The organism is Brevibacillus sp. FSL K6-2834 (genome assembly GCF_038592925.1).
In the GTDB taxonomy this organism is placed as follows: domain Bacteria; phylum Bacillota; class Bacilli; order Brevibacillales; family Brevibacillaceae; genus Brevibacillus; species Brevibacillus borstelensis.
The window spans coordinates 4,704,731-4,762,401 of sequence record NZ_CP151945.1; the positions used below are offsets into that span (position 1 = coordinate 4,704,731).

A 57,671-nucleotide genomic window follows, 5' to 3' on the forward strand; every position below is an offset into this window, starting at 1 on the left:
CGCTCAGCACCTGAATGACCACGAGCACAAATGACAAGATGCCCGCACCGTACAAGTCACGCCGCGTCTCTTTGAAGTGGCGCAAAACATAAACCAGCACGGCGGCCAGTAGAATCGCCAACACAATCGCGGCTACACGGTGCATAAAATGAATCCCTGTTTGTCCCGACAGCTCCGGTATGAGCTTGCCCTGGCAAAGCGGCCAATCGCTGCAGCCCAGATTGGAGCCGGTGTGACGCACATACGCGCCCAAATAAACGACACCATATGCGTAAATGGTCACAATCCATATGGCCCATCGAAACCCCTTGGAAACCGTTCCCCGGACCAGCTTTTCCACCTTGTTCCGCTGCAGAACGAAGATGCTCAACAGCAAAACCCCGCTAAAGGCCAGAAGTGAAAACCCAAAGTGCAAGGCCATTACGGCAGAGGACTGCGGCCAAATAACCGCGGATGCTCCCAGGAAAGACTCCAGGATCAAGAAAAACATGCTGAACATCACAAGTCCGCGAACTTCCCGATTCCGCGGGTATCTCCGCCATGCCAGGATGGAAAAAATCCCGACGATGATACCGGTCATTCCGGTGACGAAGCGGTGCATATACTCGATCATTGATTCCAACGTGTATTCGGGTACCCATCTTCCGTTACAGAGTGGCCAGTCATTGCCACAGCCCAAACCCGAATCAGTCTTGGTCACCAGTGATCCACCGATCATGACCATGAAGGTAATAATGGTGGATGCAATGGCAAACCATTTCAGCCATTTGTCCATAATTGTTACACCTGACTTCGAGAGAGAACTGTTCAAAAAGAGGGGTATTTCAGCTTTTTGAACAACCTCCATATTTTATCGTACCAAAATGCTCATGTTGCGTATCCCCACTATCACGATAATAAAACATCCCCTGCCGTGCAAGGGATGTTCCGTTCCATTTTGTGATCGTTACGTGTCAAAAGTTGTCCAGCATCGTGCTCACAACAATTGCAGCGCAGAAAACAGTGAGGTACAGGATGGAATAGCCAAACAGCTTTCTCGCCCAGGGCAGTTCATCTTCCTCTTTAAGCTGGAAGCCCTTGAACAACAGCACCAAATAAATGATGCCCATGACAGCCATGACACCCAGATACAGATACCCGACACTGCTGTAGAAAAAGAGCAGCAGCGAAGCGGGAATGAGTACGGCACCCCAGATAAACATCTGACGTTTCGTCTCGGCAAACCCCTTTACGACGGGCAGCATCGGAATGCCCCCTGCCCGATATTCCTCCGTTTTGAGCATCGCCAAAGCGAGGAAATGCGGCGGCTGCCACAAGAACAAGATCAAAAACAGAAGCCATGCAGCCGGGTCCATATTGTTGGTGACAGCTACCCAGCCGATCACTGGCGGAACAGCGCCGGAAATGCCGCCGATAACTGTATTCAGCGTGGTTACCCGCTTGAGCGGCGTATAAATCAGCACATAAAAGATATGGCCGATTAATCCCCATACGGCTGCCAATGGATTGACGAAATAGGCCAGAACAACAAGTCCAACAAGCAGCAAACCAATTCCGATCAACAATGCCTTCAGCGGGGAGATGCGGCCGGAAGCGATCGCCCGGTCTTGGGTGCGCTTCATTTTTTTATCCAGATCGCGGTCGTAATAGTTGTTCAGTGTTGCACCAGACATGATCACCAGGGCGGTTCCGATCATCGTCCAAATAGCCAGAACCCAGTTCGGGTATCCATACGATGCCAGCCACAGACCCGCAAATGCGGTCATCAGGTTGGACATCGTAATGCCCGGCTTTGTCAGCTGCACATAATCTTGCAATGTGGCCCTTCTTGCCGGTTGGGACTGCGCCGCAGGATCGGTGTTGATCGACTCCTGCATCGTCACTTGCTGGTCCACGTTTTGTACCTCCTGTCTGCTAAAAATCCCTTACACGCCAGACCACCACTTCACAAGGAAGTGGCAGTTTATCACGCAATCTATTCCCTCATAATCATTGCAAGACTTTTCGTACCGTAAAATCATTGTATGATCAGCTCTTCGATTACCAGCCGAAAATGACATCCAGGACTCCCGTCGTCTCGCCGCCTGGGTAGATCAGGTAGAGAAGAGTGTAAACAGTCACGCCTGTGATGGCAGAGGCAAACCAGATGACAGACGTCCACGGACCGATTTTCTTATGCTTGTCGTACTTTCTTTTAAATCCGTAATAAAGCGTGACCAGTCCCATCACTCCCCCTATCGTTGCCAGGATGATATGGAAGATGAGGAAAATCTGATAGAAAATACGAATGTTGTCCGGACCGCCGAACAAAGTATTCCCCAGCAGAGCGGTACGGGATACATACGTAATAAAGAAGATCGTCGCACAGATGGCCGCCCACTTCATCGTCTTGATGTGTTTTTCTGTCTGGCGGCTGCGAATGAAATACCAGCCAAAAGCTACGAGAATCCCGCTAATGGCAATGAAGGACGTACTTATCGTAGGCAGTAAAATGTGCATATCTACACCTCGTATCGCAACTTTCTCTTTCTATTAATACCTTATGCTCTGCCCTGATCGGTCGCAGGCTTCAGCACACCGATATTTTGGGCTGCAGGCTGCTGATCCATCGGCAAGTCGTCCTGCTTTTCGTCCTTGCGCCATTTATAAAAAATGTAGGCCAAAACAGAGCCGTAGACCATTTCCTGAACCAGCTTCATGATGATGCCTCCGGTCCGTTGGTCAACAAAGGCGGTATACCCTTCGAACAACTGTGGCGCATTCATGTAATGCTGATAAATCGGCTCTCCGGCAAAGATAATCAACGCACATGCCGGTGTGATCAAAATCCCGTTGGCAAACAAATACGCCATTTTTTTCAGGCCCGCGAGCTGCTCCGGTTGGCCTGGCAGCGGATTTACGATCGGCCACCACATACAGAAAGCCGTACAGAACAGGAAAGCGTGGAAAGCATTCATCGCATCGTGATTCAGAGAAGCGGTATCAAGAATGAACGGAACGTGGTAGAAAGACAGCAAAGCGTTGAAAACGACAGCCGCCACGATCGGTTTTGTGAAGATTCGCAGCAAGGCGTACATTCTCTTGTTGCTGAAAATCGCCGTCCACAGCCATCCCGGAATTCCTACCATCAAAAGCGGAGGCAATACAAAGAACAGGAGGGACATTTGAAGCATGTGCATGCTGAACAGGTAATGGTGTCCCACGTAGTTGATCGGACTGCCTGCACCCGCATAAAAAAACAGCATGGCCAAAACAAACAGCACCTTCTGTTTTGCCGTTGCCGGTTTTGAATCCGCAAAACGGTGACGCAGCGGCCCTGTTAGCGCAAAGTAAAGGATCGTCAGCAAAATGGTAATCAAAATAACAGTCGGGCTCCACATATCAGAAAACGAACCAATCCCGCCATCAACGGGCGTTCCATGTTGGTGATGATCATGCATCGGATTTTTCAATCCTCCTTTCATATTAGAAAGGGTGCCCTCTATACAATCTTCATTATACCGTTAATTCAGCCCGACTTCCTCTCCTAAAAATGAACAATATGTTGACAAACGGATATGGAAAAATCCCCTCCATGCCAACAGGAAGGAAGATGCAATTTCCTGTCTGCATAAAGGGGATCTGCAATCAAATTTTGGCTGACTCATCGCTTTCTGTCGAACATTTGCCCGTGCCTGTCGTGACTATGCCTGGCCGCCTCTCTTACTTTCCGGTCTGGATCGGGACCTCCCATTTTGCATCGTGATGCTCCGTATACTTTTTGTCGTAGGAGATGATCAGTTCCTTCGGCAGTTTTTTGACGCCCTTTAGGAGAAGTCCACCGTTAATATGAAGCTGTCCGTTTTCATACTTTCTTTCATCGTTGAGGAATGCGCTATCGTATTTCTTGCCGCTTTCATCCGTAATGACTCCGAATGTGGACAAGGGGTTCATCGGTGCCGTTCCGTTCCCAATCGTAGCCTCGACTCTGACGATGTAATGATCAGGTTCGTCGGCTTGGTTCTTTTCATGCTGAAATGTGTAGCGATTGCCTTGTTCCTCTACCGTAACCGGGGCTTTCTCAAGCTTCGCAAGGTCGAGCTTTGCCTGGAACGCTGCCGGCTCCTGTTTATAGACAGGGCCAAGCCTGAGAATCATGTTCTTCGTTTCGTCGATCGGTTGGAAGTAGTGGAAATCCCTTACGCTTTCCCCGATTTCCTCAGAAGGACGCCACTTGCTCCGTCTCGGATCGCTCATCAGATTTTTCCTTTCCCCGTTTTTTCCGTAAATAAAGCCAGGGGCCCAAGCTCCCAGAACAGAACCGTGTTCATCCACAAGCTCAAAGCTGTATTCCATCTCTTTTGTGTTCCGGTCAACGACCAGCTCGACACCGGTTGGCGCAAACGTAATCTGCTTGACGTCCAGCTTCAACCCTTGCGGAGTGGTATAGCTCTTGTTTACAGCATACGTTTTGGTCGCCGCTTTCGCTTTTTTGAGGTCCACCGGAACCTCCAGCTGCCAGTTTCCGTTTGTCTCGCCGATTTTTTTGATGTCGAATGCTACAATCAGCTCATCCGGAAGCCCTTTGCCGCCGTTCAGGCTGCTGAGATCGTGTACCAGCTCCATGTAAGGGCCATCTTCGTTCACGCCTTTACCCGTGCCTTTTCCCGTAAGCCCCCATTTCAAAGCTCCTTTTTCTGTCGAAGAATGCAAAACATTCCCTTGTTTATCCTTGATCGTGATTTGTCCTTCCTGATAAGCATCCCAGTGCGATTCCTTTTTATTGCTTTTATCCTTAATGGAAGTCAGAATGCATATGCGAAAGGGATCTGCTACTACCTCATGGACTGTCAGGGTAAACCCTTGGTCGGCAACACTTGCATTCGGTGTTTGGAGAAATCCTTTCTTGGCGGCTTCCTCAATGCCATCGTCACCCAGCCTGGTAAGCAGGCCGTTGCCCGCAACGCCCACAGGCTCCGCTTTGTTCGTCGGACTGCTGGCAAATACGCCGTTCACATAAGTAGAAAACGTCGGTGAATACATCATGCCGCCGGAAATGACTACTGCCAATGTCGCTGCGGCTATCGTTGTCTTTTTCATAATATCCAGACTCCTCTTTTTCCAAATAGGCAACTGCCTCGTATCGGCAGCCCGGTGCAGCATTTTCACTGGATGCGCGGGAAGGGCGCTGATGATCCTGCGGTCCAAATCCTCGGAAAGGGGTTCTTCCACGAGGGCCTTGCCCGCTTCCTCCAGCTCGTCGACCCATTGCTCCAACTGTCGTTGGCAGTGCTTGCAATGCTCGAAATGCTGCTCCAGCTTTCTTCTGTGTTCCGGAGATAGTTTGTCTTCCATGTAGTCGACCATGAGTTCTTGCGTCAGGCATTTCAAGTGGATTCCCTCCTTATTTTTCGCTTTTGCTCAGGCGGTCTCGAAGCTTTCTTCTCGCGTGGGAAAGGCGCATCCTCACCGTATCGACAGACAGCGACAATCTGCTGCTGATCTCCCTGTAGCTCAAAAATTGGAGATAGTGCATATCCAGCAGCGTCCCGTAGTCTTTATTCAGCGCCATGATTTGCTGCCGCAAAGCGACCCGTTGCTCTTTTTCCAAAAAAACTTCCTCCGGGATCGGAGATTCGTCCTTCAGTTCACTGCTCACCTCGGCTACACCAGGCATTCGTTTTCGCTTTCGCAATTCGTCAATGCCCCGGTTCATGGCGATTCGATAGAGCCAGGCCGAAAAGGAGTGTCCCGGTCGATAGTCGGGCAGACTGTAGTACGCCTTGATAAACACTTCCTGCACGATGTCCTCGACTTCATGGGAATGCCCCATCGCTTTTCGCAGAATCGAAGCGACTTTTCCCTTATACCTGTTGACGATCAGAGCATAAGCTTCTTTGTTTCCTTGAAGTACCTCCGCAATGATCTCCCGATCGTCCTGCATGTTTTTACCTCCTCGCAAAAAGGTTGCTGCGCAGCCGTACCTTTTTGGTTGTACACTACTATAGACGAAAAAGGGAGCTGCCCCCTCTCATAAAAAATTTTAAAGTAGGGAAATTTGTTCATGGTACAAAAAAATTCATGTCACCTTTTGACATGAACAAGCTATTGACGGAGTATAACAGAGCCGTTTTCAAGAAGACTCTTTTTCTCCACAGAATCAAAAAAAAGAAGCAGACGAAATTTCGTCTGCCTCTTCTCTTTTTACCACCAAACCCAGAATACGAACACGATAATCGCGATCAGGATAAAGGTCAATCCGGCGAAAATCGAAATTCGTGCAAACTCGTGTCCCTTTTGGTCCATGTGCATCCAGAAGAACAACTGGAACAGCGCCTGGACAAATGCGAGACCGACGATAAACGGAACCGTAAATCCGACCGGAATCGCTTCAAAAGCTACAGCGGCAAATGCCAGTGCGGTCAAGACGAGAGATGCAATAAACGCAATGACATGCTTTTTCGCACCATCGTGCTTTACCTTGGGCTTACGCGGTTCATCATGTACATGTGCTCCCATCGTCTTATCCCACCTTTCCACCGATCATACCCATGAGATATACCACGGTAAAGATGAATACCCACACGACGTCAATGAAGTGCCAGTACAGGCTGGCTACGTAAAACTTCGGAGCCGTTACCACTGTCAGACCTTTTTTCACGGTCTGCAGTTGAACGGTCAAGATCCAGAGAATCCCGAATGCCACGTGAGCTCCGTGGAATCCGACCAGCGTATAGAAGGCCGATCCAAATGCACCGGAAGTCATTTTATGTCCCATGTGGACGTAGTGCATAAACTCGTAAATCTCCAAAGCCAGGAAGCCGAGGCCAAGGATAACCGTGACAGTCATCCAGGCTTGCATTTTTTTCAGGTCTTTCTTGTGCAAGGCCAGAACCGCAAACACGCTGGTAAGCGAACTGGTCAAAAGGAGCAAGGTAGCCAACGCCACAAGCGGCATATCGAACAGCTGCTGGGAGGTTGGCCCGCCATTTGTCTGGTCGCGCAGCGCGATAAACGTCGCAAACAGCGAACCGAACAGGACGGTCTCTCCACCAAGGAAGAGCCAGAAGCCGAGAATCTTGTTCTTGCCTTCAAGGGTGGCTTTTTCCGGTTCATCAGGCAGAACCGCATTTACGTGATGGGTCGCCATTACGCCTTAACCCCCTTTTCTTCGATTTCATCTGGTTCGATATGGTAGCCAGGGTCGTCTTTCAAAGAACGCATCAGCATGCATCCGAACGTAATTACCATACCAATTCCGACTACAACGTAATTGTGGTACATGAAACCGTAACCTGCGATGAACAGGCCCAGAGACATGATGAACGGCAGGAAGGAGCCATTCGGCATATGAATCGAACCAAGCGGTTCTGCGTAAGTCATGCCTTTGTTGCCAGCCATTTTTTCTACCCACAGGGCATCCAGACCGCGAACAAGCGGAGTTTGCGCAAAGTTGTACTCCGGCGGCGGAGAAGGAATCGACCATTCCAGCGTACGGCCATCCCACGGATCCGCAGGCGCGCGCTTGGAGCTCTTCGCGGAAACGTATGCATTGACAAGGAAGAGAATCGTACCGATCGTCATTCCGAAGACACCGATGGTACTGATAAAGTTGCCCAGTTCCAGACCTTGGCCAGCCAGGTACGTAAATACGCGACGCGGCATACCCATCAGGCCGAGGAAGTGCTGCGGGAAGAAGGTCAGGTGGAACCCGATAAAGAAGGTCCAGAAGTTCCATTTCCCGAGCGTTTCATTCAGCATTTTGCCGAACATTTTTGGCCACCAGTAGTAAAGACCGGCGAACAGACCGAATACGAGACCACCAACGATTACGTAGTGGAAGTGAGCAACTACGAAGTAGCTGTCATGGTATTGGTAGTCAGCAGGCGGAACCGCGAGCATAACCCCTGTCATACCACCAATTGTAAAGGTCGGGATAAAACCAACAGCAAACAGGTTTGCGGTAGGGAAGCGAATTTGCCCGCCCCACATCGTCAAGAGCCAGTTGAAGATCTTGATACCGGTCGGAACGGCAATCAGCATCGTTGCCAGACCGAACAAGGTGTTGGCGATCGGACCCATACCAGTCGTAAACATGTGGTGCGCCCACACCATGAAGCCAAGGAAACCAATCAGTGCTGTCGCAAATACCATGGAGCTGTAACCAAACAGGCGCTTTCTGGAGAAGGTACTTACTACCTCGGAAATGATACCGAAGGCAGGAAGAATCAGAATGTACACTTCGGGGTGACCGAAGATCCAGAACAGATGCTGCCAGATAACAACGTTACCACCTGCATCAGGGTTGAAGAACGCTGCCCCGAACAGACGGTCGAACATCAGAAGTACAAGGCCGACGGTAATCGCCGGGAAAGCAAACAGGATCAATCCGGATGTCACGAAGGACGCCCAGGTGAACAGCGGCATGCGCATGAAGGTCATGCCCGGTGCACGCATGTTGATGATGGTTACCAGGAAGTTGATACCACCGATCAGGGTACCCAGACCTGCGATCTGCAGACCGAGTACGTAGAAGTCGATCCCGAATCCACTATATTGATTCAAAGCAAGAGTTGCGTAGGACGTCCAACCGGCATCCGGCGCGCCGCCGAGGAACCAGCTTGTATTGATAAGGACGCCCCCGAAGAAGAAGAGCCAGAAACCGAGTGCGTTCACAAACGGGAACGCAACGTCCCTCGCACCGATCTGAAGAGGTACGATCGCGTTCATCAGTGCAAAGATCACCGGCATCGCTGCCAGGAAGATCATCGTAGTTCCGTGCATGGTGATCAGTTCGTTAAACGTCTTCGCACCGACCACTTGGAGCTCTGGATACATTAATTGCAAGCGAATAAGCAGGGCTTCAAGACCGCCGGCCAAGAAGAAGATCCCACCGGCGATCAGGTACAGAATGCCGATTTTCTTATGGTCCACGGTAGTGAGCCAATCAGCGATTCCCGACCGCTTGGGTGCATGAGAAGCATGTGCAGACACGGTTTTACCTCCTTTTTAGCGTCACTGCCTCATGACGATTCCATTCATTAACTTTATCTTTTTATTTCCTGTACTTTGAGCGTAGACATGTACTCAACCAGCGAATTGATTTGATCTTCGCTCAGGTTCAGATTTGGCATGTTGTTGCCCGGCTTTTCTTTTTGCGGATCTCTCAGCCATTTGGCCAAGTGTTCAGCATCGTTAGGCATGATACCGGCTACGCGTTGGCGATCGGCGAAGTTTGTCAGGTTCGGCCCCAGTTTTCCGCCTTTGCCTGCGACAGCGTGACAGCCCAAGCAGCTCTTTTCGAAGATTTGTTGTCCTTGGACAGCGTTTGCAGAAGCTGGCGCTGCAGGTTCTGCAGATTGAACGCCCTTCATTTTTTCTGCCCAGGCAGCAAATTCGTCTTGTTCCAGGACGTCAACCTTGAAGTCCATCAATGCGTGAGACGCTCCACAGAGCTCTGCGCATTTTCCGTAGAAGACACCGGTTCTGTCAGCTTGCAGCCACATTTTGTTTTCCAGTCCCGGGTTGGTGTCGATCTTTCCGCCGAGTGCAGGGATCCAGAATGCGTGCATAACGTCAGCAGATGTCAAAGTGAACTGGACTTTTTGATTGACAGGCAATACCAGGTCTTGCGCTGTAGATACGCCAAGGTCCGGATACTCGAATTCCCACCAGAACTGGTGAGCGGTTACACGAACTTGAAGCGCTTCATCTTTGTTGTATTCTTTACCAAGAGTAAATCCTGTAGTAACAGTTGGTACTGCCATTACGATGAGCAGCAGGAACGGAATGACCGTCCAAATGATCTCCAGAGTATGGCTGCCTTCCACTTGTTTGGGAATGCCTTCCTGTCCTGGACGCTTGCGGTAACGAATAAGTACGTAGGTGAGGATCAGCATAACGACGATAAAGACCCCGATCATGATGGAAGCCGACAGCTTCATCAAGTCGAATTGCATGGCTGCAACCGGCCCCTGCGGCTGAAGTGCAGAGAGCTCTCTCATGCCGCAACCGGAGAGCGTCAGCGCCAGCAACCCAAACAGGAAAAGCTGACGCCATGATTGTTGCCAACTCTTCATACCAATGAACCCCTCTTTCTTTCATGTTGATTACGCCCTGTCGTATGTACGGCGGGAGCGTATATTTCGTACTCCTCCGCTGCCAATAAATAGTCGGAGTTGCTACTTTCCTCCACTATGATAACCAATAGCGAAAAGGAATAGCAACATCGGTTTAAAGACATTTAAAGAAGGAGTAAGGGCCGCAGTAAAATACTACCTTTGCGATTAACTCTTTCAGTATACATAAATTTATCTGAATATCGGAGTCCATTTGTTATAATTCTGTTAACAAATTTATGAACATTTTCGTAAAGTTTACTACCAGCAGACGGATATTCAGGTAGTAGAAGGGAGAAATGTGATAGTTTTGGCTACCAACACATCCAAACGAATCGCTTTCCTTACAGGAAGTTCCAGCGGTTTTGGGCTGCACACCTCTGTCGCTCTCGCCAAAGCGGGCTTCTTCGTCATCGCCACGATGCGGGACATCTCAAAGCGTGAAGAGCTTGACAAGCTGGCTGTCCAAAATGGCGTAACCGACTGTCTGGAAGTCGTGCAAATGGACGTGACCCGGCCTGACGAAGTCATAGCTGCAGTCTCCGGCGTGCTCGCGCGTCATCAAAACATTGATTTGCTCGTGAACAACGCGGGCTTTGCCTGCGGCGGCTTTGTCGAAGAAATCGGGCTTGCCGCATGGCGGGAGCAATTTGAAGTCAACGTGTTCGGATTGATTTGCGTGACACAGGCCGTTTTGCCCCATATGCGCGAACGCCAATACGGCACGATCATCAACATAAGCAGCATCAGCGGGCGAATCGGCTTTCCCGGTTTGGCCGCCTATGCCGCTTCCAAGCATGCGGTGGAAGGCTTCAGCGAGTCGCTCCGTCTGGAGATGCTCCCGCATGGCATCAATGTCGTCCTGGTCGAGCCGGGCTCGTACAAGACAAGCATCTGGGAAAAGGGACTCGGAAATGCCCCCTCTCGCCCCGCTTCTCCCTACAGCAGGCAAATGGAGTCCCTGACAACTATGGTAACCAAAATAGCCGAGCGGGCCCCTGCCCCGGATGAAGTGGTAGAAGTAATCGTTCGCGCGGCTCTGGCTCCACGGCCTTCCTTCCGCTACCCTGTCGGGAGCGGGGTCAGGCTTTCCATCCTCGCCAAGCAGTGGCTTCCCTGGCGCTGGTTTGAGACGCTGGTGAATAAGCAGATGCGGCCGCCTCGTTCATGAGGCGGCTGATGGCGATTTCACCGGAGCGGAAGGCTGCTTTGGCAGATGAGAGACATAGCTGTGCAGGACCATGCCGATCATGACGACGAGCATGCCCGTACCGGACCACAGCGAGGGCAGCGGGGCCGCGAGAATCGCGATTTCCAAAAGGACGGCAAAGACGACCTCCGCAGACTGGGTAGCTTCTACCGCGGCCAACTGAACCGGATTGCCCTTGACCAGATCTGTAGCCTGAAAGAACAGCACGGTCGCGATAATTCCCGATGTGATCGCGACGAGCAGCGACTGCGCCAATTGACCCATGCTGGGCATTCCCGCCGTCGTCACGCCAAAGCCTGCGAGGACCAGCCAAAACGGCAAGCTGGCAAGCGTCATTCCGAGAACGCGCTGATACGCGTCAATTCGCCCGCTGGTCAAGGCCATCATTTTCCGGTTCCCGAGCGGATAGGCAAACGCTCCGATCACGACCGGCACGATCCCGTACAGCACCTCCGCCGCTCCCAGCATCTTCGCCTCGTGCAGTTGCATGATCGCCACTCCCGCCAAAATCAGGACAGACATGGCCAGCCCCTTGTACGGGATCCTCTGCCCGAAAAAGGGTACGAGCAGCGACCCGGCGATGATCGTGATTTGCCAGGTACCGGCGATCAGCCAGCCAGGACCGTATGCAGCGGCAAAGCTGAGCGGAGCATAAAACAAGCCAAACCCGACAAAACTCCAGAGCAGCCACTGCCACGGATGCTTCCGCATTTCCTGCCACAGCGGCCCAAGGTTGCCCCGGATGGCCACGATCAGCAGCAGAAACGGCACCATAAATAGATAACGCAGGGATGCGCTCCAGATCCAGCTTCCTCCGTCCAGCTCCATCGCTCTGTTTAATACAAATGTAAAAGCGAAGAAAAATGCAGCGACAATTCCAAGTACAATCGCCTTCAAATGTTGACTCCCTCTTTCCAGTTCCACTCTCTGAAGATTCTCAATTGTAAGCATATAACTCTGCGGTCTCGCTGTCAAAATCCCGAAAAAAATAGAGCACACCTTTTGAAAGATATGCCCTATGTCTTTTCTGCACGTCCGCTCTTGATCAGCGAGACGTGGTGAATGTATTCAACTGCACCAAACAGAATCGCAGTAAAACCGGCACCGATCAGCGTGATTCTCGCTCCCACCAAGAGGCCGCTGCTCAGCCAGACGACCAGAAAAGCCAAAATCATATCGGCTGCCGTACTCATCCACAGCGTCCCGCGCCGAAGCAGCAATAGCTCCAGCATATGTCCGGCAACGGCAAGCACCAGGCCGACGCCGATGGACTGGTAAAGGGTTGCATAGTCTACCTCGGGGAACAGCGCATCGGCCAGGACGACTACGAGCGGAGCAGTAATCAGCTTGACAAGCAATCCGTACACAGGCATGCTTCCTCCTTTTTCAGGTTTTCACAGTATGCCCGTATACAGAATCGCTTAGTCGAAGCAAAAACAGCCGTTTGTTGTGCCGTGGGATGTCATCGAGCCCCTCCCACGCGCCCTATGATTGGCTGGACCGCTTCAACTAGGCGGCTTCCTGCTCTCTTTCTCGCGGGTAAGCCAAGGTTACGATCAGGCTGACTGCCGCCAATGCGAGCAAAATGACGAAAATCTGGTGCAGCCCGCCGGCTACCAGCTCCCTCACTGTTTGCAACAGCTCCTGCGGCAGCAGGCTTGCTTCATGCGGATTCAGGATCTTGTTGACGTCGATGTTTTCCGCTCCGGGTGCGCTCTGTACATAAGAGTTCAGCAAGGTTCCAAACAGCGCAATCCCGAGGGTTTGTCCCAACGTGCGGATAAAGGAGTTCGTAGAAACGGCAACACCGCGCAAATTCCAGGAAACACTCAGTACCGCTCCGGTAAAGGAAGTAAAAGCGAAGCCAAAGCCTAGACCAAACAGGAACGTAATCCCGTACAGCATGACATGAGGTGTCGTCGGTTCAATCATGGACAGCCAGACGGTAGCGACAATCAAGACGCATACGCCAAAGAGCGATGTCGGCCGAATCCCGATCTTGGCCAGCAGACGCCCGCTCAGCGCAGCACCAATCGGCCAGCCAACGGACATCGGAATCAAAGTCAGCCCGGAACCGGTCGCACCCAATCCGTACACGCCCTGAATCCACAGCGGAAGATAAAACGAGACAGCCACCAGCACGGAAGCGAGAAGAAATCCGGCGAAGTTCACGATGCTCATTTTCCGAATCGTAAACAGCTGCAAGGGAAGCATCGGCTCCGGCGATCTTTTTTCCAAGTAGATAAACAGCAGGAGGCCCAAAGCCGAAAAGATCAGCAGACCGACGATCAGCGGCGAACTCCAGGGATGTTCAGTCCCGCCGCTCAACAACGCATACAGCAGCGCGGAAACGCTGATCGTAAAAACTGCTGCTCCGGCATAGTCGATGTGCTTGCGGACTTTCTCGATATTTTCATGCAGGTACAACCAAATCAAAACGATGGAGACAATGCCAAACGGGATATTCATGTAGAAAATCCAGTGCCAGGAAACATAGTCGACCAGAAGGCCTCCGGTCAACGGTCCCAGGATACCGGATATGCCCCAGATGCCGCTCATCCACCCTTGTACCTTTCCTCTTTCCTCAAACGGGTAAATATCGCCGACAATCGTATACGTAATCGTAATGATGGCACCCGCTCCCAGTCCCTGAAAGGCCCGGAACCAGATCAACTGCTCCATCGTCTGAGACAGGCCGGACAGCGCTGATCCGAGCAAAAACAGGATCGCCCCAATGTTGAACACAGGCTTGCGCCCAAACAAGTCGGCAAGCTTGCCGTATATGGGCGTCGTCACCGCCGAGGTGAGCAAATAGATCGAAACGACCCAACTGATCAAGTGAAAGCCGCCCAGGTCGCTGACGATCGTCGGCATCGCCGTACTGACGATCGTTCCTTCAATAGCGGCCAAAAAGGTCGCAATCATAACCGCAATCGTCACATTACGCTTATTTGTTGCAGGTTTCATCCGTATTTCCTTCCCTCCACATAAGCCAGACAACATTCCGATCAAGGGTGTTGTGTATGCCGTTGTTGTTGCTTGAATTGCTTTATGGTACGGGCACTAGAAAAAAAAGTCAATAAAAAAACCTGCGCCGATTGCACTCGGCACAGGTTTACCTTTCCCAAACGGATCAATTACTTTTCGGTGCTTCCGTTTTTGGGGTTTCTGTTTTCTGCGTTTCCGTTTTCGGAGCCTCAGTTTTCGGAGCTTCCGTCTTCGGTTCTTCTTTTTTGGAAGCTTCCGTTTTCTGTTCCTCCGCTTTCGGCTCTTCCTTCTTCAAGGAGAGCGACGGATCGAGATATTGCACCCCAAACTTTTTCTCCAGGCCGTCCAGCCATTCGTCCATGTACTTTTTGCGTTTGGACGCATTCAACTCTTCAACGATCGTAGGACGCAACTGTTCCAAAGCAGGCGCGGGATCTCCGAAGTTGCTCTTGTATTTATTGTAGTAGTCTTGGATTTCTTCGTCCGTTACCGGATATGCTTTTGCGAATACCTTGTCCCTCAAAAGAAGTGTCCGCAGCGTACCGCGGAAGCTTGCTTCGGTGTAGCCCTGTCTTTTCAGCGTTTTTTGATAAACTTCCTCGGAGCCGATCTGCTCTTTCAGCTTGTTGATTTCCTGATCGACTTCGCTTTCCTGGACGGACACGCCGAGCTCCTTGGCTTCTTCCACCACCAGATTGCGGCTGACCAAAATGCCAAGCGTCTGTTTTCCGTAGCTTTCTTTCATATGCTCGTAGAGCTGCCCCTGCGTAATTTGAGATTTGCCCGTAGTTGCAATGACAGGATCATCAGCCGGCTTCAATGCAACGCCGACAATCACAAGAGCCAAAACCAGTATGGCTATGGTTAGCATGGATAAATCGAACTTCTTCATCATTGGTCCTCTCTTTCTTCTCTCATCCCTTGTGCCATTATAATAGACACAGAGTACGGAAGAAAGATGGAATCCTTTTCCACAACCTTTCCACAATGCGAACCAGCACGGATTACATGAAGTATTTGGTGAAAAAAGAAGAGAGAACGGAGGCGATTACCGGTCCCAGGACGGCCCATACTCGTAAAAATCTCTCTTGTTTTCTTTTCTTGTCTCCTTCTATGAGCTGTGTGAGTTTTTCCATATCGCTTTTGTCATTGTCCAACATCTGCAAAATAATTTCCTTCTCTTTCGATCCCCGTTTTAGCTCAAGCTCTGTCTGCAATTTGGTTATCGCTTGCAAAAGTTCTGAGCGCGATTCTTCCATTTTTACCAATCGATGCTCAATCCGTTCCAGCCACTTGGTCGCTACCGTCATCTGAACTTCCAGCTTGTCGATCCGTTCTTCGAATTTGTCCAATCGTTGTGAAATCCGCAGTACATTCTCCTGTTGCGTCTTCTGATGCTCTGGCGTCAAGGTCCCACCCCCTCCGGACTCATACTACTTGTATATGCCGTCTCGCTTTCATTGCTTGTACCGCTGACCAGATTTTTCATTATTTCTATAAAAAATGTGCAACGGAGCGGAATGGAAAGAACACGTTATCCAGTACAAACGGACCTGGTCCAAACGGGCCTGGCACACTTCAAAATGGCAATAAAAAAAGCCCGCTATAGGCGGACTTTCTCCAGCCACTGATAGAGAGGGCGAAGCGACCTCTTCGCATCCTCGTAACCGAGCGTGTACAGCTCCATCAAGCGATTTCGGTTCCTCTCCACACGCCGGATGTTCATCGGTCTGCTCGGCGCTATGACAAAGGCCCGTTGTTCCTCACGGAGTTGCCGGATGCGGGCAAGCGTATCGTTGTAGCGCCGATGGTGATCGAAAACGACCCGCATCAGATGCTTGTAGCGGGGAAATAGCCGGTCTGTGGCCCACGCGAGATTGGCTGGCTGCCGGATGAATTCCTCCGTACCTGTCCGCACGATGATGTTCCGCTCGTTTCCATCCTCTATCGCCTTGCCGATCGGTATCGGATCTGCCAAGCCGCCATCGAGCATTTTCGCCCCTTGAACACAGACCGTTCCCGATAGCAGCGGGATGCTGCACGAAGCGCGAACCGCAAGGAGAAACAGCTCTTGATCGTGCTCGTCCTTGGAAAAGTAGATGCTCTCGCCTGTCTTAAAATCAGTCGCGGCGACAACCAATTTCTCCGGTGCTTGCGCAAGTCCCTGAAAGGAAGAGGTGAGAATCCGCCGGGGAAGCTCTTCAAAAATGAAGTCCATGCCGACCATGCAGCCATGCCGATACAGATTGCGCAGAGAGAAATGCCGCATGTCGCACAGATGCTCGATAAACATGTATTTCCCCACTCCCTTTTCCCTTGCCACGTAAGCAAGGGCATTGCAAGCCCCTGCGGAAACAGCGATGATGTACGGAGCAATCAGCTCGTGCTCCAGAAAGCAGTCGAGAACCCCCGACGTATAGATTCCGCGCATGCCTCCTCCCTGGAGAACCAATCCGAAGCTGTCCATCTTTTCTCCCTCCTGTGAAACAAGCCTCGCATGAACATGTACGGATATAGTATCTGTGGGAACAGGAAGGTAATTCACCGATTTACACCTGAATTTGCCCGGCCCTGCCCCATTCGCTCGTTATTTTGCTTGTGGGCTTTTTCCTTTTTGGAGGCCCTCACTCTGTCGGTCAGTTGCGTGCAATCTGCCATATCACGAGAATCGGTGAAAAACCCGGTTGGCTTGATTTACCAGGAACTTGTCAACGTTTTGGAATAATCTCTTCGTCCCCTGCGTTGGCGTTTCTAGTATGATAGGGCTAGTGAACGCAAAGGGGGCTTTCTTTTTTGAAACAGCGAATTGCCTGGATTACAGACAGCACGGCCGTTGTACCCGATGAATTGCGGGAGAAATACGACATCCACGTCGTTCCCTTGGACGTTATCTTTGAAGACGGCGCCTACGCGGACGGGATTCAATTATCTTCCAGCGAGCTGTATGAAAAAATCGACCACTCCAAAACCGTACCGAAAACCTCGCAACCGGCAATCGGCAAATTTGTCGAGCTGTATGAGCAACTGGCGGAGGACTATGATTGCGCGATCGCCATTCACCTTTCCAGCCAATTGAGCGGCACGTACAATACAAGCAAATCAGCCGCTGCCATGAGCGAGTTTCCCGTCGAGTTCGTCGATTCCCAAATCGTCTCTTATCCGATCACCACCTTGCTGTTGAAAGGGATTTCGCTGGCGGAGCAAGGCATGGACTATCGGGAGATTGCCGCCACCCTGAGGGAAGAGGCGAGCAAAAACGAAAACTACATCGTGATCGGAAAGCTGTCACAGCTGCATAAAGGCGGGCGGTTGTCAAACGCTCAGTTGATCGTTGGCACGCTGCTTCAAATCAAGCCGATCTTTTGCATCAGGAACGGTGTTGTCGAATTGTTCGAAAAAGTTCGAACCGAAGGAAAAGCCTTCCGGCGAATCATGGATCAGCTTGACCTGGCCCGGGGAATCCACAAAATTACCCAAGTGGAAATTTTGCACGGCAATGTCATGGACAAAGCGCTGGAATTAAAGGAAACGATCAAAAGCAAGTATCAGGATATCGAGGTGCTCGTGTATCCGCTCAGTCCGGTACTGGGCGTTCACGGCGGGCAAGGGACCATTGCTCTGACATGGACCAACGAGCCCAAGTCATCTTGAGCGAATGTCATCGATAAACGACGGCAGGCACGCATGAAAGCCGGAATGGGACTGGCAGCAGCAGGCTTGATTGAAAATCAAAGGGTAAACAGAAACAGGCACCGCTCTGATTTGAGCAGGTGCCTGCAATGTTTTGCCTATGCTTTGCTTCTCGCGTGATTACTGGCGGACTGCAGCGACCAGAAAACGATGGCTCGGGATGTCGATATATCCGTCTTTTTCCATCCGACAGTGCATCTCCCACAAGCCGTCCGCGTAGTTCTCCAGCGAAAAGTCTGGTATCTGCCACGGAACCGCACGGAGATAGTAGACTACCGCTCCTACATCGTAAAACCGGGTCGGCACCATCTCCTCGCGGCAATCCTCGATGGCAAAGCCCGCCTCTTTTAGCTGCTTGACTGCGTAGTCTGCATTCCAATGCAAGTATTCCTCTGGAATGGGCGCCCCGAGGAGCCGGTTGAGCAGCAGATCGTTTTCACCCCCGACCTGCTGCGTCAGAAAGGAAGCCCCTGTTTTGGCGATACGGAATACCTCGGCCGCATCGAAAGACTCGTGCCGATTGATAATCAGATCAAAAAATTCTTCTGCAAACGGCAGGGCGTCCTCCCCATCCGCTTCGACTACCGTAATGCCCAAAGGCTCCAGCCTGCCTTTGGCAACCGCCACATTGGGCTTGTAGCCTTCCGTAGCGTATGTTTGAGCGGGAAGCGGCTTTAGCATGGAGAGAAATTCGCCTCCCCCCGTACCCATATCGAGCAGGCTGCCGATCTCCGGCAGCTTGCGCATGACGAGGCCGGTGTAATTCCAGGAAAGTGGCGCTTCCTTCAACCGTCCTGTTTTCCCGACGTAGGAAAAATCCCAGCCTTCAAACGGTACTTTGGCTTCTTCGAGCAACCAGTCAAACCATTTTTGTCGGTCCATTTTTTCCTCCTCTTTCCCCAAAAGAACTTCTATATCCAGGAGTTCAGCGCCAACGCACACTTTCATAATTAATGAATGTGATTACTTTTGCTTTCTCTTTTTGGCGGCAAGCAGCCTGTTGAAGGTCTCTCCAGTCTGCTCCGTCCCCTTGCTCTCTGCTTGAGGCTGGTCCGACTGGGGAGCACTGGACGGTCGTGAGGAATCTGCAGACGGCCCCAGCCCGCTCGCTGGTGTGCCAGTCCCTTTTTTCCCGCGCTCGGTCTTTGCCCTGTCCAGTCTGTCAAAAAGCGAACCGGCGGATGTGCCTTGATCCCGGGCATTCAAGCCTGCGGAGACATTGGCAGCGTTGGAGCCAGTGGCTCCGTTGGAACTAGTGGCTGCATGGGAGTCATTGTCCAATTGTCCTCCGGCCTGATTGCCCAAGTTCGTTTGGCTGGTTGAAGTGCTATGACTGCTCTGGCTGGTTTGGCTGGTTTGGCTGGTTTGGCTGCCTTGCCCGTCTTGACCGCTCTCGCTGCTTCTAAAGCGCTGTCCCCGTTTCTCCCCGAGTCGAGCAAACACGGCGGCGCTTTCCGTCTCTTCCACAGCTTCTGCAGTCCTTCGCTTCCGAAGCCATACAGTCACCCTTGCCCACCAACGCTCAGGGAGCTGCAAGCGCCTGGCCGCAACGTCGAGAGGCCACAGGAGAGCCGCAAGCATCAGCAGCCAGTCGCTGATCGGCTGTGTTTCCCATTTGGACGGAAGCTTGCCGGAAAATACTTCTGACGGTTCGGAAATTCTCGTGCCTCCCCCTGCCAACAGCCACTCCTGCATCCGCCCTTCGCCGTCCTGCTGCAATCCGAACTCGGGAGAATAAGAGACGCTAAGCCCGGCTGTCTGCCCGGCCGCCACCTTTCCGTTTGCTTTCTCTGTCACTTGAATCAGGTAGCTGCCCGGCTCAGCGGCGTCAAAGCTTCCTTCCAGTGTCCCTGGAGCGACAGGTTTCAACCGGACCACTTCCCGCTTCATCTCCCGGTTGACGACGACAGCCTCCAGCTCCTGCGGCAGCTTTTCGCCTTTTGGCAAGGATACCGTCACTTTTCCTCTGGACCCGTCAAGCTGCGTCTCGACCTGCCAACGTCCGGTCTCGACCTGGGGCAGCGTCCAGCCGACGATCTCCGTCCAGAGACGGCTGTTGCCCGGCCATGCGACCCAATCCGGTCCCCATTTGCCTTCCAGATCGCTCGTCCAGGCGACGGCTCGGCCCAAACCGTACTGCCAACGGCTGAGGATCGGGTCGGCGTCCTGGCTCATCAAGACGGGCTCTGCCGTCTTCTTGAGTGTCGTCGCCACATAGGCGCGAAGCAGCGGAAGCGGCTGCCGGAGAGTCCCCCAGTCGCCTGCTCCCGTGCGCTCGGGATATTGCGGCTTCTCGACGATAAACGTCCGGCTGGCGAGGGCCGTTTCCTTGCTGAAAATCTTCGGAATCGAGGTCGCGTCGCTCGCAAAGTAGTAGCGTCCTTTTCCCCAATCGGCGATGTCCTGCAAGAGCCCTGTGTCGGAATCATCCCCGACCGCAACGGTCGAAACCGTGATGTTTTCCCCGATCATCTGCTCCAGCATGCCTTGGTAATTGTCTTCGCGGCCGGATTGTCCGTCTGTGAGCAGGATGACGTGCTTGCGCTTCGTCTTCATTGTCTTGATCCGGTCGTAGGCCATCTGCAGCGCCGGGAATATATCGGTGCCTCCGTCTGCGTATATGCTCCCGATCTGCCCCTGGATCGCAGGCAGATCGGTGACGTTTTGAGGGGCCACCACTTCCCACGGGCTGCCGTCAAACGCGATCACGCCGATCTCGTCCTGGCGGTTGAGCATGGTCGTGGCCCGGATCGCGGCTTCCTTCGCCAGCTCCATTTTGTCGACGCCATACGCATCGGATGCCATACTGCCCGATTTGTCGATGACCAGCATCAGTCCCAGCGTAGGCTGCTCTTCCTTGCTGCGCAAATCCATATGCACGGGAAGCGCCTCTTCGATCGGAGTCTGGAACCAGCCGCCCATACCGAAACCGTCGGAGCCTCCTGTCATGATCAACCCGACGCCAAGATCGCGGACAGCCGTTCTGATCCGCTCCATATCGGCATCGCTGACCTGTGTTGCGGCCAGGTCGGCCAGGATGATGGAAGCGTACTGCTTGTAGCCTTCCAGCTCTTTTGGCAGCAGCGCCACGTCCTTCGTCTCAACCTTGATATTGCCAGCCTGGAGAGCCTGGACGAGGTTGCTGGCGGCACCGGGATGTCCTTCCAGAACCAAAACAGACGGCGTCCCCGTCACTTGCGTATAGGCAAATGCCTGATTGTTGGCCTGCACCGTATCACGCTCCGGATCGATTTCCACCCGGTAGCGGTGAAAGCCCTCATTCATAGCCTTTTGGGAAAAGAGAAAGCGGTTCCTCCCCTTTTCGACCTGAACGACTTGTGTCCCGGCTTCGCGGTTTCCTTCGTAGAGGCGAAGCACCGCTTTGGTCGCAACGGTGCTTTCCAGCTCAACCTTGATCGCGTATTCCTCTCCCGCGTACAGCCGATCCGGCACCTGAACGGCAGACAGCACGACCTCATCGCCCTGCGGCTGCTCGAAAAGGACGCTTTCTACCGCAATCCCCCGCTCTTTGGCCAGCTTGACTTCACGCGCCGTATCTCCGTGCGTGTCCATCCCGTCGGTGATGATCACGATCTTGCCGCGGGCGCCGGTAGGAATCATCGCTTGCGCAAGCCGGATTCCCTCCGCCAGATTGGTGGCGTGGCGGTTTACTTCCACAAAGACAGGCTGGACCTGGCTGCTCGTCGTCAGCGGCTGATCTACCGCCGCGTTGGCCCCTGTCGCGACGATGCCGTACTGATCCTCTGCCCGCTTGCCTTCCACCGCTTCCCTGAGAAAACGGCTGGGCTGCTGATCGTCCTTGATCGAAGCCGAGCTGTCCCAGACGAAAACAACGGTCTCGGCCCGTACTGGGTAGAGAAGCTGGATGCCGGCCAAAGCCAGAATCAGCAGACAAAAGACCGCTGTCCGGATCGCGGCGATAACGCTTTTGCGGCTGACTGGCATCTGCTGTTGCCCGCGCCACCAGTGAAGCACCGCGTATACCGCCGGGAGAAGGAGCAGCAGAAACCACGGTTGCTGTACGTCAATACCCACGGCGATACACCCTCCATTCCACAAACACAATCAAAAGCGCCAGCGCAGCGATCCAATACGTAAGCTCCCTTGCCCCCGTCGCCTGTGCGTTGTCGTCCAGGCTCTGTCCAGCGGCATCGCCCTCTATGCTGTCCTCATCGTTGTCCGTCCCTGCGGCTTTGCCAGAAGAGACACGCAGCATACGCGGAGCGATATCGGACTCCGCCTCGCTCATGTGGACGGCAAAATAGCGTTCGACAGGGGCCGACCCGCCGTCTGTTTCCTCTGTCAGCCGGTACAGCCCGGTCTGCTCGGGAACCTGGAACAGCCAGGTCGTTCCCTGTACATCCAGCGTTTGCGATGTGCCGTCAGGCAGCGTCAGCACCCGCTTGGCCGCGCCTGGCGTCAAGGAGACCGCAAGCGCTTCGCCCGGCAACGCGGGACCAATCGGGACGCTTTGCACCGAAGAGAGCCAGGTGACGGCATTTTGCATGAAGATCGGGAAGGCGGGCCGCAGCGGCAAATCGGAGTCGTGCAGGTCAAAGCCGATGATGACAACTTTTTTGCCCTCCAGCGTACCTGCTGCAATCAACTCGTTCTCTCCCGCCCGCACGAGTGTGCGTAAGCCGGGAATCGAACCCCAGACAGCGCTTTTGGATACATGCACTTCCCGCCAGTCCACGTACTTCATCAGCGGGTCATCCGCCTGCACGGATTCGAGATCACCAGTCACCTCCGCCACTCCCTGGTACGGAAGCCAGTCCGTTTTTTTATCGGGCGCGATCAGCAAGATGTTTCCCTCCGGCAGCTTGTCCGGAACCACACCGTCAAAAATCCACAGATCGGCTGCGCCGCTTTTCCCGCCCGGCAGTGCCGTCTCAGTCTCAAGCTCTACGGTTCCTACCGTTTGCAGGGCTTGATGGAGGAAACGGTTTCCCCCTGGACTCACCAGTTCGGCCCGGCCTTTGCCCGAACCATACGGAACGCTCCAAGCCTCGTTGTCTTCGGCCAGACCGTCCGCCTCCGCTGCAATTACGGCCCGGTACGCAGGCATGGCGGGCAATCGTTCAAAGGCAACCGTCTGGGAAGCTCCCGCCTCGACGGAGAACGTGCCTACGTCGAGCAAATTTTGGTCAAGCCCGAAGATCGAGATATTGCCTTTTTTCGGTTGCGACCCGTGATTGTCGATGCGCAGCAAGCCTTCCGTGCCTTCGCTTCCGGTCTGTGTGACGAAAGCGCCGACAGCCACGTTTTCCGTGGAGCGGCCGGCAGCATGGAAACGGAACGGCCCCGGAATGGAAACCGCTGCAGCGGTGCTCTGCCCCGGCTCGTGCAGATCTTCTCCCCCGCCGTCGCCAAACCACATCACGCCGCTTCCCTCTTCCGTTGAGGCGATGGCTCCCGCCAAGGAAAGGGCTGCGCGCTGATCAGTCTCTCCGGGCCTTGGAGCGAGCGAGTAGAGCGCCTGCAAAACCTTCTCTTTCTCCGTGCTTTTGGACAGCCACACCTTTGGCTCGCGGCCTGCCTCGATCAACGTCACGGCCTGCCCGCTGCCCAGATTTTCCACCGCCTTTTCCGCTTCTGCCACGGCCCTTTGAAAGCGGGTTTGCCCGCCTTCCTTGGCCAGCATGCTGCCCGAAGTATCTACAACCAGAATCGTGTGCTCGGCGATCGCTCCCACCATCGGCACAGCCGGGCGGATCAAGGCAAGCACCAGCAGGATGGCCGCCAGCAGTTGAAGCAGCAAGAGCAGGTTTCGCTGCAGCTTCTCCCAAGGTCGAACGGCCTCCCAGCTCTGCAGCGTCCGCTGCCATAGCAGGGTGCTGGGCACCTCTACATCTTCCACTTTTCGCTTCAGGAGATAGAGAGCCGCGATCGCTGGCACGATCAGTAAAAAACCGAGATTGCCTAAAGCCAACCACTGCATCAAAGCTCCTCCTCCCTAGCGAATCATTCCTGCTTGCCGAAATACTTGAAAGACAACTTCCTCTAGAGGCGTCTCCGTTTTTACATCGACGGAGGAAATCCCCCTGCGGTAAGCAAATTGCGCGAGTGCGGCCTGATAATCCCGGACGGTTTTCCGATACTCGTCCATCAAGGCGTGGGTCACGGAAATTTCCTTGCCCGCCCCCGTCTCGCTGTCGATCAGCCGCAGTTCCCCCTGGTACACGGGTTCGCGCTCTTCCCGGGACAATAGCTGCACAAGCGTGACATCCTGCCGGGTCGCCTGCAGATAGGCAATTGCGTCCTCGTAGCCGGATTCAAACAAAAAGTCGGACAGGACGAGAGAGACGCCCGGCTTTCCGTGGACGGCACCGGGCGAGCGCAGCGCTTGCTCCAGATCGCCAGTCCCACGAACGGAAAGCGAAGCGAGAAATTGAAAAAGCTGTGCCGCCTTGTTTTTTCCCTGCAGATTTCGCAAGGAGGCAACGATCTCCTGGTCAAAGGCGTACACCGAAACGTAATCGAGATGGCACAGGGAGATGTACCCGAGCGCAGCGGCTAGCTGCACGGCACGCTCCAGCTTGGGCGGCTCCCCGTAGCCCATCGATTTGCTGCAATCAATGTAAAGCGTGACGTGCAGCTCCTGCTCGTCCAGGAACTTTTTGACGAACAGCTTGCCCGATCTCGCATAGGCATTCCAGTCTAGCTGGCGCAGGTCGTCTCCAGGCGCGTAGGCCCGGTAATCGGCGAATTCAAGCGAGCTCCCGGTCTGCCTGGAACGGCGTTTCCCGACCTGGGTGCCGCTTGCCAACCGTCTGCTGAGCACCTGCATGCGCTCCAATCGGCTCAGCCAGGCCAGGTCCAGAAGGTGTTTGTTCATGCCCGTTCCTTCTCCAATCCGGCCAGAATCTCCTGGACGATGCTATCCGGGCGAATTCCGTTTGCCTCCCCTTCAAAATTGAGGAAGACACGGTGGCGCAAAGCAGGCAAGGCGACTGCGTCAATATCCTCAAAGGAAAGGTTGAATCTGCCTGAAAGCAGCGCTCTCACTTTCGCCAGGGCGACCATCGCCTGCACGCCGCGAGGACCCGCACCGGAACGGACGTAACGGTTGACGGAGTGGATCGCCTGCTCGCCCGGATGGGTCGCCAGCAAAAGCTTCACCGCATAGCCGAGTACCGCGTCTGCGACGAGAATGTCGCGGGCCGCTTGCTGAATATCGGCAATCTCTCGCGCAGATGCCACCTTCTCGACAGAAGCTCCCTGGCCCGCCGTCGTCCTGAGCACAATCTCCTTCAACTCGTCCGCCGTAGGAAACGGAACTTCTATTTTCAAAAGGAAGCGGTCCATCTGGGCTTCCGGGAGCGGATACGTCCCTTCCTGCTCCAGCGGGTTTTGCGTAGCCAGAACAAAAAACGGATCGGGCAGCGCCCGAGTCACGCCCCCCGCGGAAACGGTTCGCTCCTGCATTGCCTCGAGCAGGGCGCTTTGCGTCTTGGGCGTCGCCCGGTTGATTTCATCCGCCAGAACGACGTGGGCAAAAATCGGGCCCCTTTGGAACTGGAACGACTGCTGTCCCGTTTCATCTACGCTCAAAATGTTCGTGCCGGTAATGTCCGTCGGCATCAGGTCGGGCGTAAACTGAATCCGTTGAAAGGACAGCTCAAACGCTTGCGAAAGCGTCTTGACCAGCAGGGTCTTCCCCAGTCCCGGCACGCCCTCCAAGAGTGCATGCCCTCCTGCAAATACCGCCCACAGCAGCTGGTCAACGACTTCGCGCTGGCCAACCAGAACCTTTCCGATTTCCTCGCGAACTCTCTCCACTCGCTGGAGGCATTCTTCCCATGCTTGTTGCTCTGCCATATGCTCACTTCCCCCTACGGTTCAATATTGCTGAAATACTCTTTCACCACGTCCTGATAATCGCTGGGAATGGAGCTTTTCTCCAGGCTCTCCCGGGCAAACTCGGCGTACTGTCCGTACACTTCCTCGTACGGGAGCGCTCCCCCGGACGATACCTGCGTCGCCCCGGTCTGGCGGGACTGGGAAGCGCCCTCCCCGAGCGGTCCGCCAACCGTGTCAACCGGCCCCTCGCCCCCGATGCGGGCAGACGGGACAGTCACCAGCTCGTGGCTTCCCTGGCCGAGACCTGCACCGGCTCCTTTGCCGGAACCGCTGCCTGAGCCGCTGCCGTTTCCTGAACCATTTCCGTTGCCAGATCCGTTGCCATTGCCATTGCCATTGCCGTTTCCGCTTCCATTCCCGTTTCCGGCACCATTGCCGTTGCCTGAGCCATTGCCATTTTGCGAGCCTTGCCCGTTTGCATTTCCCGAGCCGTCGCTTCCAGCTCCTCCGGCTGCCGTTCCGCCCGCTGCCGCTTGCGAGCCTGCCCCCGTACCTGTCTGGGCGTTTCCCGCCGATGCAGAGACCGGGACAGCTCCGCCCGGACTGCCCGCTGCTCCTCCTGCCGCCCCTGCACCAGCCTGAGCCGAGCCATTGGCCGTGCTGCCAGCGCCAGCCAGCATCATCTGAGACTGCTGCATCGCGGCCATCGACTGTGCGGCCAGGAGTGCCGCCGTGCGCGCCTCTGCCATCTGCTGCATAGCCTGCGCCAGTCCGGTCTCGAGTGGAGCAAACGCCTGCTGGACATTTCCTTGGGCCAGCTGCTTGGCTGCTTCCTGAAGCTGTTCGGCTGCCTTGGCCGCTTCCTCGTCGCCTGCTGCCTGGCCTTCTTTTGCCAGTTGCTCGGCCGCCTTGCCCAACGCTTCAGCGAGAGCCTTCTGCTCTTCGGCCTTCAACGCCTCAACCGCTTTGGCCGATTCCTTCAGGGCATCAACCATCGCTTGGCGGTCCCCGCTGTTCATCGCGGCTCCGACCTTTTGCAGCCCCGGCTGTCCGCCAATGGTCTCCTGGAGCTTTTGCAGCCCGGCCATCTTCCGTTCCTGGGACTGCTTCCACTTGTCCAACTGCTTTTCCGCCGCCTTCATCGCGTTCAGCCGCTCCGCAGGGCTTTTGGCCTCTGCTACCGCTTTTTTCGCCTGTTCAATCATTTCTTCGAGCTGCTTCTTTTGGGCATCGCTCAAGCCTTCCTGGGCTTTTGCTTCCTCCTGGAGCTTTTTCAGCAATTCCTCGGCGGCTGCCTGGGCCTGCTTTTGCTGCGCCATCTGAGCCAGCCGCTCGTCCTGGGCGTTGGGCCAGAGCAGAAGCAGCAAGCAAACGGCCAACGCTCCTCCGGCCGCATACGCCTGCTTGCGGATGATCGGCCAGACCTCGATGCTCTCCAGAATATGCGGCAAAGACTGCCGCAGCCGGTTGACAGCATCCTCACGCTGCGCCGCGGCAAATGGAGAGCTGTTCTCCCGATACTCCAGCGCCGTAGCAACCCGCTCTGCCAACCCGAGACTGTCGGCCAGCCGGGCACAATCCCGCTCCGTCGGCCGCGCCCTCCAGAGGCGCACCATACCAGCCGCAACCCCTGCCAAGGCAGCGGCGAGCACCAGCCACTTGTAGAAGGGAATGGGAAAAAGACGAGCCAGGAGGAGAAGCACAAAGCTTCCTCCCAGCCCCCATAGAGCCCCCGCCACGAGCCAGCGGGCGCTCTCCCGGTATAAGACGCGCTTTTTGATCGGCGCGAGCAGCGTCAGCAGATTATCCTTGTTTTCAGGACCAAACACGCTCATCACTCCCCAGTAGCGGCTTTCCTGCGCCAGCGCGGCTTCACCGGCTTAATCAGATAGATCGACAGCGCCAGACAAATGATCGTGACAACGGCAAAGAACAAGCAGTAAATCGCGTATGGATCAAGCGCCAGCGCTGCGTACTTGCTGCCGGCCATCCGGCGAAGACCGCGAAAGGGCCCTTCTTCAAAAATGCTCATCATGGCAAACAGCGGGTTTAGACTGTGAAAAAAATCGGGCCAGACCGGAAAAGGCCCGGTAATGTTGTTTGCATTGCGCTGGAAACGGATAAACTCCCGGATCACTTCCGCCAGCACGCTGGTCCCTACCCCGTATCCAAACACGAGCGCGTAGCTGAGCACGGTCGCAATACCGGTCCGCTTGATCAGCGTGGACAACAGCACACCTATGCTGCCAAGGCCGAGCATGGTCACTACATAAAAGGCGAATACCTGCAGCAGCTGGGCCGGAGAAACTCCCCCGTACAAAAAGATGATGGCGTACAACGGAATCGTGGCAAACACGAGAAAGCTCATAAAGCTGAGCGAAGCGAGCCACTTGCCGAGCACGAGCTTGGTCGCGCTGACATTGGTCGTCAGCAGGATGCTGAGCGTCTGCCGCTCCCTTTCTCCGGAGATGACGCCCGCTGTCAGTCCCGGGACGACAAAGCAAATCATCGCCAACTGCATGAGCGAAAGCATCATGAACAGCTCCCGGGTCTCGTTGGGATTGTAGTAGCTGCCCGCTCCGGTCATCAAAAAGACGAAGGTCAGCGCCACGGTTCCCAGCACCAGCAAATACAGCGTAATGATCCACGGGGAGCGCTTGGTCCGCATGCGCAATTTCAGTTCGTTCATCAGCACGGGATTGCGAAATCGCCGCAAGACGTTCATGAGCCCACCCCCTTGGTGATTTCCAAAAAGATTTCTTCCAGATTCCCTTCCGCCTCATTGAAAGCGGCTACCGGAAGGCCTGCCAGAGCGAGGCTGCGCAGCAGCTCGACCTGCTGCTGGTCATCGCCGGAAAACCCGACAACGGCCCAGTTTCCTTCTCTCGTCACGTTCGAGACGAGAGGCTGCTGCTTCAGGTGGGTCAGTGCGTCTTCCATCCGGTCGACGAGACGGATGCGCAAAACCCGCTTTTCCTGCATTCTGGCGTAGATTTCTTCCACTTTGCCAAAAGCGATCAGGTTTCCTTCCTCGATCACGCCGATCACATCGCACATCTCCGCAAGCTCGGGCAAAATGTGCGAGCTGATAATAATCGTTTTGCCCATATCGCGCAGCTCCTTCAAAATCTCGCGCAGCTCGATCCGCGCCCGCGGGTCGAGACCGGAGGCCGGCTCGTCGAGAATCAGCACCTCGGGATTGTGCACCAGGCAACGGGCCAATCCGAGCCGCTGTTTCATCCCCCGCGACAGCGAGTCGACGTAGGCATCCCGCTTGTGGCTGAGATTGACCAGCTCCAGCAGCTGAGGGATGATCTGCCGACGTTCCTGGACAGGGATGTCGTAATTGGCGCCGTAAAAGTCGAGATATTCCTCTGCGGTCAAATTGTCGTACACGCCGAAAAAGTCAGGCATGTACCCGATCAGCTTGCGGACCTGGCGAGGATGGCTGGTCACTTCATAGCCGCCCACGTACGCTTTGCCGCTGGTCGGCTCCAATAGCGTAGCGAGAATGGACATCGAGGTCGATTTGCCTGCTCCGTTCGGACCGACAAAGCCGAAAACCGTTCCCTTGTCGATTTCCAGCGACAGTCCTTTCAACGCTTCCATCTTTCCGTATCGTTTTCGAAGTTTATCAATTTTGATCACGGTTTGATCACCTTTCCTTCCACGCTGATCACCGGCGTGCCGAGATGGCGGTGATCTTCAAAGCTGTGCGAGAACTTGATGCGCAGCGTTCCCTCCACAGAGAGGTAGTCAGCCGTCTTGTCCTTGGTCATCACGTTCTTCACAAACGCTTTGTCTAAAGGATCAAACGTTTGTGTTTTCCAGTTGTAGACCTGTTTGTCGAAGGGCGTATTGTCATCCGACCAGGTGTACAAGTTGACTTTTTCGACCTGCAGGCTCTTGTTTTGCGCTTTCGTTTCAAATTCGAGCGTAATGTCGCCTGCTCGCATCATGTAGCCGTCGCCGACATCATCCACCTCTGTGGAGCTGCCTGTTTTCACTGCATCAAACGCGCTGGTCGGGTAATAGACGTAGCCGTCCGGCGAAGGCTTGATAGAAAGCGGTGCCGTGACCAGGGAAATGCTGTACGGCTTGAACGGGCTTCCTTTCATGTCCATTTCCACGACCGGAGCATCCATCCAGCCGACCAGCATGACCGGCGCATTCTTTTGAAATCTCGGTCGGTCCTCCAGAATATCCACCATCATCTCTTCCCTGCTCGGCTCAGGATTGTAATTGCCCTGGTATGGCGAGGGCAGGAACAAGCGAGCACTGCTCCGGCCCCGGCCCGTCACGGTCTGGGAGGACGGGTCGAATTTCAACTCGACCTGTATCGATTGGCCAGGGGCCAGCTCCGGAAAGCTCTGTGTCTGGTTATCCGCCGCCACTACGACATTTCTCAGCGAGTATGGCGATTTATTCGTCACCGTCCCTTTCAGGGCACCATTCGTAAAGACCAGATCAGACTCGAATGTCCCGACATCGGAGAGGTGCTGGTCCGTACCGACCTTGCGCATCGACCAGAATTCCACGTCCTTGAACTGCACCTGGGCCTGGTCCGGCTGGGTCGACACCCATGCTTTCGGCTCCTCCTGGCCGTATTGGTATGGCAGGATCGGCCACGTTCTGCCGTTTCCTTTCACCACGATCTCATAATCGCTGCTGCTCGGGACGAACATCGCTGTGACCGCCTTGGCGCTCGCTTTTCCATCTCCGAGCATTTCGACAAACCCGACCTGATGCAACAGCGGCGTCGTCCCCCGCTGCAGCGCTCCAAACGTGAAAATCCCGATACCTGTCACTACGGCAAGAGCGGGTACTCCCCCCCACATCAGGCCTTGCTTCCGCTTGCGGCGGAGCAGGAAAAACAGGATCGGCCCTGCCACAAACGCATAGATGCCGAAAAAGAGGGCGAGCCATTTCATGTCGGGCATTTTCAGCGCGGGAATCCGGTCAGCCGCATTGTCCAGCGCCCAAACGGAATCCATCGGGTCGCGATGTGTCTGATTCAAATTGGAGCCGAACCCCTTTTTCAAAGCGTCAGCCCAGAACCGGCTGTTTCCGCTCCAACTGGCCACGGGCTCTTCGGTAAGGTCATAGGCGATATACATGACCTTCCCGTTGCCGACAGCACGGGTGGCGAGAAGCGGCACTCCTGCCTCGGTGTAAAGAGCTGTTCCGCTTTTTAGCGCACCTGTACTTACGGTAAACGGACGGTCCAGGGCAGGGGCATTGGTCTTCTCCACCGTCAATGCTTGCAAGGAGGTCAGGCTTGTAACGCCAGTCACCTCGACAGGTGAAAGCTCCTTCAGCTCGCCCGCCGTTTTTCCGTAATGAGCCCCGCCTGCCAGCATCAGCATGCCGCCTGCGGTCGTCCATTCGCGGATCGCCTGCACCTGCTGGCTGTTCAGGCTGTCGAGGGCAAAGTTATTTAGAAGCAAAATGTCAATCATCTGCAAATCAGTGCTTGCCACGGGCATTTGCTCCGCTTTCAACGGAAGGACCCGAACCTGGTTGTTAAACGCCTCTCTGGGCATGGCTCCAAGGAAATTGGCTGTATCCGGATTGGCAGCCAGTACGCCCACGAACAGCGCGTCCCCGCTGTAGCGTCTTCCTCCGATGGAGGTTTTGGCCACAATATTGTCGCCCTGCATAAAGGCTACGTATGTATTGGGGCCGATTTGGTTGCCTGGTACGGACAAGGTCACCTGTTTTGTCGCCCCCTTGGCGACGGAGACTGGCTGGTAGTACGCCACAGAAAAGGAATCCCCTCCTCTGTCGCTGACATTGACCACCAGGTTTCCTTCCACGTCCGAACCGCTATTGCTAACCGTCACCTGGATCGGAACCATTCCGGTTTCTTTGTAATCGCCGCCAATCCCGGCCGTCACGCCGAGCTGCACCGGCACTTCCGCCTGCACGGCTGGCGTCCATCCGCCCGGCGCCCCTGCCACCAAAAGCAGGCACGTCAAAAAGGCCAAGAGCCATTGCTTGGGCTTCTTTCGATTCATTTCTCCTACCTCCACCGACGACATGTCTGATTAGATAACGTGCTACAGTTATGACGTATGATATGGAAGAAAAGCTACAGGTTGTTTCAGAAATGCAAAAAATTAGCGTTTTTACTGAAAAAGATGTGGACGATCACGCAACTTGTCTAAGGTATATTTGGATCTACAGATAGAATACAGTTAGTGACGAGAAACCAAAAAGGAGACTTCAACATGGGACATTCGCTAGGGAAAATCAGTGCCATCCATCGCTATCCGGTCAAGTCGTTTCGCGGGGAAAGCCTGCAGGAAGCTGCCGTATCCCGGTTCGGCCTGTACGGCGACCGCAGCCGCGCATTTTTGGACGAGAAAAGCCCGGTCAGACACCTGACGGCAAAGCATGTCCCCAAGCTGCTTGAGTATCAGGCTGCCTGCGTCAGTGAAGGGGATGAGACGTCTTTTCCCGATGTTCGGATAACAACACCGGACGGGCGGGTAGTTCCTTGGACAGATGAGGAACTGCATAAGGAAATCGAGCAGCTCAGCGGACGGCCTTTGGTTCCCGTCACCTTTACGCCGCAGGATGAGCTGATGGGCGTCGATCAGGCGCAGCTGCTGATCGTGACAGACGCTTCCGTACGGGCATTGGAGCAGATGTGGGGAAAACCGGTGGACCCCCTTCGTTTCAGGCCTAATATCGTCTTGGAGCAAGCAGATGGAGTGCCATTTGCCGAGGAGGACTGGATCGGGCGGCGGATTCAGATTGGCGAGGTAGTCGTGGAAGTGTACAAAAAGTGCAAGCGCTGCTCGATGGTCAATATTGATCCGGGGGATTACTCGATTGACCCTGGCTTGTTGAAGACGCTTGCGACGAGTCGGGAGGCTTGCTTTGGAGTGTATGCGGCTGTGGTTGAAACCGGGGTTGTTCGGGTTGGGGATGTGGCGGGTTTGTTGGGGTGATGTTTCGGAGAGCGTCTGCTGAGAGTATGGGGCGGAATTACTAATATTGGCATGTACATGGCGTGGCTTTCTAGCCGCTGTTGGCTGCAGGGCCACGCCTTAGCTTTATGGACAGTGGACTAAAACGCTTTTCAGCATCACAGCTACTTTCAGTCGAAAAAAGAACGCGGTGTATCGAGTTTCTATGCAGTGCTAAACGCTTTTCAGCATCACAGCTACTTTCAGGCTCTACCTCCGACATTTCCCATGCGTAACGACCTGGTGCTAAACGCTTTTCAGCATCACAGCTACTTTCAGTTGAAATTCCGTGTGCATCCAGGTATGCAAGGCAAACGGGTGCTAAACGCTTTTCAGCATCACAGCTACTTTCAGCAATTATCGGACTGGCATTGCTCGTCGGCGCGGCGTGCTAAACGCTTTTCAGCATCACAGCTACTTTCAGCGGATATGCCGCGCGATGAGAGATACGGGTGCGGGGCGTGTGCTAAACGCTTTTCAGCATCACAGCTACTTTCAGCACCTGCGTGGGTGAAGCGCCGATAAATACCGCAAAGTGCTAAACGCTTTTCAGCATCACAGCTACTTTCAGTCGTTTGGACTGATCACGCACTTTTCGATGCGTTGTCGTGCTAAACGCTTTTCAGCATCACAGCTACTTTCAGTGCGCGGTCGGTCAATACGAAGACCAGCCACGCCATATGTGCTAAACGCTTTTCAGCATCACAGCTACTTTCAGGAAATGTGGCGCGTGGTTGGTGGTTTGGTCGATCGGTGCTAAACGCTTTTCAGCATCACAGCTACTTTCAGCGGCATAAACAAAAGAACGCGCTCCCTTGATTTTCCCGTGCTAAACGCTTTTCAGCATCACAGCTACTTTCAGCCTACGTGTTGGAGAACGTTGTTCATTGCGCTAATGTGCTAAACGCTTTTCAGCATCACAGCTACTTTCAGACGGCAGTCATACTTCCTTTTGCTCAGCAAGAGATGGTTGTGCTAAACGCTTTTCAGCATCACAGCTACTTTCAGTGGAGCCTCTGGAACAACTGATTACGCCAGCCATGCCGCGTGCTAAACGCTTTTCAGCATCACAGCTACTTTCAGCAATCACTGGGAGAAACGAGAGCAAAAGGTTAACGTGCTAAACGCTTTTCAGCATCACAGCTACTTTCAGTATTGAAACCGAATGATGTAGTTGCTATCGAGGGTTTTTGTGCTAAACGCTTTTCAGCATCACAGCTACTTTCAGGGACGAAAACTCGCCCACATACAACTCGCTCAAACAGTGCTAAACGCTTTTCAGCATCACAGCTACTTTCAGAAACTACCTTTACAAAAACGAAGGTAGAGTGGTAGTGCTAAACGCTTTTCAGCATCACAGCTACTTTCAGCGCGGTACGTCTCCAAGCAATTCCGGAACGGTCCGGTGCTAAACGCTTTTCAGCATCACAGCTACTTTCAGCAGTTCCGCCACATCCGCCTTCGCCCGTTCCACGATCTGTGCTAAACGCTTTTCAGCATCACAGCTACTTTCAGAGCCTCCACAAAAAACCCTTGATACATATGGGAAAGACGCCCTTCATTTCAAGCACCTCTGACGAAGCGGTTCACTTTTTACAAAAGGCCCTTTCTTTTATAGGAATGCAATACCCATACTTATTGATTTACCAGTATTCCTCCTAATTTTCAAGCACCTACCTAAACAGGATAATCGTCCAAACCCTGTCAGGAACGGCCTCATCATACTTTTTTCAGGTTCTGTTTCAAGAATGACCTTGGTACTTGAATCGAATTACAATGTTCACCACTACGAGGGTGGAGCGTGTCCAATCCCCTAAATTAGAACGCAAACTCCTTTTTGAGGGTTTCTTACTATTGTTCAACCTATTAGAGGAAAATATTAAAAAGTGATTTTAACACCCAAATGACAATCACAAGAATTGTTTTTGGCAAGTAAGAAATGTAGCAAATGGCAATTAAAAATGTACCACTTGCCAACCCCTAAATTATTTACCGTGTAATAGCGATTCTTTGTATCGATGGCTTTCGCCATTGAAGACGATCAAATGAGAGTGATGAATCAAGCGATCAATAACTGCCTCTGTTAAAATTGGATCACCAAATATATGATTCCATTGGCCAAACTGTAGATTGGTCGTGATAATAATACTTTTTCTTTCGTAGCACATGGAGATAATCTGAAATAGCAGTTCTGCACCTTGTTTATGCAGAGGAATATACCCCAGTTCGTCGAGTATTAACAGATCTAGCTTCTCAATATGGTTAAAGAATCGGCTCAACGAGCCAGTCTCGTGAGCTTCTAGCAGCCGATTGACTAATCCAGCGACAGTAAAGAACTTTATCTTTTTCCCTTGCTGCTGAATGGCATTTAAGCCAATCAGAGTGGATAAGTACGTTTTCCCCGTTCCCACACCGCCATAAAAGATCAGATTTTCTTTCTCCTCTATAAATCCACCATGAAGGATATGATCCTGCGTGAGACCTTGTCCCATCTGAATATGACCCCATTCAAATGGCTTTCCTGTTATTCTTGGCAAGGAAGATTGTTTAAAGAGCAGATTGATTTTCCGTACTTCTCGTTGTTGTATCTCGTTTTCTAGTATTTTGAGTAAGTACTCTTCATTTGTAGTAGCTTCAACCTCATGGAAATGTTGCCGAACCCAACTCAACTTGAGACGCTTTGAATATTCTTTTATCAATGCATCCACTAGTGATGACCTCCCGTTCCCTTAAAAAATTCATTGTAATGGGCTAATCCTCTAGTGGCTGTTGGAACGGCAGGAACAAAACCTTTCGGTTGGATGGTATCCCTTTGTCCACGGCCATTCATGAGTTGATAATAGATCTGCTTAATAGAATCAACGGCTGGGTGACCATTCTCAGAGGCAAGCTGCAAAGCTTGCGTGGGTATTTTCATATCATCGTTTTTTAAAATGACGGATAGTAGCTGGAGAGCTTCTTGCTTCTCTGGGACCGTGCAATTCGAGAGATAGACTTGCCATTCGATTGGCAATTGTTCATAAAAACTTGTGTATTTAATAGCAGTTGGCCGTTTTGCCATCAATATCAAATATGGCTGCCAAATCACTGATTTTGGCTCTTTGCCATACAGCCTGGGATGCTGTACGATCAGCTCATATTCTTCAGTTAAAATATCGACTCGGTCAAATGAGATCTTTGCCAAAACCATACATTTGGCAAAACGGGGAGACGTTGAGTAGAGTTTATTTTCGACTCGGATATATCCGTATTTATCCGCTTTTACTCGTTCATATCGGATACAATCAAACTCTTTGGCAGGTAATTGAAGAAGGTGTTCCTTGTCTGCCAAATATAGTTCGGAAAGCATGGTTTCTTTCACATAATGAGGTCTCTCCCGATCTTTCTCGGCTTTTTTCCAAAGGGTTTCGTTTAGCTGATCAAGATTGTGTATCTGCAACTCAGGAAGCAGGAAGTTGTTGCGAACGTACTTGACCATCGCCTCTACGTGCCCTTTTTCATTGCCACTACCGGGATTGCAAAACTCGTATTCAAAGTCATAATGAAAAACGAAGTTTTGAAATTCCTCCGTCAGTTCACGCTGACCATTTGGCATGATCTTTTTCACCGCTGGTGATAAATTATCAAATCGAATGACCTTTGGAACTCCACCTATATAGTGAAAGATACGCTTTAATCCCTCCAGAAAGCATTCTCGATTCTGAGACTGGAAAACTTGAAAGTAGAACGTGTTGCTATAAGGAAACGAGAGAACGAGGAATGGCAAGGTAACACTTTCTCCCTGATATTTGAATGGTGCTTCTCCAAAATCAACTTGAGCTGATCCAGGTCTCGTTTCCAATGGCAATGCCGCAGCATCACTTGTCTCCGCTAACTGGTGCTTACGTTGGGAAACATATTGTCTGACAGAGCGAGATGATCCTGTAAATTGGTATTCCTCCACTAATTGCGTGAACAAGCGTTGTGCTGTTCTTCGGAACTTCTTTTTCTTGTTCAAGTCCTCTTTGATCCATTGATCAAGAATAGGTTTAACGGGCTCCATGACTCTAGCTTTTCGAATTTGCTTGGGCTTTTCTTGTAGATTGAAATCATCCATTTCTGCATACTTCTGAACCGTCCTTGAATCACGATTCATTTGTTTGGCAATCTTGCTATAAGCTCGCCCTTTTTTGTTTGCCTCATGCCTGATATAATTAATTTCTGCCACTGCTAACATCTCCTAACTTTATACCTCCCGTCGTCTGTAATGCCCAACAGGAGTGTATTTTGATAAGGGGATGTTGGCAAGTGGTTTTTTAATTTATGCAGCCCCTACGGGTCTGCATAAATTAACTGCCATAACCTACATTTTTAGTCTGCCATAAACATCTTTTTTCAGATTGTATCTGAACGATATGAAAAAGGTTCATTGATCTTGACTTCAAACAAATCGTACGGAGCCTGGAGAGAGATTTTCGGAGATACCATTTTGGCCACTGCGATTTTGGACCGACTGCTTCACCATTCCAGTACGATCAATATCAAAGGGGAAAGTTATCGCATTAAGGAAAAGAAAAAAGCAGGTTTCTTTCGACCGGAGCCTGCTGAAGTAAACAACCAGTAGCGACAAAAATGGGGAATTTTCAACCGATAGTTTTGGGGAAAATTAAATCGATATTGACACAGCAGAATTACAGGGGACAATGCGAAAGGCGAGAGCTCGTGCTAAACGCTTTTCAGCATTACAGGAGGTACTTTCAGAATATGCAGGAAAAGACAGAATGAAAGGATATTTTAATTAAGAGAGAAAGGCACCTCAACATGAAGTGCCCTAGTAGCTAATTACTTAACCTTCTCAATTGCTTCTAATAGAGCATCTTCAGCGATAAAAGGAAGTGCATCTACATCAGTGACATTTTCGAATTCTTGAGTAGTAAATTGCTTAGAAGAGAGACTTCTTGATTTATCTGTTTTGAATAGTTGATTGGGTGTATTGGGTATCAAGATCAGCTTCTTTAAATTATCATCATACTGTCCATTTAAGAAAAGTAAGTATTCACCTTGTTCTAATGCTTGATATTCAGGTGAAACTATATTCACCATGTCTTTTCCTTCATTGGTGTCAACACCGACAAGGCGATAAACCTCAACAGTTTCACCTTCAACGATTTCTTGATCAGTGAGGTTGCTATAAACCTTATCGACCTGAACATCATAAACAAAAAATACAATTTCACCAACTGTTTCTTTTCTGTATTCTTTTGGAACGTTACCTTTGATAATAACTTTGGAGTCCTTAACGATTTCTTCAGTTGACTTAAAAGTTTTTGCTAAAGCTGGGCTGTGGTCACTTGGGCCATTCAACTCTTTATATGCTAAAGCTGATCCAACACCAACTATAAGCGCCAAAGCAGTGACAATAGTAATCATTTTTTTCAATGTTGACACACCCTTCCTATTTATCGTCCATATAATTCTCTGATATTACTCTTGTCAAAGCTTGTTGGCCCATCAATATCCCAATCGAATACATCGGCATAATCCATTATGGAGTCAATCTTACTACTACTTACATGCGCTAAACCAAGTGCGTGACCAAATTCATGCACGATTGTATTAATTGTATCGTCTTCATCAAGATCGTCACATAAATAACGGACAATTACAATATCAGCCGACGCATATGGGGAGCGATTCTCTCTTCCTCTGTCATCATAAGGGATTCCATATCCATAAGTGCCGCTCCAACCAAGATAATTATCTGCTTCTCTGGAGAGGTGTCTTACACCAATATATCCAGTTTCATCGTCCGCTGGAGAGAGATCAAAATTCCGACTTATTCCATTCCACTTGTCAACAGCAGTCCAGAGTACATCAGAGTACTTAGATGCTAAATTGATGTCTTCATATAAGATGACTGGGGTTATTGAAGTATCCCATTTCCCACCAAGGAAATTCGCGAATGCACTTGTTGCTAAGAATGAAAGAGAGGCAACAACAGAAAATAAACCTACTGCAACCTTTGTTCTCTTATTTGACATTTCACGTCCCCCTTACATAATTTAACATACTCCAAATATAAATAAAAATGGTTTATTTTGCAAATTCACTCTATAAAGAAACTTGTATGAACTAATAAAAAACTATTTCATTGAAAAAGGAGAGGATTGAAATGGCGAAATACCGAAAGAAACCAGTTGCTATCGAAGCAGAGGTATACCGTGAAGGCTTAGAAGATGACTTTGAATTCTATTCGTTGACAGAACAATATTTTGGATACTACACAAAAGAACAGTTAAAGCATGGGTATCCAAAAGCAAATAGTGTTCCTATGATTCAAACTAGTGAAGGTCGCATTAAGATTTCTGAAGATGACTGCATCATTGACTATAATACAGTGGGAATTTGGGCTTATTCTCAATTAATTTATTTTGCTTAAGTATGTTCAGCAAAAACAATTCCAGTGACACCTTCTTCATTAATACCAGAATTTCTGCAAATTTAATTGGCCCATTCCTTTTCCTTTTCTACGCTTCGCTTTATGTACTCAACCGCAAAATCCATGTTCTCCTTTGTATTTAACTCAGGAAACTCAAACATAATAATCTGAAGTATGGTGCCATATAATACGGAGTACTGAGTTTCATCTTCCTTAATCAAATTAATCATAATTATTCGAGCCGATCATTCTATTTGTGCGTACGAGTGAATGGAAATAAGCAAATGCACCAGTAAAATAAATTCCCTCAAGTACCAAATAAGCAATTAGCGCTTTATACAATTTGCTAATTGATTCGGGATCATCAACGTAATCTTGAATCAAATCGAAAATTTCTTGATTGGATCGGCTACACTGAATTGGACCATTCTCTTAAGTTCTAGTAGATTGAAACCAAATCGAAAGGGAACGGAGAGTATGTCATGGGGAAGCGTGAGCGTCGATCATGTACAGATGAATTCAAACAACAGATGGTTCAGCTTTATGAGAATGGCAAGCCACGTGCAGAAATTTTGAGAGAATATGATCTAAGTGCATATGCAATTGACCGTTGGGTCAAACAAGGTAGAACAACAGGTTCTTTCAAAGAAAAGGACAACCGGACAGAGGAGCAGAAGGAACTTCTTGCGTCACGTAAGGAAATTCAACGATTGAAAATGGAGAACGATATTTTAAAGCAAGCGGCGCTGATCTTCGGACGAAAATAACGGTAATTCAGCAAAACGCTCATAAGTATCCCGTATCGGCCATGTGTAAGATCCTCCAGGTCAATCGGAGTACCTACTACTACGAGAGTAAAGAGCAATCATCTGTCGATGATGAGACGGAACAAGCAATTATCCGTATTTTTGAAGAGAATCAGCGCGTTTATGGAGCACAGAAGCTCAAGGCAAAACTTCATGAAGAGGGAATGACGGTCTCAGACGGCGCATTGGGCGTTTGATGAAGTAAAACGGCCTGGTATCGGTCTACACGGTTGCACAGTATAAACCTTATGTAACGTCATGTAATGAATCGCTGATTCAGAATGAACTGAATCGCGAGTTTGTGAAAGAAGCACCACTGGAAGCCGTTGTAAATGACTTGACCTACGTTCGGGTCGCAAACAAATAGCACTATATTTGCCTACTCGTTGACTTGTTTAATCGGGAGATTATCGGTCACAGTTGTGGAAAATTCAAAGATGCAAGCATTTGCAAGCGTAAAAGGAGATTTACTGTGAATGTCAATCAAAATGTTGACCACCGTGCTCATCAAAAAATTGACCACCATGGCAAAAATCAATCCACCCGTCGGGTGGGTAACTTTTTCATGATCACGATCTTTGAATGCTCTGCTTAAAGCGATAGCTGTCTCCATTCATTGCAAAGATATGGGCACGATGGGTAAGCCGATCAACCAGGGCTGACGTCATTTGCTCATCTTTGAAAATCTGTGTCCATTCCGTAAATTCCAGATTACTGGTAATGATCATGCTTCCTTTCTCATAGCGGGCCGCACAAAATTGGAATAATAACTCCGCCCCGGTCCGACTCAGAGGGACAAACCCGACTTCATCCAAAATAATCAAATCTGTTTTCAACCATTGCCTCTCTAGCTGGAGGATTCGCTTTTGGGACTGAGCTTCCATAAGCTCGTTACATATTTTAGCGGCAGTCCAAAACTGAACGGAATAGCCATGATGGCAAGCTTCCTTCCCGAGTGCAATGGAGAGATGAGTTTTGCCAGTGCCAGAGTTTCCGATAAACATGATGTTCTCTGCCTTTTCGATGTACTCACAACGAGCCAGTTGAAGCAATTTGGGCTTATTGAGGGACGGAATCGCCGAGAATTCAAATTGATCGAGCGTTTTCATAGAAGGGAATTTGGCGTGCTTGATGCGACTCGCGATTTGGTTAGCATCCCTTTGCTGAACTTCTTGCTCTAGTAGGGCTAAGAGGAACTCCTCGTAGGGAATTTGCCGTTCAGCAGCATCATGGGCGATTTCCTTATAGACACGTTTAATCGCAGGTAAGCGAAGGCGTTTCGCGTAGGTTTCAAGCAGGAAACTCGTACTCAATGAACCACACTCCTTTTCTGTAACAAACGATTGTACTGGCTAAGATCTGGGGCCTTTACCTGAATACGTGGAACAGAGCTATCCTCCGCCAACGAGAGTTGGGGCAAACGGTGTTCCGGCAATGTTCGCTGAAACAATAATTGCCTTACGGCATCATACTGGAACATCCCTTTTTGGCAGGCCTCCCCCAGTGCTTCTTCGACGAGAGAAGTATCGAATTCACGGTGCAAAAGCAAGAGTCGAACGAACTCCTTCATCCCTCCTGGTCGGTTACGGCACTTGTCCAAGAACTTTTGGTAAATGGCGGGTAATCCTGCCTGATGCAATGGTCTAGCATAAAGAACTGCTCCTGGGCGAATAAGAAGTAAATCCAGATAATGATCGTATTGCAAAATCTCCTTTCCTTTTTCCAAGCACCGCTCATGCGTCGCAATCAGGCTTTTTCCGTGATACACCTCAATTTTTTCAGCAAATACTCGGCAAATAAGTTGGGTCGATGCATAGGAAACCGGGACGGAATAGGCATTTTTTTCAATGTGGATCATGGATAGCGTATTGCTTTTCACGGGTACAACACGGAAACAATCCAATGGCCGTGGAGGCAATGGAAGCATGATGGGCAACTCTTGAACAAATGCTTCTCCAACCGTTAGGGAAGACCGGGGAACGGTTGTATTCTCGTAAGAGATACATTTTTCGAGGAGGATTTGATTTAGCTCCTCCAGAGAAGAAACACTAGGAACAGGTGCAAAAAATTGCCTCTGGGCAAACTGTACGAGGTTTTCCACTTGGCCTTTTTGATGCCCTTTTCCCGGATCACAGAAATAGCTTTCAAACAGGTAGTGGGCACGTAGCTGAATAAATCGCTCTTGTTCCTCGCGATTTTTGCCTTCCAATACCTTCTTAACGGCTGTTGTCAGGTTGTCGTATGTGATGACTTGGGGAACAGCACCGAAAAATTCAAAAGCATCTACATGACCTTGGAGAAGAGCCTCTTGCTTCTGATGAGCAAATGTCTTGATGAAAATCTTTCTGCTGTATGTGCAACGCATACAAAAGACTTGAACCTTCACTTGTTTCCCTTGTAAATGAACCGTAACCTCACCCCAGTCAAATTGGGCAAATCGCCCTGGCGGGAAATCAAGAGGGACAAATGCTTTAGGAGGAGAAACCCGCAACTCTCTGACGTAGCGTCGTACAGTAGATTCACCGCCGGTGAATCCATGTTCGTCAACGAGTCTCTGGTAAATACGTTTGGCAGTATGACGCTGCTTCGGGGGAGCCTGTTCATCTTGACGCAGCCATTCCAAGATGATGGGCTTGACAAAATCAATGACTGGCTTCGGCTTCGGTTTTGAAAGCTGGTATACAGGGATTTCCGTTGATGTCAAGGCTTTTCGTATCACTTGACGCGAGTAGCCAGTTTCGCGAGAAATTTGACGAATCGACTTCCCTAGCAGAAAGTGTTGTTTCCTGATAAACTCATAATTAGCCATCTGAAGCATTTCCTTTCCTCCTATATCTTGTTGTCTAGACAACTACAAGATACAGGAAAGAGGTGCTCAGGTGGTCAACTTTTTTATGAGCGATGTACCACTAGGTGGTCAATTATTAGATTAGCATTCACAATTTGCGCCAAATCCAGCTTTTTTAAGTTTTTTAATGATACCACAGGATTGAATATATGGTAATAGTTTCCTTGTAAAATAATGGAGAATCGTGGAGTGATTTTTTCTTTTTTTACACAGACGAGCAGCATCTATGACATTAAACCTTCCCACACAAAGGAGGTCATCAATGGACAATTCCAGTAAATAAGCTGCATCCCGCAGCTATTCATCACACAGTATGCAATTGCACTTACAGTAGGACTAGATCTCCACGCGCTTGACGAACTACAAGCAGAAAAGGACATCATATAACGGCAAATTCCTGGCTTTGGACATTGTACCTAGATGAGTGAATCTCCGTCCGAACAGGTTTTGATGTTTGAGCTGACCGAGGAGAGCGAATCGCGTAAGGCGTCATTGTTCAAGTCATTCGCGGACATGCTCATTGGAGTGGCACGATCGCGTCAAAGGGATCGCGAAGAGCGAAAGGTGAACGCACAGGAATGGGGCAAAGGTGTGAAAACGGTTTACAAGGGAGAATAGAATAGTGCCGAGGACTTTCTCAATAAAGGGCTTTGAAGTGAGTTGGTCAAGCTCCTGCAATAATTGGATGATCGATGACAAAAATTAGGTAAATACCCTGTTTGTCTACTGCGAATATCATAGCTTATGAAGGGAACTCCTTTGTTCTGTTTTAGCAGGATGGGGAGCTATACATAGTGCATGGATCGTATATTGTTCCTGCTACGCATTGGAGGGGAAGTGGCATCCAGACATGGCGAGTATTGAGTTTTTGTGCTATCGACTTGTTCTCGGCAGGCTAGGCCGCTGCGGTTTGGGGTGACGGGAACCTGTCCGAAGATGATTTGGCAGCACCTTTGATTGGCTTCCATGTGCTAAACGCTTTTCAGCATCACAGCTACTTTCAGAAGCCTACAGGTCGATACAGAAGCCACTCCAAATACGTGCTAAACGCTTTTCAGCATCACAGCTACTTTCAGTTCTATCCCTCTTGAACCTTTCAATCTGGCTCCTTTTCGTGCTAAACGCTTTTCAGCATCATAGCTACATTCAGCTCGTCCCGTCTGTTACTTCTCTCCATTGGATTTTATAAGGTGCTAAACTCTTTTCAGCATCACAGCTACATTCAGACTATTCAGTCGGTTAAAAACGAACACCTCTGCTTCGTGTGCTAAACGCTTTTCAGCATCACAGCTACATTCAGGGTGGCCCCTCCCCTCCCGGCGCTGGCCCGGGCGGAACCGTGCTAAACGCTTTTCAGCATCACAGCTACATTCAGTCTTTCCGTTCGGAAGGATCACATCATTGGAGAAGTGCTAAACGCTTTTCAGCATCACAGCTACATTCAGAACAAACACACAGTACCACTAGAATTATCAGGTACGTGCTAAACGCTTTTCAGCATCACAGCTACATTCAGGCTCCTTCGATGAGTGGGAGTTGCCTTTTGCGAGAGGTGCTAAACGCTTTTCAGCATCACAGCTACTTTCAGTCTAGCCAGACCGATTGCATCTGTTTGCAAGGTAACGCTGTGCTAAACGCTTTTCAGCATCACAGCTACTTTCAGGGTTCACGAATTCCCCGAACGGAAAGTAAAGGGATTCCAGTGCTAAACGCTTTTCAGCATCACAGCTACTTTCAGATGCTGCAGGATATTGAGCGGAAAGTGTTGCGTATGTGCTAAACGCTTTTCAGCATCACAGCTACTTTCAGATCACAGCCATATGCTTTCTGGTAAGCCTTGGTGGGTGCTAAACGCTTTTCAGCATCACAGCTACTTTCAGAGACGAAAAAGCCGAATAAGGCAACGAAGCCTTCAGGGGGTGCTAAACGCTTTTCAGCATCACAGCTACTTTCAGTCGTGTTAAATTGCCTTTCTTCCGACCTTAAACACCATGTGCTAAACGCTTTTCAGCATCACAGCTACTTTCAGCATCGGGATGGGGACGAGTTTTATCGGCTCCGTCCTGTGCTAAACGCTTTTCAGCATCACAGCTACTTTCAGCGCTTCCTGATGTTTGTCACGCGGACAGACAGTTTGGTGCTAAACGCTTTTCAGCATCACAGCTACTTTCAGCCACCTTCCGGTTAATATCGCATAGCTCCGAGTAGCAGTGCTAAACGCTTTTCAGCATCACAGCTACTTTCAGAGCCTCCGCAAATAACCCTTGATACACATGGGAAAGACGCCCTTCATTTCAAGCACCTCTGGCAAAGCAGTTCACTTTTTACAAAAGGCCCCTTTCTTCCACAGGAATACAATCCCCATACCTATTGATTTACCAGTATTCCTCCCGATTTTCAAGCACCTGCTTAAACAGGATATTGGCCCAAACCCTGTCATGAACGGCCTTCATCAAGCTTTTTTCGGGTTCAGTCTTAAAAATGTCCCTGGTGCTTGAAACGACTTACAACGTTTTGAACCGCTCCCGATCCGGACTCCATTCGGCGCTCATGTTCCACTGTATGATTTTATTCTGGTCAGGAGCATAAATCGGGGCAATCAACAAGCTGTCTTCCTTTGACAGGATTTTGGCCAACTCCCAGCGAAGCTGAGCCATGGCACGTTCAGATAAATAGCATTGAAAAACCGAGTACTGGATTCTCTCTCCGTAACCCTTCATGAGTCGAAAACACTTCTTCCACCGCTTGGGCTCACGAATATCGTAACAGACAAGGTAATATTTCATTTTTCCGCTCATTCTCGTTACCTCAACCTGCTTTGCGCAAACAAACCGGGCCTGCCTGACCATTCTTTTTCCAACAGCCGAACTTCCAGCTCGATGGCGCGATCATACGAAAGCGAATAGCCAATCACCGGGTGTTTCCAGGTGTCCTGCTTTCGTCTTTCGTAAGCGGCGATCGCCTTTTTCTTGCCTGCTTCGCTCAGCCATACCTGATCTCCGGCTTTTGTGAAGTCCTCTTCCACATCCCATTGCTTACGGTGTATAGTTCCCATCGCGGTTATGTCACACAAGGAAACGCGGAAAATTTCCATTAGGTCCAGTGCAAGTGGATACGCCTGTGATCTCGGCTGATGATAAAAACCGATCGTCGGGTCAAGCCCCACTACGGTGATGGCCTCCACACAATCCTTGTACAGCATGCCATAGTAAAAAGAGAGGAGGGCATTCGCCGGGTCTTTCGGAGGGCGGCGATTGCGATGGGAAAAAGCCATTCCAGCTTCCAGCTCATCTGCTGTAAATTCCGCAAAACAAGCGAAATACGCTTTGGCCGCACTGCCTTCCCATCCGAGGAGTTCCTCTGTCGTTTTCACTTTTTGGCTGTGAGATACTGCATGCCGTATGGCTTCAACAGCAGTCACTACCGTATTGGAACGCGGTTTTCCACGGGTACACCGCAAAACATAACGAAGCTGGGACTCCATTTTCGCTAAAACCAATTTTTTTGCCAAAGCCAGCTTTACTGCATCATCCGTTAATGCCTTATATTGTCTAAGCCGTCTTTGGACACCTCCAGCCGCCTTTGTTACGCTCCCGATATAATTCCCTCCGCCAGTTAACCAATGGACAGCGATTCCTTTCTCCGCACATAACATCAGAGCCTGGGTGGATAATTGAACGCTTTGTCCATGGATCGACAACGAGTTTATCTGCTCGCTCGGAAATACCTCTTTCTCCCCGTCCCTTTGCTCCACTACGAGAGACAAACCGGAGCGACGAATATATGCCCCGTGACTTGCCACATGAAGATCCAACTTTTCTCGGTCTTCCGGGAACAGACGGATGACTTCCCGTTTCGGTGAATCCAGTAGGCGTTCTTCTTCCGGGAGACAGACCGGCGCCAGAGAACATCTGGCACACAGACGTTCATTTGTTGTAATATGAGGCCTCTCCGTTGAGGCTCTCAATGCTTCTGCCCGGCTGATCGCTTGTCTGACTCTGCTGCGCATCTGCTCATCCACAGGGACACTCACTGTCCGATGATCTGAAGCGTAGTAGACCTTGCCTTCCGGAATGCGTTGACCGAAGTGTTCTTCCAGAAGCATCGCATAGGCCGCAACTTGAATTTCATCGGACGGCCAAGCCTCATAAATACCCCTGGAACTTGACTTTTTGGCGTGTCCTTTTTTGTATTCGTACGGGATCCAATTGCCATCTACAGACCTGATGCAATCCACTTTCCCTCGTATGCCTAAAGTGGGACTCTCCAGTGTAAAATTGGTCAATTCTATGTACTCAGGCATTTCCTCATGAAGTCTTCTGCCGTCGTATACTGCCTGATCCGCGAATCGGATTTCCTCTACCTCTTCCAGAAAAAACAGTCGCTCACAATACTCCAGCGCATGCAAGGCCATGATGCGGGTGAGCGGTTGATCCGCTGCTGCCGACATCCTCAACACCCTCCTGATTCGAAATTTTACTCCAATTTCCAGTATGGGCACTGATGGAATTATTCAAACCGCTCACCCTCGTACTTACGCTCCGATCGTAAAAAAGTATTGCTCCGGGACCGTTTCTTCTATCGGGACAAACTCTGCTTGCGCCCAGCTCGTGTTTGACAAATTGACGTGATCGGCCCAGACCGCCACGCTCCAGTCTCCCTCCTCTGACGGGAGCAGTCCCCAAATAGTTGTATCCGTTTTCTGTTGAGCTGCGAGCGGGTGCTGTACGATATGAATCTGGTCGATCAGATTATGAGATTCGCCGCAGGAAAGCCCTCCGAAACGCTGGATGGCTTCCGGATTTTGCAGCGCATTTGACAGCTCCTGCGCCAATGAACGCTGCTCTCCCTGCCCGCTGCTTTGAATCCCGGCATAAAAGACCAGTCCGGTCAAAACCTCTTGAAAATCCGGCTTGCTGTTCTTATCGCTGGCCATTTTGCGATCTTTAAACCGTCTCATTTTGCGCAGGACAACCGAAGAAGCTGGCAGACCCTCGACCAAAATGGCCAGACCCGTTCCCTTAAATGCGTTGGGATCCGTTTCGCCGATAAACGAGAGGAGCATGCCATAGACAGTGGTAGGTGGAGGAAACGGATAGCTCTCCAGAAACTCCCTCGCCTGCGGAACCGTAAAAGAAGCAATCGGAACCGATACCTTGAGCCATAACGTATCTGCTTGACTCATGTCCAATCCATCGCCTTTACGACGTTTGCGGCTTCCAGTACTCCTTTGTGGACCTTCACTCCGAACTGCTGCAATTGCTCTCTTTCGCCTGCAGCCATTTCTCCTCCGATCACCAGTTCATCCGCAGCAATATCGCCTGATTCCACTCTTTTGATCAAGGTTTGGACAGAGTACAAGTCTCCCTCGGGCTCTGCGACAAACAGGATACGCGGCGCAGGGTCATGTGTAATCCGGAAAACGGCAAGCTGCGGACTGAAGTCGAACAAGAACCGGGACTGATTTCCCCCTACGTAATGCAAGGAGGCCAGCGCTTCGACAACCAGCGCGATCCGCTCTTTTCTTTTTAGTTGTCGGGGTGTCAGGGAAATGCTGTACTGGTAGCTGGTTGCGTGCATTTCTGTACCATATAATGAGGTATTCGTCTTTACGCCCCCTTTTGAATTAAAGCTGGTTTCTCCCAGAAAGGGCAGCAGGGAAACAGCGCGCGATACTTCCAGTGCCCCCCGGCGCACTTTAGCAGCCCCTTTTTTCTTCCCTTTGGAATCCTCACTGCTGTCTGATTTCGGAGCCTTGGCATCCATATAGCCCAGCACATCGTCATCAATGTACAACTCGCCTTCATCGGCAAAAGATTCATCTTTCCATTGATAGGTTTGTCCATCATAGACCCGGTTGACGAGGTATGCTTCATCGCCTGTCCGTTCGTATTGCTGCTGCCAGTAGTATCGGAGCGCAAAACGAATCGCCTCTGCTGACACCGTTGTGTACAAATCGTTTTTCCACATAATCTTTTGCAGGGTTGTGATGTTGCCCTCCGTCTCTCCCCGATTGTTTGCCGCGATTCCGATATGAGTGACAAATGTCGCATGCAGATGTTTAGTCATGCTTTATTCCTCCCCTTGGTCCAAATATTTTTCGGTTTCCTTGCCACGATACGAGGCCAATGCCAGCAAGCATAGGTCCTTTCCTTCCCGCCAATCCGCTTCGCAGGCAAGCAACAGCAATTCGTTTTCGCTCCTCGTGCTATCCGCGGGGACACTCGGTCTCGTTCTTGTAACAAAATCCATCAAATTTTCCCGAAACTTCTCCTGGGTACGGCAGTTGACAAACAGTTGGCGCATTCGCTCGTATTCTCGTTTAAAAAACGTACTTAGGTCACCGCCCGCATGCTTGGCTTCGTTACTCACCTTTCCAAAACGGTTGCGGATCGCAGAATGCATCAAGCCGACAAATTCTCTTCTGCTCTGTTCTTTCCAGATCATTTTTTCCTGTACCAATTCTCCCAGCCTCCTTTGCCAATAGATCATGCTTTTTCGCCGTTCGTCCGTCATATACGCAGAAATTCCCCGGTACCATTCATCGTTTCCAAGCACCAGATTGTCGGCGATTTGGCCCAAAAACGGGCAGTAGACGAAATGTGTGCCCTTTCCCGCTCGATGCAGCTTGTCATGGGCAATTTGATATTTTTGTACGGTTTCCTCAGACAGGCATGTGCTGGAAAACAATGCTGTCCGTGTTTTTTGCTGGGCTGACCAGCTAACGGTACCAAACCGTACTACCGTAAAATCACAAGACAATCGTCTGAGCTTTGGGGTATTTTGCAAATGAAGCAGCATGGCCGCCTGCAGCGCTGCCTCTTTTACTCCCTGGACGCGAATAAGCGGAACCTTCCCGGATGCTCTCTCGCTGCCTGTCCGCTCATAAAATCTGAGGAGCAAGTCAACAAACGAGCGTAACTGGCGAGGCCGTGGCACCGCTACCAATGTCTGTGTCCGCTTGTCCCGCTCTCCATTGGACAATCCGGCGTGCCCTTGGAAAAAGAGACAACCCAGAGGCGCAAACAGCAGAAGAAAAAACTTTTCGGGACTTTCCTTTAAACCGGTTTCTTGCACGGCGTTATGCTTGACGATTCCGCCGGGAAGTGCCCAGCCCGCTATATCCATGCTTTTTTGTTTGGCAACTGCCTCCGCAATTCTCTGACACGTCGCCTGGTCGCGATGGATAAAGTCTCTTAATGGCAAATAGCTGTACTCCAGTTTTTTCTCGTCTAGCGGACTATTCTTTTCTTTTTGTTTCCCCTCTGCCTTCCGCGCACTGGGATGCTGCAAAAAACTGCCCAGATACAACTTCTGCAGTTCCGCTTTCTGAAAAGGGCCCCAACTTTCCAGAACAGGAAAGTCAAACAGGCCATCATCATTCAAGCGGTACACAGCCTGGAGCAGACTATGCAGCGATTCTGCTGTAGGCTGAAAACCGGACATTGAAAGTTTCTGTTCGTCATATTCAAATGAATCCAAAGCCGCGGGAAGTGCATTCCATTTTCCCAGCATGACCAGACTGGCGGTCAATCCGGCAAGCCCTGCCCGATGATATGGTCCCATCCCGGGATCATTCAACCTGAACTCTTTCCACTCTTGCATCCCTTTACCATCCCTCCCCGCTTCTCGTCATAGTCGATCACTTCATCCGGCACAATGTACACATGACGCCATTTCATCCAGTCACCCCGCGGGAGCTTCCCTCGATTTACCGGAAGAACATACTCCATGATTTTGGAGCGGCTGGCTTGCTTTCTTCCGCCTGTCTTTTCAAAATCGCTTTTGACGATCACATCGACCAGCGAAGACTCATCACGCAACGAGCCTGTCAACGTTTCCGGAAGCTCTTCCCACCCGGATAGCATTTGCCTGACTTCCCGTTTTTTCGTGTTCATCGTCGCCAGCAGGATTGACAAATCTGCCTGCGAAAGAGGTTTCTCCGCATTCTCCCGCAGGATTTTCTCTGTCAAGTAAACATCATCACGTTGCTTCTCATACGGACTTATACTCTCGGGCATCCAGAAATAGGCTCTACCTGGAGAATCCCCAGGCTTTGCAGTGCGATTTAATCTGCCTAAACGCTGTATCACCGCAGAAAACGGAGCGATCTCGCTCATAAGTACATCGCAGGAGACATCAAAACTCATTTCCGCGATCTGCGTCGTAATGGCGCAAATACCTCTCCTCCCGCGAAACGCTTCTACGATCTCCTGCTGCCTGGCCAAACGGTCCCGGTACTTGAAACGCGAATGATAGCAAAACAACTCGGCCCCGGGGGTTTTGTCTGCCGCTTCTTTCTTTAGGGTTTCATACAGGTCCATCGCCCTGTCTGTCGTATTCACGATGATGAGAACATTTTCGTTTCGGTTCAGCGCTTCCCACAGCTTTTCCTTCGGCAATGATGGCCCTGCATGCAACCGGTAGCGAGGGATGCTTTGATGAAGTTCGGGGCCCTTGCACCAGGCAGCTCTCCTCCCTTCGTTTTCAAGCTCGCGAAAGAGGCTTTGCAATGCCTCCCGCCGTTCTTGTTGCAATGAGGCTGTCATGAGCAATATAGGCAGATCGAACTCTTTTAGAAAGCGGAGGAACGAAGCAAAGAGGTTTTCGTCGTAGCTATGGATTTCATCGAAGACGATTGCCGACTGGAGAATATGTGGAAGCACACAAAGAGAAGAGTAATAGAGCTGCGTCAAACCAATAACAGTATCGACCGTACAGATGGTCACCGGCTGCAATAAATGTTCCAACGCGCGAAATGCCCCTTCTTTTTGGCCATCCTTTTGATTGAGCAGCAATTCAAAATCAATGTCGGCCCGGGAATGGTGCAGCTTTTTGCCCGCAGATTGCAAATATTGCTGATAGTCTGCATAGCCTTGGGTGGCCGTGGCGGTAGTCGGGTAAGCGAAACAGAGAAACGGGCGGTTTACTTTTTTGGCCCACCGGTAGGCCGCAATCGTTTTTCCGCTCCCGCATCCTGCTTCACAGACCGTGATCTCGTAGGTTGCAGCCGCTTCTACCGTTTCCTGAAACTGCGTAATCTCTGGAGAATACGTATTGACCTTTGCCAGTTTCTTTTGAATCATGTCGCCCAGTTCATTTTGAAGTGGGATTCCTGAAAAGATGTTTCGGATGTCTACACTCTTCCTCTCAACCCAATCCCCTCTAGACAATGATCTGACTGATCCCAAGGCGTCAGCGGCGATAAGTATTCCCCTGATGATCGAGCACAATTTCCGTTCAGAAGCACTCAAACCGACCGCATTCTCCTTCCATTCGCAAATGACCTTTTCTTCGTAATCACCCGCAAATAAACGGCTCCTGGGGAAACTGGAGAGGGGCTGGCTCCAATCCACTGGCTCTCCCAAGGTACGGTCGATTAGCTTCCTGACGTCATCTGCCCTCCTGTGCAGAAGATACAGCTTCAATTCACCCGAACCGTAATACGTCTGCTCGCCATCCGGGAATCTCAAGTGATGTCCAAGGATAGCAGCTTTGACAGCAAGCATTCCCCACATCGTATCCCCGATGTATTGCTCTACAGCCCGAAGCAATGGTTCATAATTTTCCAACATCCAGCAAGACAACAACTCGTGCCGAACTACCTGAGGGCCTGCATCTTTACCTTCTATTAGGTTTACGAAATCTCCTGACAATTTTCCAAGGTCATGAAGCAGAGCCGCGACCCGAACCACTCTTTTGATTGGTTCGAGCTTGTCCTCTTCCAACTGACACACTTGCAGTATTGCCCAGCCGGTCTTTTCGACAATGATCTCGGCTGTCTCCACGACCTGCTCCAGATGCCCTGCTACTGTGGCAGCATACAGGTCGTGTTCTGAGCTTGTAAGACTCTTGGCTAAAAAGGGGGGTTCAATCCCTGGCATCGTCTTTCCCTCCAGCCGGAACAAATAGGCCGCATCCGTATTTTCTCCGGCCAGAAAGAGGCTGCGATTGTACGATCACGGATTGTTCGTCCGTCAATCCTGCAATCCGGATGCCAAAACCGGTAATTTTCTTGCCGTGTATTCGGACAATCCTTCTCCGCAGCGGGGTTATGTCCAGATGAGCTGACTCCTCTCCCAGTAGGTCGAGCAGCTTGCTTCTGAGATTGGAGACGGCTTTTTCTTCATCTATTGCATTTCTCATGACAAATAAGCGGCAAAACAGTGTTCCAGCCGGGCGAATCATCATTAACTGCGGGACGCCAAAGCGTATATGATCGTTGCGGAGCTGAACGGCTTTTCCCGCCAGAGGGAGTACCATGGGGATTTGGGATGCGTCACATTGAACAAAGAAATAACTTTTGCGGCTAAGCCTCAATCGCTTGCCAAGCGCTCTTTCACCAAAAATCGGGGATATCGCGATCTGGTCTTGCTGATGAATTGCCGGTGCAATAGCAGAAATCGCTCCGTACAAGGATTCGGAGTGATCCGTATCAATCTCTTTTCCTGAAATAATCGGCAGCTTGACCCTGATCGCGGCAGGCGTTATCATCCTGATATTTCACCTCCAAAATGTTTTAATTGTTTTGTAAGTGGGTTAAATTGCTATCACACAGAATGCTACCATTTCTGGAAACAATAGGTCAATTGTATTATTACCTTTTTCTTACTCTTTTGTTAAAGTAAAGCTCTTCACCGTAAAACGTGCTTGATCTCCCTCTATCGCAGTTTTTCGTAGTTATGTAGCCGGTTTACACTCCAGTCTAATGCGAATCTTGAATCTCTCTAGATTGCGGTAGCCGTAGGCTCTTCGTTTGATCACCTTCACTTTGTTGTGTGTCCCTTCAATCTTGGCATTCGTTACCCGAAAGGAGAAATAATTCTGAATGGGCTCTCGCCACTGGACAATCGTTTTGGCAATGGAACGAACCGCAGGAGTCGGAGAATAGAGATGGTCGTCAATCCATTTCTGAAGTGCTTCCTCGCCTGCCTCTTGGGTTTGAACGGCATACACGGTTCTTATGTCTTGAAGCGCAAAGTAGAGTCGTTTGAGGTGTGGATCTTCTGCTAACCAATTCTTCAGTTCCTGAAGCTCTTCGGGCTTCAGCTTGTCAGGGATCGTATGGAGCAGGCGTTGCTCATGTCTGCCCCGACGATGTGTTCCACGAGCATGAGTGCGTTTTCGGGTAGCTTCCAACGCTTTCGAGAAAAGCTGGATCACGTGAAATTTATCTGCTACCACAAGGGTATGCTTCCAGACTTGGCGTACTGTTTCAGCCATTCCTGGAGCCAAATCCGTGACAACTACATGGGGAGCCTTACGAAAGGGCCATTGCTGCAGGGCGTTTCGTACCTGTTCACGTGAACGTCCTTCTGTGACTTGCCAGATATGACCGGTTTGAGCATCCATGAGGTTCACGCCGTACTTATGTCCTTTTTGCAACGCAAACTCATCCAGACAGACCACTTCAGGAGCTTCATGTTCTTTTGGTTGAGCAAGGCGTTGGGGGGCCAGTTGGTAGTACCAGCGTTCGAGTGTCGAGTAGGCCACACTCAATTGCTTGGCAACCGAGAGCAAATCCCGGCCGCGGCACATATCCACCGCCATCTCTTGAAAAGCAGAGGTGACCAATCCTCGAGGCGGGATACCGTTCCATTCCACTGTCCATGTAAGCCCACAACTCGCACAGCGCTGGCGATACACGGGAACGGATACCCAGACGGTCCCCCAAGAAGGAACGAAACGATGACGAAGAATACGCCGTCCAGGACGGGCATGGTTGGTACTGGCTCGGAGACAGATCGGACAAAGATAACAAGCAGAATTCGGTTCCAGAACAGCGATCCAATCCGTTTCCGTTGTTTTTTCCCAATGAGTGAGATGGAATGATGGAAGTCTGACAAAGTCTGTGCTAAAATCAAGGCACAACGCAGATTTCCTCCTTTTCAGTGGTTGTCTCGACAACTCCCACGATAGAGGAACATCTGCGTTTTTTCAATGTCTAGCACGGGTTATGGTGATGAATCTAAAGTAAATAAGAACAGAAACCTGAGGCGTTTAGAACTTTTATTTGGTATGTAAAATGATCGAGCCAAGCAGTGATGCCTCATGACGCCACCAAAACAAAGCCTCCTAGCCAACCGGCTAAGAGGCCTGCTTCTTTATCCGTACATCTCCACCCCCGCCCTGCCCGGCTCCAGCATATCTGCCAATGCCCGGTACAAATTCGGCGGGTGCTCGGCAAGGCGGTGGCACAAGTACAAATACCACTCGGTGCCATAGGTGACATACAGGCGTATCGGGATTCCTCCTTCGAGCAGTGCGCGAGCCGCCTCTTCCCGTACACCGAACAGCATTTCCAGCTCCACGTAGGCATCGCCCAGATACCCCCGCTCCAAAACCGCTTTTACAATCTGATCGTCGTGGGTAGCGATGGACAGCGGGTGACCTGCACGAACGATTTGCTCTGCCAGCGACAGATAGCGCTCCCGCAGCTCGGCGGAGCGGGGCAGAGCCACTTCCGGTGCTTCCTTAAACGCGCCCTTGACCAGCCTGATCTTTCCCGGCAGAGCGAGCAGACGCGGAAGATCGTCGATAGTGCGGTGCAAATGGGACTGCACCGTGATACCGATGTTGTGCATACGGCTGGCGAGCTGCTCGTACACGCGGTAAATGGCCGAGGTCTTGGCCGATTCCTCCATGCTGGTCATCACATACTGGCCGTGCTCTTTGGCACATCGGGCCAGTTCTTCGGCATTCTCCAATGCCAGCTTTTCATCGACCAGAAGTCCGATGTGGGAGAGGTCGAAGCAAATGTCGGCGGACAAGCCTTGCTGGCTGCTTTCTTTGATCAGCGCGAGAAATTCGTCTGTGGCCCGGCGGCATTCTTCCGCGTCAGCCGTGTTTTCCCCGATGAACTCCAGCGACTGCCGGTAGCCGAGCTCCCGCAGTCGGACCGCCGCCCTGACTGCCTCGCTCCCCTGTTCTCCAGCCACATACCGTTTTGCCGCCGAATAGAGAATCCGGTACAGCCAAGGAGTCCGCATGACGAAGTCTTTCATGTCCGGATCGCGGGCGATTGTCCGCAAAACGTCTGCGGCTTTTTGTTCGTCGGACAAGATTTCCGGCGAGCCCTTCTCCGTCAATGTGGACGAGAGCCCCAGGCGAGCAGTTACTTCTCCTTTTCCCGGTTGATTTTGATTCTCTAACTTTTGTTTCTCCATCTTCCGTTCCTCCCTCTCTTCGCTTTTCTCCCACACGATAACATGCTAATCTGGCTAGGATTAGGTCCACTTTTCATCGATATGGACAGTACCACTTTGCGAAGGAGAGGGCTTGCCATGCTCTGGATCAACATTGACCGCACTCAGCCGATGCCATTGTTCCGCCAGTTGTACGCGGACATTCGCGGCAAAATTCTGAAAGGAGAGCTGCGTGCCGGGGAACGGCTTCCCTCGACGCGGAAGCTCGCGGAAGAGCTCTATGTCTCCCGCAATGTCGTCCTGGAGGCATACGACCAACTGCTGGCCGAAGGGTATCTGGAGGGACGGCCGGGCTCCGGTCATTATGTGGCTCCCGGTATTGATCTGTCGCTGCTTACGCCGCTTCTTCCGCCCGGCCTTCCTTTGTCTGGCAGGGTCACGGGGCAACGCGGACCAGAGACGCCAGAGAGAGTACTAGAAAATGATGACCGGGCATTCCCATCGGCAACGATTCGAATTTCACTGGATGGGAGCGACTCGGCAATTGGCCGAACTTCTCCAGGTGTGAGCGACTCTGCAATTGATCGAACTTCTCCGGGTGTGAACGATTCAGCGGCTGGTTGTACTGCCCTGTATGGGAGCGATAAAGCAATCGGCCACCCTTCCCCAAATACGATCGACTTCCGCTCCGGTGTCCCTTGCCTCGATCGCTTTCCCCGGGCGCTTTGGGGAAAAATCATGCAGCAGGTATGCCGGGAAGCTCCGCTCGACGCCTTTGGCTATGGACGTCCCGAGGGGCAGGCGGAGCTGCGCGCGATCCTCAGCCGCTATTTGTTCCGCACGCGCGGTGTGCAATGCCGTCCCGAGCAGATCGTGATCACGTCCGGGGCGACCCAGGCGTTCGTGCTGATCGCCAAGGTGCTGCTTTCCAAAGGCGCTAGCGCCGTGATCGAGGACCCGATTACCCGCGATATCCAGACGATCTTTGCCCAGACCGGGGCCGCGCTGCTCCCAGTGCCGGTCGACCAGCACGGGATGATGACGAATCTTCTCCCTGCCGATGCGCAGCCGCGCTTTGTGCTGGTCACGCCCTCCCACCAGTTTCCTTTGGGCGGCACACTGCCGATCCAGCGGAGAATCCAGCTGATCAGGTATGCGGGCGAGCGCGATTGCTATCTCGTCGAAGACGACTACGACAGCGAGTTCAGGTACGACAGTCCGCCTGTCCATTCGCTTCAGGGGCTGGCCGGAGAACGGGTCATCTACATCGGCTCCTTTAGCAAAATTCTCTCTCCGGGACTGCGCATGGGGTATCTCGTGCTGCCCCCTTCTTTGGTGGAACGGTATCAGGCGGCAAAATGGTTTACGGATCTGCACACGCCTTCACTGGAGCAATTGGCATTGGGAAGGTTTGTGGAGGAAGGCCATCTGGAGAAGTACATCAGCCGGGTAAAAAAGCTGTACAAGCGCCGCCGGAGAGCGCTATGCGACGCGCTCCAGGCTCATTTTCCCGGACAGGTGGACATTTGGGGGGCTTCGACCGGACTGCATATTGTCGCTTCTTTCTCTGGCAAAGCGTTCACTGAGGCGAGTTTGTCGGCTCTTTTGCAAGCAGGCGTCCGGGTTTATCCGGTCGAGGAGCATGCGATCCAAAAAGGGCGACATCTGGAC

Annotated in this window: 47 protein-coding genes, 1 pseudogene and 2 CRISPR repeat arrays (2 of these 50 running past the window's edge); of the genes and pseudogenes, 8 read left to right on the top strand and 40 right to left on the bottom strand. The window is 51.3% G+C overall.

What is annotated here, in order from left to right; translation table 11 throughout:
- The 10 genes from NST96_RS23015 to coxB form a co-directional block, all read right to left on the bottom strand.
- Positions 1-775: the 5' portion of a heme A synthase gene (locus NST96_RS23015; RefSeq protein ID WP_003391752.1), read on the bottom strand. It extends 146 nt beyond the left edge of the window; the window shows 775 of its 921 coding nt (coding positions 1-775); the start codon lies at positions 773-775; its stop codon lies off the left edge, out of view.
- A 178-nt stretch (positions 776-953) separates the two neighbouring features.
- Positions 954-1,895, bottom strand: coding sequence for a heme o synthase (gene cyoE, locus NST96_RS23020; protein ID WP_003391753.1), 942 nt, complete (start codon positions 1,893-1,895; stop codon positions 954-956).
- Between the two features lie 145 nt (positions 1,896-2,040).
- The gene (locus NST96_RS23025) at positions 2,041-2,499 is read right to left on the bottom strand and encodes a DUF420 domain-containing protein (RefSeq protein WP_003391757.1); all 459 of its coding nucleotides are present in this window, start codon (positions 2,497-2,499) and stop codon (positions 2,041-2,043) included.
- 41 nt (positions 2,500-2,540) lie between these two features.
- Positions 2,541-3,440, bottom strand: a complete 900-nt coding sequence (locus NST96_RS23030; protein ID WP_051567352.1) for a cytochrome c oxidase assembly protein — start codon at positions 3,438-3,440, stop codon at positions 2,541-2,543.
- A gap of 262 nt (positions 3,441-3,702) precedes the next feature.
- Positions 3,703-5,370, bottom strand: a complete 1,668-nt coding sequence (locus NST96_RS23035; protein WP_172920670.1) for a DUF4179 domain-containing protein — start codon at positions 5,368-5,370, stop codon at positions 3,703-3,705.
- A 13-nt stretch (positions 5,371-5,383) separates the two neighbouring features.
- A complete protein-coding gene (locus NST96_RS23040) occupies positions 5,384-5,923 on the bottom strand; it encodes a sigma-70 family RNA polymerase sigma factor (RefSeq protein ID WP_122958205.1) in 540 nt (179 codons plus the stop codon).
- A gap of 260 nt (positions 5,924-6,183) precedes the next feature.
- A complete protein-coding gene (locus NST96_RS23045) occupies positions 6,184-6,498 on the bottom strand; it encodes a cytochrome C oxidase subunit IV family protein (protein ID WP_003391766.1) in 315 nt (104 codons plus the stop codon).
- A 4-nt stretch (positions 6,499-6,502) separates the two neighbouring features.
- Positions 6,503-7,129, bottom strand: a complete 627-nt coding sequence (locus NST96_RS23050) for a cytochrome c oxidase subunit 3 (protein WP_003391767.1) — start codon at positions 7,127-7,129, stop codon at positions 6,503-6,505.
- Positions 7,129-8,973: a cytochrome c oxidase subunit I gene (gene ctaD / locus NST96_RS23055; RefSeq protein ID WP_003391768.1), complete on the bottom strand. Its 1,845-nt coding sequence runs from the start codon at positions 8,971-8,973 to the stop codon at positions 7,129-7,131. Before ctaD ends, NST96_RS23050 begins: the two co-directional genes overlap by 1 nt.
- Positions 8,974-9,026: 53 nt before the next feature.
- Complete coding sequence (coxB, locus tag NST96_RS23060) at positions 9,027-10,058, bottom strand: cytochrome c oxidase subunit II (RefSeq protein WP_003391770.1); 1,032 nt, start codon at positions 10,056-10,058, stop codon at positions 9,027-9,029.
- A gap of 340 nt (positions 10,059-10,398) precedes the next feature.
- Between coxB and NST96_RS23065 the strand changes: the two genes are divergently transcribed.
- On the top strand, positions 10,399-11,268 hold the full coding sequence (locus NST96_RS23065) for an SDR family oxidoreductase (RefSeq protein WP_342404769.1): 870 nt from the start codon (positions 10,399-10,401) through the stop codon (positions 11,266-11,268).
- Here NST96_RS23065 and NST96_RS23070 read toward each other — a convergent pair.
- The 6 genes from NST96_RS23070 to NST96_RS23095 all read right to left on the bottom strand — a co-directional run bounded on the left by NST96_RS23070 (position 11,263) and on the right by NST96_RS23095 (position 16,762).
- Positions 11,263-12,204, bottom strand: a complete 942-nt coding sequence (locus NST96_RS23070; RefSeq protein ID WP_003391774.1) for a multidrug resistance efflux transporter family protein — start codon at positions 12,202-12,204, stop codon at positions 11,263-11,265. The genes NST96_RS23065 and NST96_RS23070 overlap by 6 nt on opposite strands.
- Before the next feature lie 119 nt (positions 12,205-12,323).
- The gene (locus tag NST96_RS23075; protein WP_003391775.1) at positions 12,324-12,674 is read right to left on the bottom strand and encodes a DUF2512 family protein; all 351 of its coding nucleotides are present in this window, start codon (positions 12,672-12,674) and stop codon (positions 12,324-12,326) included.
- Between the two features lie 142 nt (positions 12,675-12,816).
- Complete coding sequence (locus NST96_RS23080; RefSeq protein WP_342404770.1) at positions 12,817-14,274, bottom strand: MDR family MFS transporter; 1,458 nt, start codon at positions 14,272-14,274, stop codon at positions 12,817-12,819.
- 166 nt (positions 14,275-14,440) lie between these two features.
- Positions 14,441-15,190, bottom strand: coding sequence for a SurA N-terminal domain-containing protein (locus NST96_RS23085; RefSeq protein WP_081924232.1), 750 nt, complete (start codon positions 15,188-15,190; stop codon positions 14,441-14,443).
- A gap of 109 nt (positions 15,191-15,299) precedes the next feature.
- Positions 15,300-15,704, bottom strand: coding sequence for a hypothetical protein (locus tag NST96_RS23090; protein ID WP_003391780.1), 405 nt, complete (start codon positions 15,702-15,704; stop codon positions 15,300-15,302).
- Positions 15,705-15,898: 194 nt separating this feature from the next.
- Complete coding sequence (locus NST96_RS23095; RefSeq protein WP_003391782.1) at positions 15,899-16,762, bottom strand: patatin family protein; 864 nt, start codon at positions 16,760-16,762, stop codon at positions 15,899-15,901.
- A 326-nt stretch (positions 16,763-17,088) separates the two neighbouring features.
- On the opposite strand from NST96_RS23095, the gene NST96_RS23100 reads away from it, so the two are divergent.
- Positions 17,089-17,946 (top strand): DegV family protein, encoded by an 858-nt coding sequence (locus tag NST96_RS23100; protein ID WP_039071261.1) that lies wholly within the window; start codon positions 17,089-17,091, stop codon positions 17,944-17,946.
- A 159-nt stretch (positions 17,947-18,105) separates the two neighbouring features.
- On the opposite strand, the gene NST96_RS23105 is transcribed toward NST96_RS23100, so the two are convergent.
- The 9 genes from NST96_RS23105 to NST96_RS23145 form a co-directional block, all read right to left on the bottom strand.
- A complete protein-coding gene (locus NST96_RS23105; RefSeq protein ID WP_342404775.1) occupies positions 18,106-18,867 on the bottom strand; it encodes a class I SAM-dependent methyltransferase in 762 nt (253 codons plus the stop codon).
- Between the two features lie 81 nt (positions 18,868-18,948).
- On the bottom strand, positions 18,949-22,041 hold the full coding sequence (locus tag NST96_RS23110) for a VWA domain-containing protein (protein WP_342404777.1): 3,093 nt from the start codon (positions 22,039-22,041) through the stop codon (positions 18,949-18,951).
- A complete protein-coding gene (locus tag NST96_RS23115; protein ID WP_342404779.1) occupies positions 22,031-23,947 on the bottom strand; it encodes a BatA and WFA domain-containing protein in 1,917 nt (638 codons plus the stop codon). The genes NST96_RS23110 and NST96_RS23115 overlap by 11 nt, the downstream gene beginning before the upstream one ends.
- A gap of 15 nt (positions 23,948-23,962) precedes the next feature.
- A complete protein-coding gene (locus NST96_RS23120) occupies positions 23,963-24,844 on the bottom strand; it encodes a DUF58 domain-containing protein (protein ID WP_342404781.1) in 882 nt (293 codons plus the stop codon).
- On the bottom strand, positions 24,841-25,827 hold the full coding sequence (locus NST96_RS23125) for a MoxR family ATPase (protein WP_227277680.1): 987 nt from the start codon (positions 25,825-25,827) through the stop codon (positions 24,841-24,843). Before NST96_RS23125 ends, NST96_RS23120 begins: the two co-directional genes overlap by 4 nt.
- 14 nt (positions 25,828-25,841) lie before the next feature.
- Positions 25,842-27,644, bottom strand: coding sequence for a hypothetical protein (locus tag NST96_RS23130; protein ID WP_342404784.1), 1,803 nt, complete (start codon positions 27,642-27,644; stop codon positions 25,842-25,844).
- Positions 27,644-28,534 (bottom strand): ABC transporter permease, encoded by an 891-nt coding sequence (locus tag NST96_RS23135; protein ID WP_122958211.1) that lies wholly within the window; start codon positions 28,532-28,534, stop codon positions 27,644-27,646. Before NST96_RS23135 ends, NST96_RS23130 begins: the two co-directional genes overlap by 1 nt.
- Positions 28,531-29,457, bottom strand: coding sequence for an ABC transporter ATP-binding protein (locus NST96_RS23140; RefSeq protein WP_003391796.1), 927 nt, complete (start codon positions 29,455-29,457; stop codon positions 28,531-28,533). The genes NST96_RS23135 and NST96_RS23140 overlap by 4 nt, the downstream gene beginning before the upstream one ends.
- Positions 29,454-31,826, bottom strand: a complete 2,373-nt coding sequence (locus NST96_RS23145) for a hypothetical protein (RefSeq protein WP_342404787.1) — start codon at positions 31,824-31,826, stop codon at positions 29,454-29,456. Before NST96_RS23145 ends, NST96_RS23140 begins: the two co-directional genes overlap by 4 nt.
- Before the next feature lie 213 nt (positions 31,827-32,039).
- Between NST96_RS23145 and NST96_RS23150 the strand changes: the two genes are divergently transcribed.
- Positions 32,040-32,765, top strand: coding sequence for an MOSC domain-containing protein (locus tag NST96_RS23150; protein WP_003391799.1), 726 nt, complete (start codon positions 32,040-32,042; stop codon positions 32,763-32,765).
- A gap of 117 nt (positions 32,766-32,882) precedes the next feature.
- Positions 32,883-34,298: direct repeats of the CRISPR family, unit length 36 nt; unit sequence GTGCTAAACGCTTTTCAGCATCACAGCTACTTTCAG.
- Between the two features lie 470 nt (positions 34,299-34,768).
- Here the strand turns inward: NST96_RS23150 and istB (NST96_RS23155) are convergent.
- Together istB (NST96_RS23155) and istA (NST96_RS23160) are read right to left on the bottom strand one after the other, a co-directional pair.
- On the bottom strand, positions 34,769-35,491 hold the full coding sequence (istB, locus tag NST96_RS23155) for an IS21-like element helper ATPase IstB (protein WP_342404177.1): 723 nt from the start codon (positions 35,489-35,491) through the stop codon (positions 34,769-34,771).
- Positions 35,491-36,999: an IS21 family transposase gene (gene istA / locus NST96_RS23160; RefSeq protein WP_024985313.1), complete on the bottom strand. Its 1,509-nt coding sequence runs from the start codon at positions 36,997-36,999 to the stop codon at positions 35,491-35,493. The genes istB (NST96_RS23155) and istA (NST96_RS23160) overlap by 1 nt, the downstream gene beginning before the upstream one ends.
- A gap of 147 nt (positions 37,000-37,146) precedes the next feature.
- Between istA (NST96_RS23160) and NST96_RS23165 the strand changes: the two are divergent.
- Positions 37,147-37,386: pseudogene (locus NST96_RS23165) on the top strand (ATP-binding protein); the annotation flags it as partial.
- A 218-nt stretch (positions 37,387-37,604) separates the two neighbouring features.
- Here NST96_RS23165 and NST96_RS23170 read toward each other — a convergent pair.
- Both NST96_RS23170 and NST96_RS23175 read right to left on the bottom strand, forming a co-directional pair.
- On the bottom strand, positions 37,605-38,192 hold the full coding sequence (locus NST96_RS23170; protein ID WP_238986179.1) for a hypothetical protein: 588 nt from the start codon (positions 38,190-38,192) through the stop codon (positions 37,605-37,607).
- Between the two features lie 29 nt (positions 38,193-38,221).
- Complete coding sequence (locus NST96_RS23175; RefSeq protein ID WP_003389981.1) at positions 38,222-38,803, bottom strand: hypothetical protein; 582 nt, start codon at positions 38,801-38,803, stop codon at positions 38,222-38,224.
- Between the two features lie 131 nt (positions 38,804-38,934).
- On the opposite strand from NST96_RS23175, the gene NST96_RS23180 reads away from it, so the two are divergent.
- Both NST96_RS23180 and NST96_RS23185 read left to right on the top strand, forming a co-directional pair.
- Positions 38,935-39,201, top strand: coding sequence for a hypothetical protein (locus NST96_RS23180; RefSeq protein WP_243014167.1), 267 nt, complete (start codon positions 38,935-38,937; stop codon positions 39,199-39,201).
- Positions 39,202-39,683: 482 nt separating this feature from the next.
- Positions 39,684-39,968 carry an IS3 family transposase gene (locus tag NST96_RS23185; protein WP_024985555.1) on the top strand — a complete coding sequence of 95 codons (285 nt, stop codon included), beginning with the start codon at positions 39,684-39,686 and terminating at the stop codon, positions 39,966-39,968.
- 608 nt (positions 39,969-40,576) lie between these two features.
- Here the strand turns inward: NST96_RS23185 and istB (NST96_RS23190) are convergent.
- Together istB (NST96_RS23190) and istA (NST96_RS23195) are read right to left on the bottom strand one after the other, a co-directional pair.
- Positions 40,577-41,320, bottom strand: a complete 744-nt coding sequence (istB, locus tag NST96_RS23190; protein ID WP_025846873.1) for an IS21-like element helper ATPase IstB — start codon at positions 41,318-41,320, stop codon at positions 40,577-40,579.
- Complete coding sequence (gene istA, locus NST96_RS23195; RefSeq protein ID WP_251256056.1) at positions 41,317-42,825, bottom strand: IS21 family transposase; 1,509 nt, start codon at positions 42,823-42,825, stop codon at positions 41,317-41,319. Before istA (NST96_RS23195) ends, istB (NST96_RS23190) begins: the two co-directional genes overlap by 4 nt.
- A 450-nt stretch (positions 42,826-43,275) precedes the next feature.
- Between istA (NST96_RS23195) and NST96_RS23200 the strand changes: the two genes are divergently transcribed.
- Positions 43,276-43,473, top strand: coding sequence for a hypothetical protein (locus NST96_RS23200; RefSeq protein WP_172920808.1), 198 nt, complete (start codon positions 43,276-43,278; stop codon positions 43,471-43,473).
- 350 nt (positions 43,474-43,823) lie between these two features.
- Positions 43,824-45,101: a CRISPR direct-repeat array (repeat unit 23 nt; unit sequence GTGCTAAACGCTTTTCAGCATCA).
- A 258-nt stretch (positions 45,102-45,359) separates the two neighbouring features.
- On the opposite strand, the gene cas2 is transcribed toward NST96_RS23200, so the two are convergent.
- From cas2 to NST96_RS23245, 9 genes are all read right to left on the bottom strand, one after another.
- Entirely contained in the window at positions 45,360-45,704 is a 345-nt protein-coding gene (cas2, locus tag NST96_RS23205; protein ID WP_319800726.1) for a CRISPR-associated endonuclease Cas2, read from the bottom strand.
- A complete protein-coding gene (gene cas1 / locus NST96_RS23210; protein WP_003389987.1) occupies positions 45,659-47,305 on the bottom strand; it encodes a type I-MYXAN CRISPR-associated endonuclease Cas1 in 1,647 nt (548 codons plus the stop codon). Before cas1 ends, cas2 begins: the two co-directional genes overlap by 46 nt.
- Positions 47,306-47,389: 84 nt before the next feature.
- On the bottom strand, positions 47,390-48,040 hold the full coding sequence (gene cas5 / locus NST96_RS23215) for a CRISPR-associated protein Cas5 (protein ID WP_003389989.1): 651 nt from the start codon (positions 48,038-48,040) through the stop codon (positions 47,390-47,392).
- Positions 48,037-48,924 carry a type I-B CRISPR-associated protein Cas7/Cst2/DevR gene (gene cas7i, locus NST96_RS23220; protein WP_031931659.1) on the bottom strand — a complete coding sequence of 296 codons (888 nt, stop codon included), beginning with the start codon at positions 48,922-48,924 and terminating at the stop codon, positions 48,037-48,039. The genes cas5 and cas7i overlap by 4 nt, the downstream gene beginning before the upstream one ends.
- Positions 48,925-48,927: 3 nt before the next feature.
- Positions 48,928-50,460, bottom strand: coding sequence for a type I-MYXAN CRISPR-associated Cas8a1/Cmx1 (cas8a1, locus tag NST96_RS23225; protein WP_003389992.1), 1,533 nt, complete (start codon positions 50,458-50,460; stop codon positions 48,928-48,930).
- A complete protein-coding gene (gene cas3, locus NST96_RS23230) occupies positions 50,433-52,739 on the bottom strand; it encodes a CRISPR-associated helicase Cas3' (protein ID WP_122958380.1) in 2,307 nt (768 codons plus the stop codon). Before cas3 ends, cas8a1 begins: the two co-directional genes overlap by 28 nt.
- Positions 52,726-53,349, bottom strand: a complete 624-nt coding sequence (gene cas6, locus NST96_RS23235) for a type I-MYXAN CRISPR-associated protein Cas6/Cmx6 (RefSeq protein WP_003389994.1) — start codon at positions 53,347-53,349, stop codon at positions 52,726-52,728. The genes cas3 and cas6 overlap by 14 nt, the downstream gene beginning before the upstream one ends.
- Positions 53,350-53,535: 186 nt before the next feature.
- Positions 53,536-54,726 (bottom strand): ISL3 family transposase, encoded by a 1,191-nt coding sequence (locus NST96_RS23240; RefSeq protein ID WP_172920624.1) that lies wholly within the window; start codon positions 54,724-54,726, stop codon positions 53,536-53,538.
- 233 nt (positions 54,727-54,959) lie between these two features.
- Entirely contained in the window at positions 54,960-56,021 is a 1,062-nt protein-coding gene (locus NST96_RS23245; protein ID WP_251247039.1) for a proline dehydrogenase family protein, read from the bottom strand.
- A 117-nt stretch (positions 56,022-56,138) separates the two neighbouring features.
- Here NST96_RS23245 and NST96_RS23250 point away from each other — a divergent pair, with 117 nt between their 5' ends.
- Positions 56,139-57,671, top strand: partial view of a PLP-dependent aminotransferase family protein gene (locus tag NST96_RS23250; protein ID WP_251237929.1) — the 5' portion only. 81 nt of this gene lie beyond the right edge of the window; only the first 1,533 of its 1,614 coding nucleotides appear in the window; it begins with the start codon at positions 56,139-56,141; its stop codon lies off the right edge, out of view.

What these genes read in the sequence shown, in the direction of transcription:
- NST96_RS23025 (WP_003391757.1), bottom strand. Translation starts at nt 2,499, where the DNA reads ATGCACATTTTACTGCCTACGATAAGTACGTCCTTCATTGCCATTAGC.
- NST96_RS23030 (WP_051567352.1), bottom strand. Translation starts at nt 3,440, where the DNA reads ATGCATGATCATCACCAACATGGAACGCCCGTTGATGGCGGGATTGGT.
- NST96_RS23040 (WP_122958205.1), bottom strand. Translation starts at nt 5,923, where the DNA reads ATGCAGGACGATCGGGAGATCATTGCGGAGGTACTTCAAGGAAACAAA.
- NST96_RS23045 (WP_003391766.1), bottom strand. Translation starts at nt 6,498, where the DNA reads ATGGGAGCACATGTACATGATGAACCGCGTAAGCCCAAGGTAAAGCAC.
- NST96_RS23050 (WP_003391767.1), bottom strand. Translation starts at nt 7,129, where the DNA reads ATGGCGACCCATCACGTAAATGCGGTTCTGCCTGATGAACCGGAAAAA.
- coxB (WP_003391770.1), bottom strand. Translation starts at nt 10,058, where the DNA reads ATGAAGAGTTGGCAACAATCATGGCGTCAGCTTTTCCTGTTTGGGTTG.
- NST96_RS23080 (WP_342404770.1), bottom strand. Translation starts at nt 14,274, where the DNA reads ATGAAACCTGCAACAAATAAGCGTAATGTGACGATTGCGGTTATGATT.
- NST96_RS23085 (WP_081924232.1), bottom strand. Translation starts at nt 15,190, where the DNA reads ATGATGAAGAAGTTCGATTTATCCATGCTAACCATAGCCATACTGGTT.
- NST96_RS23095 (WP_003391782.1), bottom strand. Translation starts at nt 16,762, where the DNA reads ATGGACAGCTTCGGATTGGTTCTCCAGGGAGGAGGCATGCGCGGAATC.
- NST96_RS23105 (WP_342404775.1), bottom strand. Translation starts at nt 18,867, where the DNA reads ATGGACCGACAAAAATGGTTTGACTGGTTGCTCGAAGAAGCCAAAGTA.
- NST96_RS23115 (WP_342404779.1), bottom strand. Translation starts at nt 23,947, where the DNA reads ATGCAGTGGTTGGCTTTAGGCAATCTCGGTTTTTTACTGATCGTGCCA.
- NST96_RS23120 (WP_342404781.1), bottom strand. Translation starts at nt 24,844, where the DNA reads ATGAACAAACACCTTCTGGACCTGGCCTGGCTGAGCCGATTGGAGCGC.
- NST96_RS23125 (WP_227277680.1), bottom strand. Translation starts at nt 25,827, where the DNA reads ATGGCAGAGCAACAAGCATGGGAAGAATGCCTCCAGCGAGTGGAGAGA.
- NST96_RS23130 (WP_342404784.1), bottom strand. Translation starts at nt 27,644, where the DNA reads ATGAGCGTGTTTGGTCCTGAAAACAAGGATAATCTGCTGACGCTGCTC.
- NST96_RS23135 (WP_122958211.1), bottom strand. Translation starts at nt 28,534, where the DNA reads ATGAACGTCTTGCGGCGATTTCGCAATCCCGTGCTGATGAACGAACTG.
- NST96_RS23145 (WP_342404787.1), bottom strand. Translation starts at nt 31,826, where the DNA reads ATGAATCGAAAGAAGCCCAAGCAATGGCTCTTGGCCTTTTTGACGTGC.
- NST96_RS23150 (WP_003391799.1), top strand. Translation starts at nt 32,040, where the DNA reads ATGGGACATTCGCTAGGGAAAATCAGTGCCATCCATCGCTATCCGGTC.
- istA (WP_024985313.1), bottom strand. Translation starts at nt 36,999, where the DNA reads ATGTTAGCAGTGGCAGAAATTAATTATATCAGGCATGAGGCAAACAAA.
- NST96_RS23170 (WP_238986179.1), bottom strand. Translation starts at nt 38,192, where the DNA reads ATGATTACTATTGTCACTGCTTTGGCGCTTATAGTTGGTGTTGGATCA.
- NST96_RS23175 (WP_003389981.1), bottom strand. Translation starts at nt 38,803, where the DNA reads ATGTCAAATAAGAGAACAAAGGTTGCAGTAGGTTTATTTTCTGTTGTT.
- NST96_RS23180 (WP_243014167.1), top strand. Translation starts at nt 38,935, where the DNA reads ATGGCGAAATACCGAAAGAAACCAGTTGCTATCGAAGCAGAGGTATAC.
- NST96_RS23185 (WP_024985555.1), top strand. Translation starts at nt 39,684, where the DNA reads ATGGGGAAGCGTGAGCGTCGATCATGTACAGATGAATTCAAACAACAG.
- istA (WP_251256056.1), bottom strand. Translation starts at nt 42,825, where the DNA reads ATGCTTCAGATGGCTAATTATGAGTTTATCAGGAAACAACACTTTCTG.
- NST96_RS23200 (WP_172920808.1), top strand. Translation starts at nt 43,276, where the DNA reads ATGAGTGAATCTCCGTCCGAACAGGTTTTGATGTTTGAGCTGACCGAG.
- cas2 (WP_319800726.1), bottom strand. Translation starts at nt 45,704, where the DNA reads ATGGTCAGGCAGGCCCGGTTTGTTTGCGCAAAGCAGGTTGAGGTAACG.
- cas1 (WP_003389987.1), bottom strand. Translation starts at nt 47,305, where the DNA reads ATGTCGGCAGCAGCGGATCAACCGCTCACCCGCATCATGGCCTTGCAT.
- cas5 (WP_003389989.1), bottom strand. Translation starts at nt 48,040, where the DNA reads ATGAGTCAAGCAGATACGTTATGGCTCAAGGTATCGGTTCCGATTGCT.
- cas7i (WP_031931659.1), bottom strand. Translation starts at nt 48,924, where the DNA reads ATGACTAAACATCTGCATGCGACATTTGTCACTCATATCGGAATCGCG.
- cas8a1 (WP_003389992.1), bottom strand. Translation starts at nt 50,460, where the DNA reads ATGCAAGAGTGGAAAGAGTTCAGGTTGAATGATCCCGGGATGGGACCA.
- cas3 (WP_122958380.1), bottom strand. Translation starts at nt 52,739, where the DNA reads ATGCCAGGGATTGAACCCCCCTTTTTAGCCAAGAGTCTTACAAGCTCA.
- cas6 (WP_003389994.1), bottom strand. Translation starts at nt 53,349, where the DNA reads ATGATAACGCCTGCCGCGATCAGGGTCAAGCTGCCGATTATTTCAGGA.
- NST96_RS23245 (WP_251247039.1), bottom strand. Translation starts at nt 56,021, where the DNA reads ATGGAGAAACAAAAGTTAGAGAATCAAAATCAACCGGGAAAAGGAGAA.